Annotated in this window: 43 protein-coding genes, 1 tRNA gene and 1 pseudogene (2 of these 45 running past the window's edge); 23 read left to right on the top strand and 22 right to left on the bottom strand. The window is 65.0% G+C overall.

What is annotated here, in order from left to right:
• On the bottom strand, positions 1–518 hold the 5' end (the start) of the coding sequence (locus CSQ85_RS03975; protein WP_150382932.1) for an ATP-binding protein. It extends 847 nt beyond the left edge of the window; 518 of the gene's 1,365 nt are visible here — the first part of the coding sequence; the start codon lies at positions 516–518; its stop codon lies off the left edge, out of view.
• A 443-nt stretch (positions 519–961) separates the two neighbouring features.
• Here CSQ85_RS03975 and CSQ85_RS03980 point away from each other — a divergent pair, with 443 nt between their 5' ends.
• From CSQ85_RS03980 to CSQ85_RS03995, 4 genes are all read left to right on the top strand, one after another.
• The gene (locus CSQ85_RS03980; RefSeq protein ID WP_150382933.1) at positions 962–2,485 is read left to right on the top strand and encodes a xylulokinase; all 1,524 of its coding nucleotides are present in this window, start codon (positions 962–964) and stop codon (positions 2,483–2,485) included.
• Between the two features lie 177 nt (positions 2,486–2,662).
• Positions 2,663–2,887, top strand: coding sequence for a DUF3791 domain-containing protein (locus tag CSQ85_RS03985; protein ID WP_107040856.1), 225 nt, complete (start codon positions 2,663–2,665; stop codon positions 2,885–2,887).
• Complete coding sequence (locus CSQ85_RS03990) at positions 2,884–3,360, top strand: DUF3990 domain-containing protein (RefSeq protein WP_150382934.1); 477 nt, start codon at positions 2,884–2,886, stop codon at positions 3,358–3,360. The genes CSQ85_RS03985 and CSQ85_RS03990 overlap by 4 nt, the downstream gene beginning before the upstream one ends.
• A complete protein-coding gene (locus tag CSQ85_RS03995; RefSeq protein ID WP_150382935.1) occupies positions 3,357–3,611 on the top strand; it encodes a hypothetical protein in 255 nt (84 codons plus the stop codon). Before CSQ85_RS03990 ends, CSQ85_RS03995 begins: the two co-directional genes overlap by 4 nt.
• A 95-nt stretch (positions 3,612–3,706) precedes the next feature.
• Here CSQ85_RS03995 and xylA read toward each other — a convergent pair whose 3' ends face one another.
• Entirely contained in the window at positions 3,707–5,053 is a 1,347-nt protein-coding gene (gene xylA, locus CSQ85_RS04000; protein ID WP_150382936.1) for a xylose isomerase, read from the bottom strand.
• A 208-nt stretch (positions 5,054–5,261) separates the two neighbouring features.
• Complete coding sequence (locus CSQ85_RS04005; protein WP_150383053.1) at positions 5,262–6,488, bottom strand: ROK family protein; 1,227 nt, start codon at positions 6,486–6,488, stop codon at positions 5,262–5,264.
• A 543-nt stretch (positions 6,489–7,031) separates the two neighbouring features.
• Between CSQ85_RS04005 and CSQ85_RS04010 the strand changes: the two genes are divergently transcribed.
• On the top strand, positions 7,032–8,249 hold the full coding sequence (locus CSQ85_RS04010) for an ATP-binding protein (protein ID WP_150382937.1): 1,218 nt from the start codon (positions 7,032–7,034) through the stop codon (positions 8,247–8,249).
• Here the strand turns inward: CSQ85_RS04010 and CSQ85_RS04015 are convergent, their stop codons facing one another.
• Positions 8,250–9,398 carry a glycerate kinase gene (locus tag CSQ85_RS04015; protein ID WP_150382938.1) on the bottom strand — a complete coding sequence of 383 codons (1,149 nt, stop codon included), beginning with the start codon at positions 9,396–9,398 and terminating at the stop codon, positions 8,250–8,252.
• A gap of 277 nt (positions 9,399–9,675) precedes the next feature.
• Here CSQ85_RS04015 and ilvD point away from each other — a divergent pair, with 277 nt between their 5' ends.
• On the top strand, positions 9,676–11,541 hold the full coding sequence (gene ilvD, locus CSQ85_RS04020) for a dihydroxy-acid dehydratase (protein WP_107040789.1): 1,866 nt from the start codon (positions 9,676–9,678) through the stop codon (positions 11,539–11,541).
• Between the two features lie 130 nt (positions 11,542–11,671).
• Here ilvD and CSQ85_RS04025 read toward each other — a convergent pair whose 3' ends face one another.
• Positions 11,672–12,037 (bottom strand): phage holin family protein, encoded by a 366-nt coding sequence (locus CSQ85_RS04025; protein ID WP_150382939.1) that lies wholly within the window; start codon positions 12,035–12,037, stop codon positions 11,672–11,674.
• 410 nt (positions 12,038–12,447) lie between these two features.
• Between CSQ85_RS04025 and CSQ85_RS04030 the strand changes: the two genes are divergently transcribed.
• The 14 genes from CSQ85_RS04030 to CSQ85_RS04090 all read left to right on the top strand — a co-directional run bounded on the left by CSQ85_RS04030 (position 12,448) and on the right by CSQ85_RS04090 (position 27,544).
• Positions 12,448–13,554 carry a LacI family DNA-binding transcriptional regulator gene (locus tag CSQ85_RS04030; RefSeq protein WP_150382940.1) on the top strand — a complete coding sequence of 369 codons (1,107 nt, stop codon included), beginning with the start codon at positions 12,448–12,450 and terminating at the stop codon, positions 13,552–13,554.
• A gap of 435 nt (positions 13,555–13,989) precedes the next feature.
• Positions 13,990–15,336, top strand: coding sequence for an MFS transporter (locus CSQ85_RS04035; protein ID WP_150382941.1), 1,347 nt, complete (start codon positions 13,990–13,992; stop codon positions 15,334–15,336).
• A 112-nt stretch (positions 15,337–15,448) separates the two neighbouring features.
• Complete coding sequence (locus CSQ85_RS04040) at positions 15,449–17,050, top strand: glycoside hydrolase family 32 protein (RefSeq protein WP_150382942.1); 1,602 nt, start codon at positions 15,449–15,451, stop codon at positions 17,048–17,050.
• A gap of 274 nt (positions 17,051–17,324) precedes the next feature.
• On the top strand, positions 17,325–18,413 hold the full coding sequence (locus CSQ85_RS04045) for an ABC transporter substrate-binding protein (protein ID WP_150383054.1): 1,089 nt from the start codon (positions 17,325–17,327) through the stop codon (positions 18,411–18,413).
• Positions 18,414–18,446: 33 nt separating this feature from the next.
• Complete coding sequence (locus CSQ85_RS04050) at positions 18,447–19,223, top strand: ABC transporter permease (RefSeq protein WP_150382943.1); 777 nt, start codon at positions 18,447–18,449, stop codon at positions 19,221–19,223.
• A gap of 195 nt (positions 19,224–19,418) precedes the next feature.
• Positions 19,419–19,571 (top strand): hypothetical protein, encoded by a 153-nt coding sequence (locus CSQ85_RS13015; protein WP_190972878.1) that lies wholly within the window; start codon positions 19,419–19,421, stop codon positions 19,569–19,571.
• Positions 19,572–19,737: 166 nt separating this feature from the next.
• Positions 19,738–19,959 carry a helix-turn-helix domain-containing protein gene (locus tag CSQ85_RS04055; RefSeq protein WP_223846822.1) on the top strand — a complete coding sequence of 74 codons (222 nt, stop codon included), beginning with the start codon at positions 19,738–19,740 and terminating at the stop codon, positions 19,957–19,959.
• Positions 19,960–20,201: 242 nt separating this feature from the next.
• Complete coding sequence (locus tag CSQ85_RS04060) at positions 20,202–20,987, top strand: LytR/AlgR family response regulator transcription factor (protein ID WP_190972879.1); 786 nt, start codon at positions 20,202–20,204, stop codon at positions 20,985–20,987.
• 157 nt (positions 20,988–21,144) lie between these two features.
• Complete coding sequence (locus tag CSQ85_RS04065; protein ID WP_150382945.1) at positions 21,145–22,707, top strand: Hsp70 family protein; 1,563 nt, start codon at positions 21,145–21,147, stop codon at positions 22,705–22,707.
• Between the two features lie 67 nt (positions 22,708–22,774).
• Positions 22,775–24,061, top strand: coding sequence for a zinc-ribbon domain-containing protein (locus CSQ85_RS04070; protein WP_150383056.1), 1,287 nt, complete (start codon positions 22,775–22,777; stop codon positions 24,059–24,061).
• Positions 24,062–24,083: 22 nt separating this feature from the next.
• Entirely contained in the window at positions 24,084–24,545 is a 462-nt protein-coding gene (grpE, locus tag CSQ85_RS04075; protein ID WP_190972880.1) for a nucleotide exchange factor GrpE, read from the top strand.
• Positions 24,546–24,549: 4 nt separating this feature from the next.
• A complete protein-coding gene (locus CSQ85_RS04080) occupies positions 24,550–26,910 on the top strand; it encodes an FtsK/SpoIIIE domain-containing protein (RefSeq protein ID WP_150382947.1) in 2,361 nt (786 codons plus the stop codon).
• Positions 26,911–26,980: 70 nt separating this feature from the next.
• Positions 26,981–27,232: a hypothetical protein gene (locus CSQ85_RS04085; protein WP_150382948.1), complete on the top strand. Its 252-nt coding sequence runs from the start codon at positions 26,981–26,983 to the stop codon at positions 27,230–27,232.
• A gap of 45 nt (positions 27,233–27,277) precedes the next feature.
• On the top strand, positions 27,278–27,544 hold the full coding sequence (locus CSQ85_RS04090) for a hypothetical protein (RefSeq protein WP_150382949.1): 267 nt from the start codon (positions 27,278–27,280) through the stop codon (positions 27,542–27,544).
• Between the two features lie 83 nt (positions 27,545–27,627).
• On the opposite strand, the gene CSQ85_RS04095 is transcribed toward CSQ85_RS04090, so the two are convergent.
• The 6 genes from CSQ85_RS04095 to CSQ85_RS04120 all read right to left on the bottom strand — a co-directional run bounded on the left by CSQ85_RS04095 (position 27,628) and on the right by CSQ85_RS04120 (position 35,238).
• A complete protein-coding gene (locus CSQ85_RS04095; protein WP_043165158.1) occupies positions 27,628–28,419 on the bottom strand; it encodes an isoprenyl transferase in 792 nt (263 codons plus the stop codon).
• A gap of 5 nt (positions 28,420–28,424) precedes the next feature.
• A complete protein-coding gene (gene recO / locus CSQ85_RS04100; protein WP_150382950.1) occupies positions 28,425–29,156 on the bottom strand; it encodes a DNA repair protein RecO in 732 nt (243 codons plus the stop codon).
• A 60-nt stretch (positions 29,157–29,216) separates the two neighbouring features.
• The gene (locus CSQ85_RS04105) at positions 29,217–30,935 is read right to left on the bottom strand and encodes an alpha/beta hydrolase family protein (RefSeq protein ID WP_150383057.1); all 1,719 of its coding nucleotides are present in this window, start codon (positions 30,933–30,935) and stop codon (positions 29,217–29,219) included.
• A 103-nt stretch (positions 30,936–31,038) separates the two neighbouring features.
• Positions 31,039–32,274 carry a flavodoxin-dependent (E)-4-hydroxy-3-methylbut-2-enyl-diphosphate synthase gene (gene ispG / locus CSQ85_RS04110; protein WP_150382951.1) on the bottom strand — a complete coding sequence of 412 codons (1,236 nt, stop codon included), beginning with the start codon at positions 32,272–32,274 and terminating at the stop codon, positions 31,039–31,041.
• Positions 32,274–33,455, bottom strand: coding sequence for a 1-deoxy-D-xylulose-5-phosphate reductoisomerase (dxr, locus tag CSQ85_RS04115; RefSeq protein WP_150383058.1), 1,182 nt, complete (start codon positions 33,453–33,455; stop codon positions 32,274–32,276). Before dxr ends, ispG begins: the two co-directional genes overlap by 1 nt.
• Before the next feature lie 10 nt (positions 33,456–33,465).
• Complete coding sequence (locus tag CSQ85_RS04120; RefSeq protein WP_150382952.1) at positions 33,466–35,238, bottom strand: DivIVA domain-containing protein; 1,773 nt, start codon at positions 35,236–35,238, stop codon at positions 33,466–33,468.
• Between the two features lie 172 nt (positions 35,239–35,410).
• Between CSQ85_RS04120 and CSQ85_RS04125 the strand changes: the two genes are divergently transcribed.
• Positions 35,411–35,484, top strand: a tRNA-Val gene (locus CSQ85_RS04125).
• A gap of 76 nt (positions 35,485–35,560) precedes the next feature.
• On the opposite strand, the gene CSQ85_RS04130 is transcribed toward CSQ85_RS04125, so the two are convergent.
• Both CSQ85_RS04130 and CSQ85_RS04135 read right to left on the bottom strand, forming a co-directional pair.
• Positions 35,561–35,977: a DUF3052 domain-containing protein gene (locus CSQ85_RS04130; RefSeq protein WP_043165149.1), complete on the bottom strand. Its 417-nt coding sequence runs from the start codon at positions 35,975–35,977 to the stop codon at positions 35,561–35,563.
• Between the two features lie 93 nt (positions 35,978–36,070).
• On the bottom strand, positions 36,071–37,087 hold the full coding sequence (locus CSQ85_RS04135) for a PDZ domain-containing protein (protein ID WP_395956248.1): 1,017 nt from the start codon (positions 37,085–37,087) through the stop codon (positions 36,071–36,073).
• Positions 37,088–37,194: 107 nt separating this feature from the next.
• On the opposite strand from CSQ85_RS04135, the gene CSQ85_RS04140 reads away from it, so the two are divergent.
• On the top strand, positions 37,195–39,000 hold the full coding sequence (locus CSQ85_RS04140) for a zinc-dependent metalloprotease (RefSeq protein ID WP_150382954.1): 1,806 nt from the start codon (positions 37,195–37,197) through the stop codon (positions 38,998–39,000).
• 403 nt (positions 39,001–39,403) lie between these two features.
• Here CSQ85_RS04140 and CSQ85_RS04145 read toward each other — a convergent pair whose 3' ends face one another.
• From CSQ85_RS04145 to CSQ85_RS04155, 3 genes are all read right to left on the bottom strand, one after another.
• A complete protein-coding gene (locus tag CSQ85_RS04145) occupies positions 39,404–41,464 on the bottom strand; it encodes an ABC transporter ATP-binding protein (RefSeq protein ID WP_150382955.1) in 2,061 nt (686 codons plus the stop codon).
• On the bottom strand, positions 41,461–43,266 hold the full coding sequence (locus tag CSQ85_RS04150) for an ABC transporter ATP-binding protein (RefSeq protein ID WP_223846839.1): 1,806 nt from the start codon (positions 43,264–43,266) through the stop codon (positions 41,461–41,463). Before CSQ85_RS04150 ends, CSQ85_RS04145 begins: the two co-directional genes overlap by 4 nt.
• 122 nt (positions 43,267–43,388) lie before the next feature.
• Positions 43,389–43,922, bottom strand: a complete 534-nt coding sequence (locus CSQ85_RS04155) for a MarR family winged helix-turn-helix transcriptional regulator (RefSeq protein WP_190972890.1) — start codon at positions 43,920–43,922, stop codon at positions 43,389–43,391.
• 185 nt (positions 43,923–44,107) lie between these two features.
• On the opposite strand from CSQ85_RS04155, the gene CSQ85_RS04160 reads away from it, so the two are divergent.
• A complete protein-coding gene (locus tag CSQ85_RS04160; RefSeq protein ID WP_150382957.1) occupies positions 44,108–45,712 on the top strand; it encodes an RNA-binding domain-containing protein in 1,605 nt (534 codons plus the stop codon).
• A 46-nt stretch (positions 45,713–45,758) separates the two neighbouring features.
• Here CSQ85_RS04160 and CSQ85_RS04165 read toward each other — a convergent pair whose 3' ends face one another.
• The 6 genes and pseudogenes from CSQ85_RS04165 to xseA all read right to left on the bottom strand — a co-directional run.
• A complete protein-coding gene (locus CSQ85_RS04165; protein WP_150382958.1) occupies positions 45,759–47,036 on the bottom strand; it encodes a glutamate-cysteine ligase family protein in 1,278 nt (425 codons plus the stop codon).
• 1,795 nt (positions 47,037–48,831) lie between these two features.
• Positions 48,832–52,171, bottom strand: a pseudogene (locus CSQ85_RS04170) (acyl-CoA dehydratase activase-related protein); the annotation flags it as partial.
• A 311-nt stretch (positions 52,172–52,482) separates the two neighbouring features.
• Positions 52,483–53,181, bottom strand: a complete 699-nt coding sequence (nrdG, locus tag CSQ85_RS04175) for an anaerobic ribonucleoside-triphosphate reductase activating protein (RefSeq protein WP_150382960.1) — start codon at positions 53,179–53,181, stop codon at positions 52,483–52,485.
• A 188-nt stretch (positions 53,182–53,369) separates the two neighbouring features.
• Positions 53,370–55,769: an anaerobic ribonucleoside-triphosphate reductase gene (gene nrdD, locus CSQ85_RS04180; protein ID WP_150382961.1), complete on the bottom strand. Its 2,400-nt coding sequence runs from the start codon at positions 55,767–55,769 to the stop codon at positions 53,370–53,372.
• 315 nt (positions 55,770–56,084) lie between these two features.
• Positions 56,085–56,417, bottom strand: coding sequence for an exodeoxyribonuclease VII small subunit (locus CSQ85_RS04185; protein ID WP_150382962.1), 333 nt, complete (start codon positions 56,415–56,417; stop codon positions 56,085–56,087).
• A 47-nt stretch (positions 56,418–56,464) separates the two neighbouring features.
• A protein-coding gene (gene xseA, locus CSQ85_RS04190) for an exodeoxyribonuclease VII large subunit (RefSeq protein ID WP_150382963.1) crosses the window boundary here: on the bottom strand, positions 56,465–57,671 show its 3' portion. It continues 77 nt past the right edge of the window; only the last 1,207 of its 1,284 coding nucleotides appear in the window; the start codon falls outside the window, past its right edge; it ends in the stop codon at positions 56,465–56,467.

The raw sequence follows: 57,671 nt of genomic DNA on the forward strand, positions 1-57,671 counted from the left end.
GTGTCGACACGACCGTCACGAATACGCCGGGCGATCGCGCCATCCCCGACAGCATCAAGAAATTCGATGAACGTCATGGGATGCACATCGATGGACATGACGCTGCCGACAGGGAACGACAGCCCGGCATGTTGAGCCATGCCAAGGTATGATCCGGCCACCGCCACGTGAAGTTCAGGCATCTCCTCATGGAACGCTTTCAACAATGTCAGCAACCGCGGGATCTCCTGAACCTCATCAATGCATAGCAATGTTGTCCCGGGCCGCACATGGACGCCGTTGAACGCTTCGGCGGAGTCCAGCAGCATATGGACGGAATCGGCCTCCATCAAAGCGTTTCGAGCACCGCCGTCAAACAAATTGATGTAGGAGAACGAGTCAAACCGCTTCCGCCCAAGAAGCTTCAAGGCGTGCGTCTTACCTACCTGCCTCGCGCCACGCAACACCAGCGGCCTATGATCCGACGATCCAGCCCAAGCGTCAAGTTCGGCATATATATCCCTTGTGAATTCCGGCATACGCACCTCACTTCAATATCACAGCTTCAATATCACGACGCATCAACGGCATCACCAACCGGCATTCTTGATGATAACACTTTTCCTAGGGTTGAAAAATGTGTTTTCCTCATTTTCATGGGCATATTTTTTACAGTTATTACATAATTTCTAGTGTTCAAAGTATATAGAATCACATTTTTCCTAGGGTTGGCGGCAAAGAAAACAACACTTTCTCCACGGCTGAGGATGCACTGCACAAGCAAACGCCTCGCCCCACACACATCGCCTCCCACATCAGCGCAGCCATGTGCGCCTTCGGCTGGACAATGATTGCGCGTGTGCGTACAATTAAATTAAATCATCTAACTATATGGGCGACGGAGAAGCCGTATGTACCGGGCAGACCGCCGCCCACAGGGAAGATCAGTGAATATCAGGGATCACCAACGAAAGGAACACCCATGGCACAAGTTCTGGTCGCCGGAGTCGACACTTCGACGCAGTCGACGAAGGTCCGCGTCACCGACGCCGCGACCGGCGAGCTCGTCCGGTTCGGACAGGCGAAACACCCCGAGGGCACGAGCGTCGACCCGAACGCATGGTGGAACGCGTTCCTCGAGGCGAGCGAGCAGGCCGGCGGACTCGACGACGTGGCCGCGCTCTCGGTCGGCGGCCAGCAGCACGGCATGGTCATCTTGGACAAGCAAGGCAACGTGATCCGCGATGCGATGCTGTGGAACGACGTGAGCTCCGCGCCGCAGGCGGCCGCCCTGATCGAGCGCCTCGGCAGCGTCGACCCCGCAGAACCTAGCGAGCCGGAGGATGTCATCGCACGCGGCAAGCAGCGCTGGGTCAAGGCCGTCGGCTCCTCGCCGGTCGCCTCGTACACGCTCACCAAGGTCGCGTGGGTGGCCGAGCACGAGCCGGAGAACGCGAAGCGCATCGCCGCGATCTGCCTGCCGCACGACTGGCTGAGCTGGCGCATCGCCGGCTACGGCCCGGTTGCGGAAGGCGAGGACGCGCATCTCGACGCCCTGTTCACCGACCGTTCCGACGCCTCCGGCACGATCTACTACGACGCCGCGCATGGCGAATACCGCCGCGACCTCATCGCGATGGTGCTGGCCGCGGCCGAGGGCGAGGATGCCGCGGAGGCCCACGCCGACGCGATCACGCTGCCCGAAGTGCTCGGTCCCCGCGAGACCGCCGCGGTGAAGGCCTCCCCCGCCATCGCCGGCAAGGACGTCGAAGGCGGCTGCATCCTCGGCCCCGGCGGCGGCGACAATGCGATGGCCGCGCTCGGCCTCGGCATGGCCGTCGGCGACGTGTCCATCTCGCTCGGCACCTCCGGCGTCGCGGCCGCCATCGCCGAGAACCCCGTGTACGACCTGACCGGCGCCGTCTCCGGTTTCGCCGATTGCACCGGACACTACCTGCCGCTCGCCTGCACGATCAACGGATCGCGCATCTCCGACGCCGGCCGCGCGGCGCTCGGCGTCGACTACGACGAACTGGCCGCGCTGGCCGCGCAGTCGGTGCCGGGCGCGGCGGGAATCACCCTGATCCCGTACTTCGACGGCGAGCGCACGCCGAACCGTCCGGACGCGACGGCCGCACTGCATGGCATGACGCTCGCCAACACGACGAAGGCGAACATCGCGCGCGCGTTCGTCGAAGGACTCCTGTGCTCGCAGCGCGACTGCCTCGAGCTCATCCGCTCGCTCGGCGCGGACATCACGCGCATCCTGCTGATCGGCGGCGGCGCGCGTTCCGCCGCGGTGCGCGCCTACGCGCCGGGCGTCCTCGGCATGGACGTCGAACTGCCGGCGACCGACGAGTATGTGGCGATCGGCGCCGCGCGCCAGGCCGCATGGGTGCTTTCGGGCAAGGCGGAGCCGCCGGCGTGGCCGCTCACCATCGAGGAGACCCTGACCGGCGAGCCGACGCCCGAGGTCTACGCTCAGTACGCGAAGTATCGCGGCTGAACGCGTCAGCTCGAGCGGACGCCGAATCCGCGAGGCGCCTGATTGTCGCTGTCGTCAATGACGACAGCGACAAGATTCGCCGGGGTCACACCGAGGCGCAGCGCGATGATAAAGTACAATCGTCCGGAGAGTCGCACGACGACATGCGCCATCGACTGCAGGACAGGGAGGTGCACATTGACCACATTGGAACGCCAACAGGTCGACTTCTCCGTGTTCCTCATACATCAGCTTGCACGGAAATGGCGCAAGAGCAGTCCCGAGGTATACGCCATCCTCGATAGGACCGATGCCCTGAACCGCTATATCTTTCCCGCATATGACGTGCTGCACACGCTGGGAAGCGACTATCTGACCGACGACCTCACCGAATACGTTCGTGCCAAAGGGGTGGACGTATGAAGCTGTACCACGGTTCGGACTGTGTCATCGAATCACCCGACATCTCGTTTTCCAGAAAGAACCTCGATTTCGGCCCCGGTTTCTACGCGACCAGCTTCCGTCAGCAAGCGGAACGATGGGCGTTGCGACGGACCATGAGATCCGGCGGGACCGCCGTCATCAATGTCTTCGATTTCTCGCAAACCAGCGACCCGAACATCCTGACGTTCGACGACGACAGGTCATGGGTTGAATTCGTCTGTGATTGCCGACGGGGCGGCCGACCCCCGGCAGGAACCGATATCGTATATGGCGGCGTCGCGGATGACAAGGTGTACATGGCGATCGACATGTATTTCCGTGGCCTGTGGGACATGGACACCACTCTGCGGGCATTGAAATTCTACGGTCGGAACGACCAGTACTGCTTCGTCACGCAATCAGCCATAGATCACGCATTGGCATTCGCCGAATCATACGAGGTGGATCGATGAACGTAACCAAGGATATGCTGACCGAACTTGATTCCCTACGCAAGGAGCATCTTGACGCGGACATCATCGTGTTGCTGACGGAACGCCTTGACATCCCCGCCGAACACGCCATGGACCTGTACTACCGGAGCAGGCTGGCCCGCCAAATCGACGCCGGCACCTACGACATACAGGCGCTGGACTCGCATTATCTGGTCGACGACCTGCTGGACAACGAATCCGACCTGTTCCGCGGCGTGGACGGCAAGTAACGCCGCGACGGTCCGGCCCAAAACGCGAATATCCGCCTGTGGCCCTCGTCAGCCGCAGGCGGATATTCGCATGATGGAAGGAAAGCGCCGATCGATCACGCCTCGGCGAGCGCGTCGACGATGTAGTTGTTGATCGTGGCCTTGACCTGCTCGAGGTGATCGGACTTGGTGGCGGCGCGCAGCTCGGCCTGGGTCTTGTCAAGGCTGTACTCCTCGAGGGAGGCAAGGGTGGCCTCGCCGGATTCGATGGCGGCGCCGATACCGGACTCGTAGGAGCTGTAGCGCTCGGCCTGCAGGTTCTCGATGTACTTGTCCTCGTGCATCTTGGCGGCGACGAGCAGACCTGCGGCGTAGGAGTCCATGCCCACGATGTGCGCGCGGAACAGGTCGTTGGCCTCGAAGGAGGTGCGGCGCGGCTTGGCGTCGAAGTTGAGACCACCGTGGGGGCCGATCGAACCGTTGGCGAGGACCTCCCACATCACGGCGACGCAGTCGTACAGGTCGGACGGGAACTCGTCCATGTCCCAGCCGATGAGCTTGTCGCCCTGGTTGGCGTCGAGGGAGCCGAGCACGCCGTTCTCGCGGGCGAAGCGCACCTCGTGCTGGTAGGTGTGGCCGGCCAGGTTGGCGTGGTTGCCTTCGAGGTTCAACTTGAAGACGTCCTCGAGGTCGAAGGTCTTGAGGAAGGCGAGCGCGGCGGCCGCGTCGAAGTCGTACTGGTGGCTGGTCGGCTCCTTCGGCTTTGGCTCGATGAGGAACTGGCCGGTGAAGCCGATCTCCTTGGCGTAGTCGGCGGCGAGGTGGAAGAGCTTGGCCATGTGGGCCTGCTCGCGGTGCATCTGGGTGTTCCACAGGTTCTCGTAGCCTTCGCGGCCGCCCCAGAACACGTAGTTCTCGGCGCCGAGGCGCTTGGCGATCTCGAGGCTCTTCTTGACCTGGGCGCCCGAGTAGGCGAAGATGTCGGCGAACGGCGAGGTGGCGGCGCCGGCGACGAAGCGCGGGTTGGTGAACAGGTTCTGGGTGTTCCACAGCAGCTTGACGCCGGTGGACTTCATGTTCTCCTCGATCTTGTCGACGACCTTGTCGAGGTTGGCGTTGGTCTCGCGCAGGGTGTCGCCTTCGGGTGCGATGTCGCGGTCGTGGAAGCAGAAGTACTCGACGCCGAGCTTGGTGTAGAACTCGAAGGCGTAGTCGACCTTGGCGAGGGCGAGGTCCATCGGCTTGGTGTACTTGTCGTACGGACGCTCGGCGGTGCCGTCGCCGAACGGGTCGACGAGGCGCTGGTCGAAGGTGTGCCAGTAGGCCACGGCGAAGCGCAGCCAGTCCTTCATCGGCTTGCCGGCGACGACCTTGTCGGCGTCGTAGTAGCGGAAGCCGAGGCCTTCCTTGTCGCCGCCCTTGCGGCCGACGTATTCGATCTTGTCGATGTCCCACAGACCCATTGCTGTCTCCTTAGACTTCTTGGACTTCGGAATGTTCGTGTGATTGTCCGTTGCGCCGTTCGGCCTCCGCATGGCGTTCCATCCGCCATGACCTCGGAGCGAACCGGCTGACGGTTCTTATGTTAAATGACTGAACTATATTTGTCAAACGAATGAACTTATCTGCCGGATAAGGCGTGTTCCAAGGGATGTCGAGACGTCACGACGGCTATGCCGTCATGTATTTGAGGGGCGAGTCGAACAGGCAGCGCAGGCCCATCACGGCGGCGCCGTGCAACGCGGGATGGTCGGTGACGGGAGAGACCATCACACGCATGTCCACACCGTCGCGCGCGAGGATGCGCGAGGCGACCCGGGCGCGCAGGACGTCCGCCATCGCATCGCCGAACTCCCCCAGCAGGCCGCCGATCACGATGTTCTCGATGTCGACGATGTTGACGACGCTGGCGAGCGCCGCGGCGAGCGCGGTCATCGCATGGTCGACGGCGAGCACGGCCTTCGGATCCCCGGACCGCCACGCCTCGAGCAGTTTCGGCGTAAGCGTCGTGTCGGCGGCATGCTCCTCATCGGCAAGTCCGGACGCGACCATGAGCGCGCGGCGGCCGGCGAGCGTCTCGAGGCATCCGTGCCGACCGCAACGGCACAGCTCCCCGTGCATGTCGACGCACACATGGCCGATCTCGCCGGCGAACCCGTGGTCGCCGCGCACGATCTGGCCCTCGCGCACGTAGGCGCCGCCGATGCCGATGTCGGTGGACACGTAGATGAAGGAGTCGAAGGTCTTCAGCGGCCAGTCGCCGTCGGTGCGCTGCGAGGCGTAGCCAGGGATCTGCGCGAGGGCGGCGAGCGTCGCCTCGTTCTCGGCGTTCGCACCGAGCCGTTCGATCACCGGATAGCGGTTCAGATCGAGGTCGCGCCAACCGAGGTTGCGCGCGACGAGCAGTTCGTTGCCGCTGGCGACAAGGCCGGGCAGGGCGAGTTCGGCGCCGGCGATCGTGTAGCCGCGCCGGGTGAGGCGGGTTTCGACGGGGGCCATCATCGCGTCAAGCTCGCCGAGGATGTCGTCGGGGCGCACATCGTCCATCGTGCGTTCGCACCAGTTCGATTCGACGACGTCGCCGTTGATGTCGAGCACGAGATAGCCGAGGCCGTCGGTGTTGACCTGCATGCCGACGCCGGCCCAGCGCCCGGGGGCGAAGGCGAGCGGGGTGCTCGGCCTGCCGTAGGCCGCGCCGACCGCGGGGTCGAGCTGGCGGATCACATGGTTCTTCAGCAGCAGGTCGCCGAGCAGCGAGAGCGTGGCCTTGGTGAGGCCTGTCTCCTTGGCCAGTTCGGCGCGGCTCAGCGGCGTGCGCGAGCGGGCGAGCGTGGAGAGCACCACCGACAGGTTGTGGTTGCGCAGGTCGTCCTGGTTGATGCTCCTGACTCGCGGCACTGCGGCCCTCCCCTCGTTCCTTCTCACGCTTCCTGTCCGGCGTCCCGCCGATGTCTTGACCGGCACCCCGCCGGCGTCCCGTGCGCGGCTCGCTTTTCGGACGTGTCAGAACACCGGCGTTTCGTTCTCCCCTGATTGTAAAGGCACTGAACGAAATAAGCCGTCACCCGCCTCTGCGTCTATCTGCGTTATATCTGCGTTAGGAGGGGTACTTTTGCCGTTTTGCGGACCTCTACCTGCGTTACGAGGGGTACATTCTGTAGGTATAAAGCTCCCGAAACGGCTTGGCACCAACGCCATAAAGCCGTTTGGTATGTCTGATACTCAGGATGGGTACCCCTCGCAAGCAAGATAGACGTCCGCCGAACGCCGAATGTACCCCTTGCAGACGAGATAGCATCTATACTGCACCACTATCTGGCACAACTTTTACTAGTATAAGAGTAAAACTCTCAAGATGACTGAACTTTTACTAGTGTACTAGTAAAAGTAGTCCACATCTCCTATACTTTTACCAGTACGACAGCAAAAGTTCGGAGCATCATGGAGCTGAAAGCGCGACCGCTGTATCTGGGCAAACTCCTTGCCGCCAGAGATAACGGACTCATCAAGGTCATCACCGGCATGCGCCGATGCGGCAAGTCATCACTCCTGAAGCTGCTGGGGCAAAGGCTCGTCTCGGAAGGCGTTCCACCGGATCACGTTCTCACCATCAATCTCGAATCGTTCGAATTCGCCGCGTTCGATCGAACGCGGCTGCACAGCCATATCACAGATCTCATGCGTGATGGCGAGCGGTATTATCTGCTGCTCGACGAGGTGCAGCTCATCGACGGATGGGAACGCGTGGTCAACGCGTTGCAGGTGGATGCGAACGTCGACATCTATCTGACCGGTTCCAATGCGCACCTGCTGTCAAGGCAGCTGGGAACGCTGCTGTCCGGACGCTATGTCGAGATCAGGGTGTTCCCGCTGTCCTTCGCGGAGTTTCTTCGATACACCGGCGAGTCCGACCGCAACACCGCGTTCGAACGGTACATGCGATACGGCGGACTGCCTCCGGTCGTCGATCAGGGAACCAATCAGGAACTGGCGTACACCGTACTCTCCGGCATCTACGACACGGTACTCGTGCGGGACATCTCCCAGTATCTGCGGATACGCAACCCCATGGCGTTCAACGACGTCGCCCGATATCTCGCCGACACCGCCGGCTCCCCCGTATCGATCTCCAAGATCGAGCACAGACTGAGAAGCGCACGGCGTTCGGCGACCAATGACACCATCGAACGGTACATCTCCGGTCTGCTCGACGCGTTCCTCTTCCATCAGGCCCGGCGTATCAACGTGAAGGGAGGCGACTACCTCCAAGGATTGAGCAAGTACTATCCCGCGGATCCCGGTATCAGGAACATGCTGGTCAGCTATCATCAGGGCGATATCGGGCCGCTGCTCGAGCTCATCGTGCACAACGAGCTCAAGACACGGGGATACGACGTGCAGGTCGGCAGGATGGACAATCTCGAGATCGATTTCGTCGCCGACCGCATATCGGCCGATATGACCGATGAACGACTGTTCATCCAGGTGAGTGCGACCATCATGGACACCTCGACCCGTGACCGTGAATTCGAGCCGCTGCGCAGGCTGAACAACGCACCTGGACGTCGGATGATCCTCACGCTCGACACGTTCGGACTGGGCAGTGTCGACGGCGTCGACGTGGTCAATGCACTCGACTGGCTGACAAGCCCCAAGTGATCACGACTCACCACGACGGGCGAGGTCGAGCGTGCGCACGATCTGTTCGGTGGTGAACGCGACGTTGCGCGCGGCGTCCTTCAGGAGGCTGTCGAGACTCGCGGCGCCGGGCGCGATGCCGAAGACCGCGTCGATGCCGACCCCGTGGAGCTCGCCGACGCCCTCGCCGATGTGCCCGGCGACGGCGATGACCGGCCTGCGATGGTTCTTGGCGGTCCGGGCGACGCCTGCGGGCGTCTTGCCGAACTTGGTCTGGAAGTCGATCGAGCCCTCGCCGGTGAAGACGACATCCGCCCACTTGGCGGCCTCGTCAAGTCCGGAGATCTCGATGACGATGTCGACGCCGGGGCGGAATTCGGCTTCGAGGAAGCCCTTGAGGGCGGCGCCGATACCGCCCGCGGCCCCTGCGCCGGGCACGTCGGCGACCTCGACGTGCAGCTGGTCGGCGATGACCCGCGCGAATCGCCCGAGCGCATGGTCGAGACGTTCGACGTCGTCCGGCGATGCGCCTTTCTGCGGACCGAACACGGCGCTGGCGCCGTCCGGTCCGGTCAGCGGGTTGGTCACGTCGCAGGCGGCGGTGATGCGCACATGGCGCACGGCCCCGTCGAGCCCGCTCACGTCGATGGTTTTCAGGCTCTCGAGGGCCGCGCCGCCGGGGGCGAGTTCGCTGCCGTGCCCGTCGAGCAGCCGCACGCCCAACGCCTGAAGGAGCCCCGCGCCGGCGTCGTTGGTGGCCGAGCCGCCGAGTCCGACGATGATGCGCGTGGCCCCCGCATGGGCCGCCGCGCGGATCAGCTCGCCGGTGCCGTACGAGGAGGTGACTAGGGGATCGCGTTCGGCGGGCGTGAGCAGGGCGAGTCCGCTGGCCTCGGCGGTTTCGACCACGGCGGTCACTCCGTCGCCGAGCATGCCGTAATGGCCGGTGATGGACCGTCCGAGCGGGTCGTGGACCATCACCTCACGCATCACGCCGTCCGTCGCGTCGACGAGCGCACGGGCGGTCCCCTCGCCGCCGTCGGCCATCGGCAGGCACCGGACCTCGGCCTGCGGGTCCGCGTTCCTGATCCCCCGGGCCATGGCCTGCGCCGCCTCCATGGCGGTCAGGCTCTCCTTGAAGGAGTCAGGGGCGCATAGGTATCGCGTCATGGCCCCAGCATATCTCACGCCGAAATGGAAGCAGCGAATCGTTCTCAATAGCAGATGTGTGAGCCGATCGCACACCATCGCACAAACGCACAACAGGGGATGCCCCGGAATTCCAACGTTCCAGAGCATCCCCTGTTCGATTGAGGCCGAAAAGGCCTCACACGTTTCTTACTGAGAACGATTCGCTGCACGCGGACCCGCAAGGTAACATCCTCGTGAATTCCACATACTGACTCTTGACAAAAACCGTGTCCCGATTAGGGACTTGAATGGAAGCATGACTGAAATGCGATCTGCAAAACTCATGTCGGGCCGCGTCTTCGCAGGCGCCCGAGCCCTCTACCGCGCCGCCGGCGTCAGCGGCGACGACATGGGCAGGAAGCCCATCATCGCCATCGCCAACTCCTTCGACGAGTTCCTTCCCGGCCACGTCCACCTCAACAAGGTCGGCCGCATCGTCTCCGAGGCCATCAAGGAGGCCGGCGGCATCCCCCGCGAGTTCAACACCATGGCCGTCGACGACGGCATCGCCATGGGCCACACCGGCATGCTGTACTCCCTGCCCTCCCGCGACATCATCGCGGACACCGTCGAATACCAGTGCAACGCGCACTGCGCCGACGCCCTGATCTGCATCCCGAACTGCGACAAGGTCGTCCCCGGCATGCTGATGGCCGCCCTGCGCCTCAACATCCCGACCGTGTTCGTCTCCGGCGGCCCGATGGAGGCCGGCACCACCGTCCTCGCCGACGGCACCGTCAAGAAGAACACCGACCTCATCTCCGTGATGTACGCCTCCGCCGACGACAACGTCTCCGAGGAGGACCTGCTCAACTACGAGAAGACCGTCTGCCCGACCTGCGGCTCCTGCGCCGGCATGTTCACCGCCAACTCGATGAACTGCCTGACCGAGGCCATCGGCCTCGCGCTGCCCGGCAACGGCACGATCCTCGCCTCCCACGGCTTCCGCAAGGAGCTGTTCCGCAAGGCCGCGCGCCAGGTCGTCAAGATCGCCAACCAGTACTACAAGGACGACGACGATTCCGTGCTGCCGCGCTCCATCGCCACCAAGGAGGCGTTCGAGAACGCGATGACGATGGACGTCGCGATGGGCGGCTCCACCAACACCGTGCTGCACATCCTCGCGATGGCGCAGTCCGCGGACGTCGACTTCACGCTCGACGACATCGAGCGCATCTCCCACACCGTGCCGTGCATCTGCAAGGCCGCGCCGTCCGGCAAGTGGGAGATCTCCGACGTGCACCGCGCGGGCGGCATCTGCGGCATCCTCGGCGAGCTCGACCGCGCCGGCAAGCTGCACAGGAACGTCCATTCGATCGACTACCCGACGCTCGAGGACAAGCTCGCCGACTGGGACATCATGCGCGACACCTGCACCGAGGAAGCCAAGACCATGTACCACGCGGCGCCGGGCCACATCATCTCCCCCGAGCCGTGGACGCACGAGACCCTGTTCGACTCCCTCGACACCGACCGCGTCAACGGCGCGATCCACGACATCGACCACCCGGAGATCCACGAGGGCGGCCTCGCCGTGCTGCGCGGCAACCTCGCGCCCGACGGCTGCGTCGTCAAGACCGCCGGCGTGCCGCAGGAGATCTGGAAGTTCCGCGGACCGGCGCTGGTCGTCGAGTCCCAGGAGGAGGCCATCAAGGTCATCCTCGACGACACGCTGAAGCCGGGCATGGCGCTCGTGATCCGCTACGAGGGTCCGAAGGGCGGCCCGGGCATGCAGGAGATGCTCTATCCGACCTCCTTCGTCAAGGGCAAGGGCATCGGCAAGCAGGTGGCCATGCTCACCGACGGCCGCTACTCCGGCGGCTCCTCCGGCCTCGCGATCGGCCACATGGCCCCGGAGGCCGCAAACAAGGGCCCGGTGGCGCTCATCAAGAACGGCGACATCATCGACATCGACATCGAGGCCCGTTCCGTCAACGTCGAGCTGACCGACGAGCAGCTGGCGGAGCGCCGCCGCGAGCTCGAGGCCGGCGATGGCTACGTCGCGCACCGCGACCGCAAGGTGAGCCAGGCCCTCAAGGCCTACGCCGCCTTCGCCCGCTCCGCGGACAAGGGCGCGACCCGCGATCCGGAGCTCATCAACAAGCTCTCCGGCCTCGCCTGATCGGCATCGCCCGGAATCGTAAGCGAAAAGCCCGTGGCTCATTCCCGATGAATGAGCCACGGGCTTTTATGCCGCATGCGCCATATGTCATAGCCGGCCGCCACAGGCCGCCGATTCCGTCAGAGGCGCATCACTCGCCGACGATCGAGCCGACGATGCCGGAGACGATGGCCATGATGATCGAGCCGATCGTCGCCCACAGGAATCCGTGCACGTACACGCCCACGCCGAACAGGCCCAGCGCGAGCCACGAGGCCAGCCGCATGCACAGCCAATTGACCACCAGATAGAAGACGCCGAACGTGAGGACCGTGATCGGCAGGGAGACCAGGTGCATCAGCGGCTTGACCGAGGCGTTGATCAGCGCCATGAACAGGGAGAACGCGGCGACGCCGAGGATCGGCGGCTCCCCCACCGTCGTCATGCCGGGCAGCAGCACCACCATCACCGCGGCCGCCACGGTGAGGATCAGCCATTGTGTCAGAAAGCTTCTCATGCCCCCATGCTATCCGCGGGGCCGGCAGGGTACGGCCTGACAGGCCCTTGTTTCACACAAGCCCCTCTCTCCGCGGCCACCGGTGACCGCCAACCACCGAATGCATCGGCCCATGCGAGAGACACCCGTCACACCGTGACAGCGACCTCTCGCCGACGACCCGTATCCGGGAGATTCCCGTCATGACCTGACGCACGTCTCTCGCTGAGAGGCTCCCCGGCGAGAGATATGCGTCACATGGAAACCGGTATCTCCCGCTGACACGCCATACGCGGGAGATTCCCGGCACATCGCAACGGTTGTCTCCCGCAACAGGGCATCCCCCACACACGATCCACGCCATATGTACGGATGTACGCATGGCGAGCCGTACGGGGGAACGCCCGTCTATGCGGTGTATCGTTTGACGTATGGTTACGATGAAGCAGATCGCGCAGGAGACGGGGGTTTCGGTTTCGACGGTGTCGCTGGTGATGAACCACCGCGACGAGGGGCGCGTCAAGCCGGCGATCGCCTCGCATGTGCGCGCGGTGGCCGACCGGCTCGGCTACAGGGTCAACCCGATGGCGAGCTCCCTGCGCACGAACCGCACGCACATCCTCGGCTTCATCAGCGAGGAGGTCGCCACCACCCCGTACGCCGGCGGCATGATCCTCGGCGCGCAGTCGGCGGCCAGCCAGTACGGCTACATGCTCATCACCGTGAGCACCGACGGCGACATGGACGAGGATGACGAGATCGCCGCCCTGAAACGCTACGGCGCCGATGGGTTCCTGTACGCGAAGATGTCGAATCGCGTCACCCGGGTGCCGCGTTCGCTCGCAGACCTGCCGATCGTGCTGGTCGACGCCACGGACGAGGCAGGCGCGGACGGGACGATCGCCGGGACGACATCTGATGCGACCGACGGGACCACGCCCACCTCCCCCACGCCCAGCGTCGAACCGGACGAGTTCCACATCGGCTACGACGCGACCCGACGGCTCATCGACGCCGACTGCGAGCGCATCGCGTACATCGGATGCAGCGAGGACATGATCGCGCAGCACGGCAGGCTCGCCGGCTACCGCGCCGCGCTCGAGGACGTCGGGCGCAAACCCGACGACCGGCTCATCGTCAACGTGCTCAACAACGGCCCGGCGCTCGCGGCCGTCTCCGACCTGTTCGACTGGGAGCGGCCGGACGGGTTCTTCTGCTTCAACGACGCGCGCGCCTGGTACGTGTACGAGTGCGCGGCGAGGCGCGGGATGACGGTGGGACGCGACCTGTCCGTCGTGGGCGTCGACAACCACCGCGTGTTCGCCGAGACCCTCTCCCCGCAGCTGACGACGATCGAGCTGCCGCATTTCGAGATGGGCTACTGGGCGGCGGCGAAGCTGATCTCGCTGATCGAGGGGCGTACGCTCGACGAGGGCGAGTGGCCGAGGACGACCGCGCCGATGCCGCCGCTCGACGCCCCGGTCCCGGCGAAGATCCACTGCACCCTGATCGAGAAGGAGTCGGTCAGAAGGGGCTGAGCCGGGGTTCGGCGTTGGAGGGTTCGCATCACATCGACCACCCCTCAGTCCGCTTCGCGGCCAGCTCCCCTGACAAGGGGAGCCGTACATGAGCGCAATCGCGACACGCCGGGGCGGCGTCGAACGCGATGTCGAACCGGTTCGCAAAACGGCGTTATATCAATCGTTTGACGTGTTGCCGTCATTGAACTGGAAACGATTTACATAGAACGTTTGACGTAAATCGTTTGACACGTTATAGTGAAAGCACATCAACACGATTCCCCACACGGCGTGGCAGCCGCGGGAGGAACCCCGCCGGACCGATGACGGACATCGCAACGACACCGCGACGCGACGACACCAGCCCGGCACCGGCAACACACCGACAACACGGCATACGCCATACACGGCCATCCGCACGGCAGCGGGTGGGAGAGACAAGGGAAAACACACATGGCAAGCTCATCCAAGTCCGCATGGAGGAACCCCTCCTATCTGCAGAGCTCCTTCGGCATCTTCATGTTCTTCTGCTCCTGGGGCATCTGGTGGTCCTTCTTCTCGAGGTGGCTGACCGACCCGACGCACGGCCTCGGCATGACCTCCGCCGAGCAGGGCCAGATCTACTCGATCAACTCGCTGGCCACGCTGATCATCATGTTCGTCTACGGCGTGATCCAGGATCAGCTCGGCATCAAGCGCAAGCTGGTCGTCTTCATCTCGATCATCGCCGCGCTGGTCGGCCCGTTCGTCCAGTTCATCTACATGCCGATGCTCACCGCCGGCGGCACCACGCGCTTCCTGGGCGTCCTGATCGGCTCGATCGTCCTGTCCGCGGGCTTCATGTCCGGCTGCTCCCTGTTCGAGGCGATCACCGAACGCTACTCGCGCAAGTTCGGCTTCGAGTACGGCCAGTCCCGCGCCTGGGGCTCCTTCGGCTACGCGATCGTCGCCCTGTGCGCCGGCTTCCTGTTCAACATCAACCCGCTGATCAACTTCTGGGTCGGCTCCGCCTGCGGCCTCGGCATGCTCCTCATCTACGCCTTCTGGATCCCGTCCGAACAGCGTGAGGAGCTCAAGAAGGAAGCTGATCCGAACGCCGCCCCGACCAACCCGTCCTTCAAGGAGATGCTCGGCGTCCTCAAGATGCCGACCCTGTGGATCCTCGTCGTCTTCATGCTCTTCACCAACACCTTCTACGTGGTGTTCGACCAGCAGATGTTCCCGAACTACTACGCCGGCCTGTTCCCGACCACCGAGATGGGCAACAGCACCTACGGCGTGCTCAACAGCTTCCAGGTCTTCCTCGAGTCCGCGATGATGGGCGTCGTGCCGATCATCATGAAGAAGATCGGCGTGCGCAACGCCCTGTTGCTCGGCGCGTTCGTCATGTTCGCCCGCATCGGCCTGTGCGGCGTGTTCCACGACCCGGTCACCGTCTCCATCGTCAAGCTGTTCCACTCCATCGAGGTGCCGCTGTTCTGCCTGCCGGCGTTCCGCTACTTCACCTTGCACTTCGACACCAAGCTGTCCGCGACGCTGTACATGGTCGGCTTCCAGATCGCCTCGCAGATCGGCCAGGTCATCTTCTCCACCCCGATGGGCGCCTTCCACGACTACATGGCCGCCCTCATGCCGGCCAACGACATGGGCTCCCGCGTGACCTTCTGGGTGATTTCCGGCATCGTCCTGCTCGCCCTGATCTACGGCTTCTTCATCATCAAGAAGGACGATCAGGAGGTCGGCGGCGACCCGTTCTACACCGATCGTCAGCTCAAGGCCATGGAGGCCGCCAAGGCCTGATCGCGCACCAGACTTGCGTCCGGCCGTGACGGTTCCCCCTTCCCCGTCCGGCCGGGCGCAATCCCACATCCTCCCCAAAACTCCCCGCATCACACCATCACAAGGAAGTGCCATGACCGACCACAACGCAACCACCGCAACCACCGATTTCACCCCCGCCTCCCCCGTGCTCACCCCGATCCGAGACCACGCCGCCGAACTCTCCAAGGCCGAGGCGGGCGTCGCCGCGCTGGCCGCCAAGCGCGACGACCGCTGGTACCCGAAGTTCCACATCGCCTCGAACGGCGGCTGGATCAACGACCCGAACGGCCTGACCTACTACAAGGGCCGCTGGCACGTCTTCTACCAGCTCCACCCGTACGGCACCCAGTGGGGTCCTATGCACTGGGGCCACGTCTCCTCGGTCGACATGGTCAACTGGAAGCGCGAGCCGATCATGTTCGCCCCCTCGCTCGAGCAGGAGAAGGACGGCGTGTTCTCCGGCTCCGCCGTGATCGACGACAACGGCGATCTCAGGTTCTACTACACCGGCCACCGCTGGGCCAACGGCCACGACAACACCGGCGGCGACTGGCAGGTCCAGATGCTCGCCACCCCGGACAACGACGAACTCACCTCCGCCACCAAGCGGGGCATGATCATCGACTGCCCGACCGACAAGGTCGACCACCACTACCGCGACCCGAAGGTGTGGAAGACCGGCGACAAGTGGTACATGACCTTCGGCGTCTCCTCCGCCGAGCGCCGCGGCCAGATGTGGCTGTTCTCCTCCGACGACATGGTGTGCTGGACCTACGAGCGCGTGCTGTTCGAGCACCCGGACCCGGACGTGTTCATGCTCGAGTGCCCCGACTTCTTCCCGATTCGTGACGAGCACGGCACCACCAAGTGGGTCATCGGCTTCTCCGCGATGGGCTCGAAACCGAAGGGCTTCATGAACCGCAACGTCAACAACGCCGGCTACATGATCGGCACCTGGGAGCCGGGCGAGGCGTTCCAGCCCGAGACCGAGTTCCGCCTGTGGGATTGCGGCCACAACTACTACGCGCCGCAGTCGTTCCACGTCGACGGCCCGGAGCACGGCGGCGAGGGCCGCCAGATCGTCTACGGATGGATGAGCCCGTTCGTCCAGCCGATCCCGATGGAGGAGGACGGCTGGTGCGGCCAGCTGACCCTGCCGCGCGAGATCACCCTGCGCGACGGCGACGTCGTCACCGCGCCGGTCGCCGAAATGGAGGGCCTACGCACCGACACGTTCGATCACGGCGCGATCACGCTCGACATGGACGGCGAGCGCACGATCGCCGACGACGCCGAGGCCGTGGAGATCGAGATGACGATCGACCTCGACGCCTCCACCGCCGAGCGCGCGGGTCTGCGCGTCCACGCGACCGAGGACGGCGCGTACACGTCCGTCGCGTACGACGACCAGCTGGGCGCGGTGGTCGTGGACCGCGGGGCGATGCGGCACGGCGATCGCGGCTACCGCGTCGCCCCGCTGACCGAGGCCGAGCTCACCTCCGGCAGGCTCGAGCTGCGCGTGTTCGTCGACCGCGGCTCGGTCGAGGTGTACGTCAACGGCGGCCGACAGGTGCTGAGCTCCTACTCGTACGCCTCCGAGGGGCCGCGCGCGATCCGTCTCGCCGCCGAATCCGGCTCGCTCAAGGTCGACTCGCTGAAGCTCCATCACCTGAAGTCCATCGGACTGGAGTGAGCCGGAAACTGGCTGACTCCCCTTCACGGCAACGCCCCCAAGTATGCGCCGACGTCGACTCCGCACGTCCGTCTATACTTGGGGGCGTTCGCGCGGTTGGTGGCAGCAACCGTGCCCACGACATTGGCAGACCCATCCCGCATCACCCGGCACGACATGGCCGGCGTCGGGATGGTCGGTCCGGTGTCTCGCGCGGGCTCCTCACCTTCCCGCCTTCCGAGCGCCGGACATAAGGCGCGTGTCACCCACGCGCGGAAAGCAAGGTGATATGAAGATGAAGAAGATCGGTTTCAAGCGGGCCCTCGCCCCTGTCGCGGCGGCCATCGGCGCCGTCGCCCTCGTGTTCTCCGTGGCCGCATGCGGCTCGTCCAACGGTTCGACCGGCGCCTCCGGCTCCACTGCCGACGGCGGCTCCGAGTCCACGCCGACCGTCTCGTTCATGCTCGACTGGACGCCGAACACGAACCACATCGGTCTGTACGTGGCCCAGAAGCTCGGCTACTACAAGGACGCCGGCGTCAACGTGAAGATCCTGCCGACCGCGCAGGCCGGCGCCGAAACCAGCGTGGAGAACGGCGTCGCCAACGTCGGCTTCACGACGCTGAGCAACGTGGCCGCGTTCAACTCGCAGGGCGCGAACCTCAAGTTCGTGTTCGACCTGACCCAGAAGCCGGTGGCCCGCTGGTGCGCACTGGCCTCCCGCACCGACATCAAGACCCCGAAGGACCTATCCGGCAAGACGTTCGTGAGCTTCGGCTCGGCCGAGCAGACCGCCGTCGTCCAGCAGATGATCAAGTACGCGGGCGGCACCGGCGAGATCAAGACCGCCACCGCCGGCACGAACACGTTCGAGACCCTCACCAGCGGCAAGGGTGATTTCGGCGGATTCTACGTGACCTGGGAGGGCGTGGAGAGCGAGCTCAACGGCCCGGCCCTCAACTGCTTCGTCGCCTCCGACTGGGGCGTGCCCGGCAACCCGGACCAGCTCGGCTTCGCCGTGAAGTCCGACTGGCTCAAGGATTCGAAGAACGCCGACGCGCTCAAGAAGTTCATCGAGGCCACGAAGAAGGGCTACGACTACGCGCTCGCCAACCCGGACAAGGCCGCGGGCATCCTCGTCGACGAGGCCAAGGAGGCACAGCTCGACTCCAAGCTGACCACCACCTCGATGGAGGAGATCGCCAAGAACGGCTACTGGACCACCGACGACCCGAAGTCGCTGCCCGGCACCGTGAACTTCGACGACGCGCAGCCGTACCTCGACTTCCAGTACAAGGCCGGCACCTACAAGGACAAGGACGGCAAGGACCCGGCCGAGGCGCCGCAGGCCAAGGATCTCGCCACGAACGACTACGTCTCCTGACCCTCGTTTAGGCTCTCGTCCAAGTTCTCATCCATGGATAACCTCCGCTCCTGGCTGGCGCGCGTCGCGCCGCCGGCCATCACCATCGGCGGCCTCCTGATCATCTGGGAGGCCGCCGTTCGCGCCGGGCACATCTCCGAGCGCGTGCTCGCCTCCCCCACGCAGATCGTCGCCTCGATGGTCGACACATGGCCCGACCTCATGACGGCCGCGTCGATCACCACGTACGAGGGGCTCACCGGCTTCACGATCGCGATCGTCGCGGGCGTCCTGATCGGCATCGGCCTGTACGTCTCGAAGACGCTGTACCGCGCGTTCTACCCGCTGCTGGCGGCCGCGCAGACGATCCCGCTCATCACGGTCGCCCCGCTGTTCATGATCTGGTTCGGCTTCGAACCGCTCGGCAAGATCGTCATCGTCGCCGTGTTCGGCGTGTTCCCGATCGCCGTGCAGACCGCGCGCGGACTGACTGCGGTGCCTGGCTTCTACGAGGACGTGGCGCTGACGTGCGGAGCGACGCGCGTGTGGACCCTGTGGCATGTGAAGCTCAGGGTCGCGGCGCGCCAGATCTTCGGCGGCGTGCGCATCTCCGCCGCCTACATCTTCGGCACGGCCGCGACCGCCGAGTATCTGGGGGCGATGAACGGCCTCGGCATCTGGCTGCAGGCCGCGTTCAACTCGTTCCGCACGCCCCTGATCTTCTCCGCGACGGTCGTCGTGATCGCCGAGACCGCGATCCTCCTCGGCGCGATCTCACTGGTCGAGCGCCTCCTGCTCGGCGACGGCAAGGACGAGGACCTCGACCAGTAGGGTCCGTTCTACACGCCGCGAATCCATGCATGATCACAGACCCCAGACCATAACTCCACCGCGGTGAGACGACGCTCATTTATGACGGCCATGGCATCGTTTCCGACGTCATCAGTGCGTTTAGCGCTCCGGCTCCATACTCTGACTCTTGGTACGGGAAATCCCCCATACCAACCTGATCGGAAGGAGGCTGACATGCCTGACATTCGCGACGAAGATGGCTGGTACGCCGGTCATATCGATGACGACGGCACGATCCGCGACAAGGACGGATGGATCGCCGGCAGCATCGATGACGACGGCACGATCCGCGACAAGGACGGATGGATCGCCGGCAGCATCAACTGAGCATCTCGACGCGTCGCTGCCGAATGAGCAACAAGCAAGTGCGGTTCGGCGACGACCGGTACACCTGAGGGGTCAGGAACGCAAATAGCACGTTCCTGATCCCTCATTCAAAAATGCTAACTGCTAGTTAGTGGTAAAATCAGCGCCGCTCATTTTGCATATAGCTGTGCAAACTGACGGTTATCACGACTTCCTGCTGTCCATTGGCGACAACATCCGCGCCGCGCGCAAGGCCAAGGGCTATTCCCAGGAGAAACTGGCCGAATTGAGTGGGCTCGACCGGGTCTCCGTCGGATATATAGAGCAGGGCCGCAGGTCACCCAAGCTGCTGACGCTGTATACGTTCGCCTCGGTTCTGGACGTCCATGTGAAGGACTTCTTCGCCTAGGAACCTCGCCACCAGGGACCTGACATTCGACTTCGACGACGAAGCCATCGATGTCGCCGCTTTCTGCTAACTGCTAGTTAGCAGAAAGCATGAGCGGGAAACCATGCACATCGATCGCGAACGCATCGTTTCTTACACCAGTGCCGGCGATTATTACCTCGCCCCATCGCACTGCGCAACGGCAATTTACGATCAATACGTCATATCCGAGGAGCGGGGAGAGAGCACGAGGAGCGGGCGATATGGGACAAGCACCATCGGAAGTCTCCTTTTGCGTGGCCGTGGTGGACAGTGACGATCAGGAACGTTCCCGACTGGAAAAGACGATACAGCGGATCAGCCTTCCGGCGACGACGGGACTCGTCTCCCCGCTGTCGCTGCTCGGCGCATCATCCGATTCGAACACCATCCGATTCCGCACCACGTCATTCGCCTCGATCGCCGCGCTGGAAACGGCACTGACATCGAACTCGTACAGCATCGCCGTCATCGATCTGCATCCGGGTGATTCCGCGGATAGCATCACGGCGGTGCAACGCCTGTTCCCCGACGGCTCCGACTGCCGGATCATCTACATCACGGACATCGAGGATTACGACGCCCGGATCTACGAGACCGAACACACCTATTGCCTGATCCGCCCCATCGACGACGACGAGATCACCGCCGCGCTCACCCGCGCGGTCCTGCAATTGACCGGGCAAGCGGGACTGCCCATCATCGTGCCTTCCGGCAACATCATGTACGTGCTGGACCCCGGCGAAATCCGCTATATCGAAAGCAACCTCCGAGTGCTGCACATCCATGCGAGGATGACCATCACCCTCTACGCGACGATCACGCAATTCGGCGCGCTCCTGCCCGGGTACTTCCTGCAATGCCATAAGAGCTTCCTCGTCAACATGAAATTCGTCAAGGTCGCGACCCGCGACCGCATCATATTGCTGACCGGCGAGTCGATCCCGATCAGCCAGCGCCGGCGCAACAACGTCAGACAGCATCTGCATGCGTTCATCCGCGGCATCTGACCCTCGGCATCCGGCAGGACCATACGTCCGTTGCAGGCGACCGGTGCAAAAATTACGCAGAACCCATCACTCCTGTCGTTCAGGGAACGCCGGCGCCGCTTCCACCCTACCGTAGGAAGCAATCGCTCGGATAGCGGGAGGAAGAAGGGAGCGTCCGATGGCTGTTATCGGCATAGATCTGGGGACCACGTACTCGGCGGCCGCGATATCCCGTGACGGATACAGCGCGCAGGTGCTGCCCAATCAGGAGGGGAAGAACACCACACCGTCGGTCGTGTTCTTCCCCGACACCGATCAGGGCAACGAGGAGCCGCTGGTCGGCGAGATGGCGAAGAACTCCGCGGCCTCCGCCCCGTACAACGTCGTGCAGTTCATCAAACGCCAGATGGGCGACCCGGATTTCAGGGTCCAGACCCCGAACGGCACGGTGTTCCGCCCCGAGGAGATCTCGGCGTTGATCCTCAAATACATCCGCCAGTATTCCGAACTGGCGTTGGGCGAGCCCGTCCACGACGCCGTGATCACCGTTCCCGCGTATTTCGATGATGCGCGCCGCACAGCGACCAAGCAGGCCGGCGCAATCGCAGGGTTCAACGTACTGGGCGTCATCAACGAACCGACCGCGGCGGCCATCGCCTACGGACTCGCGTCGCACAACTCCGGTCGCGTGCTGGTCTATGACCTGGGAGGCGGCACATTTGACGTGACGTTGATGGACATACACGACGGCTCGTTCAACGTCATCGCCACCGGCGGCGACTCCCACCTTGGAGGGTTCGATTTCGACGGCGAGCTCAGTCGTCTCATCATCGACGATCTGGCCTCGCAGGGGTATACGGTCGACGAGTTCGACGACCGGCTCAACGCCGAGATCGGAGAAAAGGCCGAGATCCTCAAACGCGGTCTGACCAATGTGGAGCAGAGCACCGCGATCTTCTCCATCGACCACAAGATATACCGGGTGCGCGTCACACGGGACCAGTTCGAACAGGCCACCCGTTCGCTACTGAACCGCACGCGCGAACTGTTGGAGACCATGATGGAGGAACAGCACTGCACATGGTCGGACGTCGATTACCTGCTCATGATCGGCGGTTCGACCCGCATGCCGATGGTGCGCACGATGCTGGAGGCAATATCCGGCCGCACGCTCAAATACGAGATCGACCCTGACACCGCGGTGGCGGAAGGCGCTGCGATCTACGCGGCCAATCTGGCCACGACAGCCTCCTCCGGCACCGACGCCGGATCCGCCGTCGTCCCGACGACGGGAGGCGGCACGAACGCCGGAACGACGATCGCCATCTCCGACGTCACATCCCAGTCATTGGGCGTGAAGGCACTGGGCAAAGACGGAATCGCCTACAACGACATCATCATCCCTCACAACACGACGATTCCGGCAAAACACTCCAAAGAGTACAGCACGATCATAGACAACCAGACGGCGATCAAGGTGGAGGTCACTGAAGGCGACGACACCGATCTTGACTATGTCACCATCATCGGGTCGAAGACGCTTCCCATCCCTCCCCATCCGAAAGGCTCACCGGTGAAGATCACCTTCGCCTATGACATCGACCAGACCGTGTTCGTCGAAGTCGAGGACCTGACCGACGGCACATCACTCGGGCAGTTCGACATCGACCGAACCTCGAACCTGTCGGATCACGAGGTCGACGGACTCATCAGGAAGATCGGCGGCATGCCCGTCGAGTGACCGCGCCGAGCAATCGACATCACGATCCACAAGCGCTCAACCAACAGATCAGAGAAGGAGCAACATCATGTACTGCAGATCATGCGGAGCCCAAATGGAGGATACGGCGAAGTTCTGCGCCAAATGCGGCACACCGGTCACCGCGGCCGCGTCCCCGAAGCCGACCGCGACGGCGTCGGGCGGCAAACGGGACGAACTGACGGAGAACTACTACCAGCTATTGGAGATTCCGCAGAATGCCGACGACCAGCAAATCAAGGACGCACTCAGGAAGGCGCGCGTCCAATGGTCCAAACGCGCCGGTATGCGCGGCCCGATGGGCTCTTATAGTGTGGCGGTCGTAAAAAGACTCGACGAAGCGGAGAAGACTCTGCTGGACCCCACAGCCCGTGCGGAGTACGACAAGAGCCTGCTCGGCGAGCCCGCGCCCGCGGACGAGGTGCGCGTTGTCTCCCCGTGGGCCGAAAAGGCACGAGACTACATAGAAGATCAGGATTGGGAAATGGCCAAAGAGGCCGTAGAGAAAGCCATCAGTCAGGATCCTGAACTACGTACCACTTGGATATTCGCAGCCACAATCTATCTTCATCTTGGCTACTACGACGAGGCCGATAATGCCGCCAGAAAGCTCCTGCTGATTTCTCCGGACTCCCTCGCCTATGAGGTACGCGGCGATGTGCTGTTCGATTCCAAACACCGTTTCGATGAGGCAAGGACCCAGTACGAGAAGATGCGCGACTGCGCCCAACAGCAAGGCGACGATGGCGATGTCAAGACCGCGCAGGAGAAAATCGTGCTCTGCCAGGTCGCGCAGACCCTCGACCCAAAGGTGGTCGACTACCAGAACCGCATCGAATCATTCGACACCTCGGACGGACCGCGCGTCAGCGCACGCAACAAGGAGGCCATCGAGTCCTTCATCAGGGAAGGCAAATCGCTGCAGAATGAGATTCGCCGCGTGTACGGGCAGATCGACGATCCGTCCGAAATGTTCGCCAATTACCGCGATCGGGATCTCGCCCAAATCCAACAAACACTTGACGCACTGAACAGCTATTCAGCCGAGACCGAAGGTCTGCTCAAGAAACCGGCGACGATCATGGCCGTTATGGCCGGCATCGCGCTCGTCCTGGCAATCTTCTCACCGGGATTCAGCATCTTCGGAGCCATCGTTGAAGTGGTGGTGCTGAACTTCGTCATGTTCGGGGCACTGAGCTGGATGAACCGCAGTCCGAACTGCCTTGGCGAGCAAATCGGACTGATGCGTGTGTTCGGCATGTATTTCGTGTTCATCATCGCCCTCGTCATCGCCATCTCCATCGGATCGGGAATCCATGGCGCGTTCGCTTCCTGATCCACGAGATTCCCCTGCCGGGATGCCGGCGGCGCCTGCGGCTTCGACCACAAGCCCCGCCGGCATCCGGACCGACGAGGTCATCCTCAGTCGCATCGAGCAGCTGTCGGATCTCTTCCGGCGACGGTTGCTGGACGACCGGGCGAAGGCCAAGACGATCGCGTCGCTCACGGCGCAACTCGACGGCCTGCATCTGGCACCGCTGTGCCGTGAGTTCATCCTGCTGATCGACCGCATCGACGACAGCGACGACGATGTGGTCCGTTCGATACGAGACGAGATCCTCGGCATCCTGTCCCACTACGGACTCGAGCCTCTGTCCGCATCAGGACCGTTCGCCCCCGCTACGCAACGTGCGGTGGGCGTCGAACAGGTGTCGGACACGACGGTCCCGGACCGTTCGGTCATTCGAACCATACGCACCGGATACACGCTTAACGGCCTGCTGTTGCGGCCCACGGACGTCGTCATAGCCGAAAGGTGACATCATGGTGAATCTCAACGTCGCCCAGCGCATCCAACTGGGCACCCAAGGTCTGGTCCTCGATTGCGTGGGAGCGGGAAACCTGTGGGTGAACGAGGACTATTCGAATCGGGTGGTCCGGCTGACCCGCGAGATCATGATCCGGGCCCTGGCGGGCACCGCGCCGGGCGACTTGGAGATCACCGTGTTCGACTACAACCTGCGCGGAGTCGCAGCGCCGTTCTCCTCGCTGCAATCCGAACACCTGCTGCACATCCTGTCTTCCGAGGACGAGTTGCAGAGCTGTCTGGAATCGCTCAAACAGCATGTGCAGGGGGTCAACAACGTCATCCAAGGCAGACAGGAGACGCTGACCGCGTTCCGTCGGTCGATCGGCAAGGCGGTGGAGGGCTACAGGCTCGTCGTCATCGCGGCCGATCTCTACATGCTTGACGACCGGGTCAAGGAGTCATTGGCCATCCTGCTGACCGCAGGACCGGCGGCCGGCGTGAGCTTCGTCATCGTCTCCCCCACCGACGAACGATTCATCTTCCTGCAGGATCGCTGCCAGCTCATCCCCGACACCCTCGAATCAACATTGCAGGCGCCGGACATCATTCAGGTGTGCGACCGGCTCATCGACGCATACTCACGTTCGGTCATGGACCCGGTGCTGTTCACCGACATCGAGGATTGCGCGACGATGTGGAACGGCGACAGCACGGACGGCGTGACCTTCTCGATCGGCACATTCGGCACCGAAACCGTGCACATCACGATGGGATCCAACAAGGAGCAGCTGCACAACGCCATCGTCACCGGCGCGGTGGGACAGGGCAAGTCCAATCTGCTGGCGGTCATCATCCACAGCATGTGCCAGCGGTACTCGCCGCGGGAACTCGAACTGTACCTTCTGGACTTCAAGGAGGGCGTGACCCTTCAGGAGTACTCGAACATCGATCATCCCGAATACCTGCCCCACGCACGGGCCCTAGGTCTGGAAAGCGACGTGAGTTTCGGCATCGCGGTGCTTGACCACCTGTATCACGTCTATGAACGGCGGATGCGGTTGTTCAAACAGCATGGAGTACAGAACATCAAGCAGTACCGGGAGAAGACGCATGACGTACTGCCACGCATCATGGTGGTCATCGACGAGTTCCAGATGATGTTCGACGATCGGAGCATCGCGCCGGCCGTCCTGGCGAAGCTGTCCAGAAGCACGCGATTGTTCCGTGCGGCGGGCATCCATTTCATCCTCGCATCGCAGACCATCGCCAACGGCACCGTACTCGACAAGAACGCGGACATCTTCGCGCAGACGCCGATCCGCATCGCCCACCGCAACTCGATCCGCGAGTCAGAAGCGACGCTGGGCCTGGGCAACACGGCGGCGGCCGATCTGCATATGGGGCAGGCCATCGTCAACCTCGACTACGGCGCCATCGCCTCGAACCGGAAGGTGTCCGTGGCATGGGCTGACGATAAGTTGCTGTCCCAGCTGCGCCACACCTGGTGGATGCGGGCCAAGGATTCGACGGAGCCTCCATACGTGTTCGACGGGAACAAGACGATACGGCTCGACGATGTCCTGCCTCGCGTGCTGTCCAACCGGAACGGACGTCCCTCGTTCCTCGCCGGCGAGGAGATCACTGTGGACGGCCGTCTGCTCGATCTGCCTTTCGCTGAGGAATCGGGCCGCAACATCGCCATTCTCGGCGCCGGCACAAGCGGCGAGACCGATGACGACGGGCAGTCGGAGACAGACGACGGGCACGGTAACGCCGCCATCGGCATACTGCAGAACGCCGTTTTGTCGCTGGCATTGCGCAACACCACGGGCAATGCGTTGTTCATGATCTGCGACATGACCGACCCCGACACATCCCGGCGCAATGGCATGCCCGAGTTCCTGAGACTCATCACCGACATGGGCTTCGGGGTGCAGCAGCTCGACGCGGACGGATGGCGAACCATGGTCAAGGATCTGGCATCGGGCGACTCGCAGCTGACGGCGGACGGCGACATCGTCTACCTCATCGGCTTCTCCCTGGACAAAATCACCGACATGCCACGAGACTTCGGCAAACTCGCGTTGAACGGACCCGCCCACGGCGTGCATGTGCTGGGATGGTGGGTCAAGTCGAACATCTTCGAATCCCAGTTGGGCATGACCGGACCGTCCTGCTTCGACACGAAGATACTGCTCCGGCTTTCGGATCGCGAGGTGATCCACTTCGCCGGAACCGATGCGCCGAAGACCGGGCAGGACAACCGAGCCCTTGTGGTGGACAACGCGTATCTCAACCGACCGCTCAACGTGATACCGCTCGCCCCGGTGAACCAGCGAACCGCCACGCGAATCGTGTCGGTGTTGCGGGTCTGACCAATCAACGCACATCAACATTCATCATCACCATTACAGGACATATCAGGAAATTACGGAAGGAGTCCCAATGGACGATATTGATCCGATTATCGACGAAATCATTGAGGATCTGCGACATATCAATGCAGAAATCGTGAAACAACAGACATCGCTTGAACAGGATCTTTCGGCCGTGGGACAGGCGTTCAGCGGGCAAAGGAGCGATCAGGTCCAGGAATTCATCGAACTAATCGCGAAAACCCGAGATCTGTACTCTGAAGCCGGCGAAACCGCATGGTCTGCCAAGGAAGCTCTGGAAGAACTCAAGCAGCAGCTGTAGTTCAATGATACGACCACTTATACAACGCAACGAATGGAGCCAAACATGTCAGCACTTAGCGAACGCAACGAACTGCTCCGACAGGTACAGACAAACACCAAGGAAGGCGCAGAATCCGCGGGACAAGCCGAACAGCAATTTGAAAACCTCGCCTCACAGGCACAGTCGTCCATCGGCGACACCGATCTAGGCGACCGTGTAGTGTCCGTTCTGCAACAAGCCGCAGGCGAGATGAACGACATCATGAAGGCCCTCACTGACGCCAGCGAACAGATGGATACGTATCTCAAGGCCTTCGGATCCACCAAATAATCCGAGCGATATGAATGGCGGCAGATTCCCTCAGGGATCCTGCCGCCATTCGTCATCTTGATCTCGCCGCGCTACTTCTTGACCTACTTCTTGACGCCGCCGAAACGGCGGTCGCGGTGGATGTAGTGGTCGATCGAGCGCCACAGCACCTCGCGGCCGCAGTCGGGGAACAGTTCGGGCACGAAGTCGAGCTCGGCGTAGGCGGCCTCCCACGGCAGGAAGTTCGACGTGCGCTGCTCGCCGGACGTGCGGATCACGAGGTCGCAGTCCGGGATGTCCGGGTTGTACAGGTGGTCGGCGATCATCTTCTCGGTGACGCGGTCGCCGGAGATGCGGCCGTCGCGCACCTCGCGCGCGATCGCGGCGCAGGCGTCGGCGATCTCGGCGCGCCCGCCGTAGTTGATGCAGAACACCACGTCGATCACCTTGTTGTGCTTGGTGCGCTCCATCGCGACCTCAAGCTCGTCGATGACCGACTTCCACAGCTTCGGACGGCGTCCGGACCAGCGCACGCGCACGCCCCAGTCGTCCATCTGCGCGACGCGGCGGTGGATGATCTCACGCGAGAATCCCATGAGGAAACGCACCTCCTGCGGACTGCGCTTCCAGTTCTCGGTCGAGAACGTGTACAGGCTCAGGTAGCGCACGCCGGCCTCGATCGCGCCGGCGATGGTGTCGAACACGACCGGCTCGGCCGCCTGATGGCCGTTCGTGCGGATCATGCCGCGCTGCTTGGCCCAGCGCCCGTTGCCGTCCATGATGACGCCCACATGGCGCGGCACCTTGTCCTTGGGGAAATCGGGGATGCGCGACGGGTCCGAGAAGGGGGCGGCGGGGATGTCCAGCGAAGTGTAGTCGACGTTTTCGAAAGCCATGACTGTCAATCTAGCAGTCGCATCGAACGTAGGGGGCGCTCGAGATAGTACTCGGCCCAATCCTCCACCAGATGTTCGGTTTCGGGCGTGAGGTCGACGCCGTCGAGCGCGCTCCAGTCGCCGTCGACGAGGGCGCGCAGCTGGGTGAGCGCCGCCGGTGAGAGACGGTGCGACTCGGGCGTGTGGTCCTTGCCGCACATGAGACCGCCGGCCGGCATCGACAGGTACATGCCGAGCCCGTCCGCCGCGGGCCTGCCGCCGCACACGACGCAGCTGTACAGGCGCGGCTCCCAGCCGGCGAGCGCGAGCGCGCGCATCACGTAGGACGCGGAGATCTGCGCCGGCACGTGCGCGTGTTTGGCGAGCGCGTTCAACGCCCCGATGAGCAGCCGGTACTGGCCGGTGACGCGCTCCTCCTCGGAGCTCACGAGCTTGTCGGCGGTCTCGACGATGACGTTCGCGGCCATGTAGGCGTCGTAGTCGGCGGTGATCGGCCCGGCGTACGCAGAGACGGATTCGGCCTGCGAGACGACATCGAGCGAATGGCCCTGCGCGATGAGCAGGTCGGCGCGCATGAACGGCTCGAGCCTCGCGCCAAAACGCGACTTGGTGCGTCGCACGCCCTTGGCGACGGCGCGCACCTTGCCGTGCGAGCGGGTGAGGATCGTGACGATGCGATCGGCCTCCCCCAGCTTCGCGGTGCGCAGCACCACCCCTTCATCCCTGTACAACGGCATGGGACCATAGTACGCACCCGTCCCCCATCGCTTGTTCCGTCAGCGGACGGCGGGCGCCTGTCAGTAGACGAACAGGCCCCAGAAGGCGAAGAAGAACAGGACGTGGAGCATCGCGGCGGCGGTGAGCCAGAACAGCACACGGCCGAAGCGCGTGGTCGCGAGCACCGGTTCGGCGCCGCTGACCACGCCGCGGATCGACCCCTCGCGCGGCGGCCAGGAGAGGATGCCGCGTTCGGAGGCGACCTCGATGAGCCGCGCGAAGACACGCGACCACGCCCACACGACCAGCGTGCACACGATCTGGATGACCGGCCAGCTCCACCACATCACGCCGGGCTCCTCGTCGGGGGCCGCGCCCCATGCGAGCCGGACGACGCCCATGACGACCTGTCCGAGACCGGAGACGAACAGCAGCAGCGTCGCCATCGTGGTGACGGCGAGCGTGACGAGGGCGCCGCCGAACCCGTTCCTGAACCCGAGCCCCGGATAACGCACCCCGCGGTTGGCCCGCCTGAGCCGAAACGCGAGATGGCGGCCCAGCGCGACCAGCCACGCGACGAGCGTCGCGACCAGCAGCAGGACCGTGCCCGCGTGCAGCACGGCGCCGTAGACGGTCAGGGCGCGCCGGGGCATGAGGTCGTCCGGCACGGCGATCGACTGGTAGATCTCGTCGCCGGCGACGCGCTCGCTGGTCTGGTGCAGCCCGGCGACCGTGCCCAGCGCCCATGAGGTCACGTCGTCGACGTACTGGTCGGCGAACTTCGTGCCGGTCTCGGCCTCGTCGCCGACGCGCAGCACATGGTTGGCGACCGGGTAGCTGCGCACGGTGACGTCCCAGTTGCCGGCACGGTGCGCTTCGACGAGGATGTGCCGCACGCCCTCGACCTGCGCGGTCATCACGTCCTTGGACCCGTAGGCGACGAGCGTGGGGACCCTGTAGGCGCTCGATTCGGGCAGGTCGAGATCGAAGTTGGTCAGACCGAAGAACGCGGTGTCGGCGTTGAACAGGCGTCGCACGATCGACTGGTAGCCGTCGTTGGCGCCGACGAGCGCGAAGTCCTGCGAGATGAAGAAGCCGAGCGAGCGGCGCGGGGTGAACACCATCGGGCTCAGGAGGATCTGGAACGCGATGTCCGGATCGTCGGCGAGCAGGTACTGGCTGATCCACGTCGACTCGCTGGTCGCGTAGATGCCGACCTTGGCGCCGTCCACGTCGTCGAAGCCGCGCAGCAAATCGATCGCGGCGTCGTACACGCGCGCGGAGGCCGGGTAGTCGCGCGTGATGTCGGTGGTGGACCAGACGGGCTTGTCGATGACGGCGGTGACGAAGCCCGCGGAGGCGAGCGTCTCGGCCACGTCGCCGAAGGAGTTGTAGGCGGTGCCGAAGCCGGCGCCGTGCATGAAGAGGACGCCGGGACGCCCGCCGGTCGCGCCGACCGGCTTGCGCACGAGCACGGTGACGGTCTGCGTCTCGTTGTCGCCGGAGCCGTGCACCTGCCATGTGGCGTCCGCGTCCGCGTCGACGGCGATGCGCCGGGCGTCACCGACCTGCGTGCCGTCGCGCGCGACGTCGATGGCGTAGGCCGTCTCCTCGACGCCGTACGTGCCCTCGCCGCCCGAGGCGAGGCCCTGCGGGTCGTCGAACGTGACGGCCGTGTCGTCGGTGAGGGTGGCGATGGTCTGGCCGGTGGGCTCGTTGTCCCACGGCACGGTGGTGAGGTTCGACACGCTGACAAGCAATCCGATGAGGATGATGAAGATCGGCAGGCTGACCGTCAGGCGACGCCACGACGACCACCGCGCGTCATCCTCCCGCCCGGCCGTACCGGCCGCATGCCCGACATGCCCGTCCGTGTGCACGAATCGTACCTTCCGCGCGGTATCAGCCGTTGCGGCGGTTGGGATGCTGGATCGGGACGACGACCGGGCCGGTGGAGCCGTCCGGCACCTTGCCTTCGGCCTCCATCTGCGCGGCCATGTCGTTTGCGATCTCGAGCAGCGTGTCGACGATCTGGTCCTCGGGCACGGTCTTGATGACCTTGCCCTTGATGAAGATCTGGCCCTTGCCGTTGCCGGAGGCGACGCCGAGGTCGGCCTCGCGCGCCTCGCCGGGGCCGTTGACGATGCAGCCCATGACGGCCACGCGGATCGGGGCGGTCACGTCCTTGAGCCCGTTGGTCACGGCGGAGGCGAGCTGGATCACGTCCACCTGCGCGCGACCGCAGCTCGGGCAGGAGATGATGTCGAACTTGCGGGGCCTCAGGCCCATGTATTCGAGCAGCTTGCAGCCGACCTTGACCTCCTCGACCGGCGGGGCGGAGAGGGACACACGGATCGTGTCGCCGATGCCCTCGGCGAGCAGCGCGCCGAACGCGAGGCACGACTTGATCGTGCCCTGCCATTGCGGCCCGGCCTCGGTGACGCCCAGATGCAGCGGCCAGTCGCCCTTCGAGGCGAGCAGGCGGTAGGTCTGGACCATCGTGATCACGTCGTGGTGCTTGACGGAGATCTTGAAGTCGTGGAAGCCGACGTCCTCGAACATGTGGGCCTCCTTCAGCGCGGAGGCGACGAGCGCCTCGGGCGTGGGCCCGCCGTACTTGGCGTACAGGTCCTTGTCGAGCGATCCGGCGTTGACGCCGATGCGCAGGGAGATGCCCGCGTCGGTCGCCGCCTTGCAGATGTCGGGTCCGACAGACTCGAATTTGCGGATGTTGCCGGGGTTGACGCGCACGGCCGCGCAGCCGGCGTCGATCGCCTGGAACACGTACTTCGACTGGAAGTGAATGTCGGCGATGACCGGGATCGGGGACTTCCTGCAGATCTCGGGCAGCGCGTCGGCGTCGTCCTGGCTCGGCACGGCCACGCGCACGATGTCGCATCCGGCGGCCGTCAGCTCGGCAATCTGCTGGAGCGTCGCCGGCACGTCCGCGGTGAGCGTGTTGGTCATCGACTGCACGGAGATCGGCGCCCCGCCGCCGACCGGCACCGGCCCGACCATGATGCGGCGGGACTTGCGGCGCGGGTGCAGCGGCGACTCGCTGGTGAGCGCGACCGGGTCGCCGGTCTTGCGGAACGGCTTGGACGCGGGTGATGTGGGAGTTGTGTTCAACGTATTCATCACTGCTTGTCTATCAGGTCGTCGGCCAGGCGACGGGCCTCACGCTCGAGCTGTTCCATTTCCTCCACGTCGCGGAACAGCGGGTCGCCGCGCAGCTCGGCGTCCATCTCGTCGAGCACGGCCTTGACCGTATCGACGATGCCGAGGTACGGCAGGCGATGGTCGAGGAAGGCGTGCACGGCCTGCTCGTTGGCGGCGTTGAGGACCGCGGTATGCTTCTCCGATGCGGCGAGGCAGTGGCGGGCGAGGGAGACGGCGGGGAACGCCTCGTCGTCGAGCGGCTCGAACGTCCATTCGGCGGCCTTGGTCCAGTCGCACGCGGCGGCCACGTTCGGCATGCGCGCCGGCGCGGACAGGCCCAGCGCGATGGGCAGGCGCATGTCCGGCGGGGACGCCTGGGCGATGGTGGCGCCGTCGACGAACTCGACCATCGAGTGGACGATGGACTGCGGGTGGACGGTCACGGCGATGCGCTCGGGCGGCACGTCGAACAGGCGGCTCGCCTCGATCACCTCGAGGCCCTTGTTCATCAAGGTGGACGAGTTGATGGTGACGACCGGTCCCATGTTCCATGTGGGGTGGTTCAACGCCTGTTCGGGCGTGATGCCGGTCATCTGCTCGCGCTTCATGCCGCGGAACGGGCCGCCGGAGGCGGTGACGATCAGGCGCGCGACCTCGGCGTGGGAGCCGGAGCGCAGCGACTGCCAGATCGCGGAATGCTCGGAGTCGACCGGGTTGATCTGGTCCTCGCGCACGCGGGCGCCGAACAGCAGGTGGCCGCCGGCGACGACGGACTCCTTGTTGGCGAGCGCGAGCTGGGAGCCGGCCTTCAGGGCCGCGATGGACGGCTCGAGGCCGATCGAGCCGGTGATGCCGTTCAGGACGACGGTCGCGCCGAAGCCGGCCATCGCGACGACCGCGTCGGGGCCGGCCTGGATTTGCGTGTAGCGCGCGCCGGCGCGGTCGAGCGCCTCGCGCAGCTCCTTGGCCTTGGACTTGTCGTAGACGGCGACCTGCGGGACGTGGAAGCGCGCCGCCTGCAGGGCGAGCAGGTCGATGTGGGAGCCGCCGGCCGCGAGGCCGACGACGGTGAAGCGTTCGGGGTGCCGGGAGATGACGTCAAGACCCTGGGTGCCGATCGAACCGGTCGACCCGAGGATGACGACGGTGTTGCTGTGGATCACAGGTGGGTCACTGTTCCTTCGTATCGCTCCTGACGTCCCCGGCGTCGTGCCCCGCGATGGACGGGAACGACAGGTCGGGGATGTCAAGGTCGTTGTTGTTGGCTGACAGCAGGGAGAACGGCGGCTTCGGCGGCTGGACGGGGGCCGGGGCTGCCGTGGGGGCTTGGGCCGGAGCCGAAGCCGGAGGCGTGTAGGTCGGGGCGGTGGAGGCCATGGACGGAGCCGGGGACGCCGCGGAGGTCGCGGGCGTTGCCGGGGTCACGGCGGGCATCGAGCTCAACGTGTTCGGCACGTCGAGGCTCGGCATGTGCGGCTCGAACGGGGCGGTGCCGGTCACCTTCGGGAACTCCTGCGACGCCTCGGCCATCTGCGCGAGCGCGTCCAGCGAGGACGTCGTGTACTTCTGGTCGGAGCCGTGGGAGGACGGGGCCGCGGCGGAATACGTCGGGGTCGCGGGCGGTGTCGCGAAGGACGGCGGCATCGCGGCGGACACGGCCGGAGTCGGGGTCGCAGACGGGGCCGGAGTCGGGAGGACGGACGGCGCGGCGTAGGACGGCGTAGGTGTGTAGGAGGGTGCCGGCGACACCGGGGTCGTCGGAGCCGCCGGGGACGCGGCCGGGAACTGCGCCGCGGGGGTCGAGGCCTGAGTCGAGGAGGAGGCGACGCGGGGCGCGGTCCGGGAGACCGGCTGCGTCGCGCTCGGGGCGGGGGTCGCGGCGTAGGCCGGGACGGCGGGCGACGCGGCCGGCCACGTCACCACCGGTTCAGAGGGCGCAAGAGCCGGAACCGGGGAGGACGTGGTGCGGGAGGCCGACGCGAAGAGGTCCTGCTCGGCCTGGCTCAGCGCATCGAAGCTCTCCCCCTTGGCGGCCGACGCGGACGGGGAGACCGACGCCGCCGGGGCGACCGGCGCGTAGCCGACCGGGGAGTCGTCGGACTCGGACGGGCGCTGGAACCGCGCGTCCGAGGAGAACAGCGGGGAGACCGGCGCGGCCGACACCGGCACGGACGCGGACGCGGTCGGCAGGGACGGCGCGTGATCCGCGGCCGGAGGCACGGAAGCCGCCGGCGACGCGTCATCCGTCACGATCGCCGCGGCGCGGGGCACGGAGCCGAGCGAGGCGGCCGAACCGTCCGCGTCGCCGTCGGCGGCGATGTAGTCGGCGAGTCGGTCGAACGATTCGATGCGGCTCAGCAGCTCCACGCAGGTGTTGAGGAAGTAGTCGACCTGACGCTCGTCGTAGCCTCGGCGGCCCTTGCGCTGGGTGAAGACGACGTCGGTGACGTAATCGGACGTGATCTTGTCGAGCTTGGCGGCGTCATCGGCGCTCGCGCCGTCGAGACCGAGCTCAGCCGCGCATTTGTCGACGATCTGCTCGCACAGTCGGTCGACCTGCTTGCGGTCGTAGGAGGGGGCGCGACCCTTGCCGTCGGCGAACCGGGCACGCTCCTCGCGGTCGACGTGGCCGGCGATCTCGCGGTACAGCTCCTCGGTGCGCGCCTTCCATGCCACGCGACCCTGATGGGAGATCTCCCATGTGGTCTGCTTGTCGACCACCGCGCGCTCGAGACGGGCGAGCGCCGCGTCGACCTGGGCGATGACGTACCCGCCCCTCGTCGGCGTGAAGGACACGTTCTGGATGTCCCGCTGGGTCAGCTGGGCGCCCTCGCTGTCATACAGCTTGTGCGCCTTCTCCAGAAACTCGTCCACCTGGGCGGGGTCATACCCCCACTTGCGCTTGCCTGCCCTGGGGATTCCGGCTTCGGATTGCTGCGCCATGGGCTTTCAACCTCCTCGAGGAACAAACGGTACTGTCTGCCACATTACGTGACCGAGGCGACTGACCGAGGCGACGCACGCGCCCGTTTTCCCCGTTCCCTGAGTCTTTCCCGCGTCTGCGACGGGGGGAATCCACATGTTGTGCCCGGGTCACGCTATGGTATTTTCCTGCGGGCGATTAGCTCAGTTGGTTAGAGCGCCACCTTTACACGGTGGATGTCGGGGGTCCGAGTCCCTCATCGCCCACACAGGCGAGGTATTCATGGCGAAGGCCCGGAACCGTGCACGGCATCATGCATGGTTCCGGGCCTTCATCATTCGATCACCTGCCCTTGCCGAAGGCGCGCAGCCGGATGCCGTTCCAGTCGGGGCTGACGGTCAGCGGGGTCGCCGCGTTCATGCCTGCGGTCTTGGCGGCGGACTGGACGGTCGAGGAGCTGGCGGCGCCGGGGCGGCCGGGCTTGGGGGTCAGCACCCACAGCGGGCCGTCGTTGCCGACGACCGCGTATGCGTCGACGATCGTGTCGGACAGCTCATCCTCGTCGTCGCCGTCCCTCCACCACAGAATCACGCCGTCCACGGCGGAATCGTAGTCCTCGTCGACGAGGTCCTCACCGGTCAGGTTCTCGATCTTCTCTCTGATCGAGTCGTCCACGTCATCATCCCACAGCCATTCCTGCACGATGTCGCCGGGCTTGAAGCCAAATTCCTCTGCGTTCTGTGATGCGGTTTCATTCACGAGAGTCAAGAATAGCAACACTTCGCGAACAGCCGCGTTAACACGCGATGAAATATGGACGGGACGCCCGGAGAGGCAGGGGGCGCGCCCCTGTCACCCGACGGACTTGGCGGACTGCTTCTCCACGGTGCAGTGCGGCAGGGAGTCGCCCTTGCCCTGCCCGATCGCGACGAGCGCGTCGTACGCGTCGTCGAGCGTGGCGACCTTCACGTCGCGCAGGCCGGAGGGGACGTGTCCGACGACCTCGTCGCAGTTGGACTCGGGGGCGAGGAACCATGTGGCGCCGTCGCGTTTCGCGCCGAGCATCTTGAGCCGGATCCCGCCGATCGCGCCGACTTTGCCCTTCTCATCGATCGTGCCGGTGCCGGCGATCGTCTTGCCGCCGGTCTCCTCGGCCTCGGTGAGCTTGTCGATGAGTCCCAGCGTGTACATCATGCCGGCGGACGGGCCGCCGATGTCATCGACGTGCATCTCGACCTTGAGCTTGGCGGCGTCCACTCCCCCGGCGACGTCCGGATTCGACTCGAGGAATCGTTCGGCGGCCTTGATCGCGTTCGACTGCGATCCGCTCATCTCCTTGTCGGTCTCCTTCTTGTACTCCTCGGTCGTCTGTCCGACCGGCACGACGGCCTCGCGCGGCATGACGACGCGGTCGGGCATGAGCCAGCCCCACAGGACCTCGGCGTTGGTGACCGGATAGCCGGGCACGCCGTTCGCGGAGACGGTGACGAGCAGCAGCTTGCCGGAGTCGCGATGCGTGTCGGCGCCGGAGACGCGGATCACCTGGTCGGTGTCGGAGGACTTGCCGGTCGTGCCGGACTCGCCGGACTTGCCGGAGCCGGAGACCGTGCCGAGCACGTCGCGGGTCGGGCCGGGCCATTCGACCGAGTACGCGCTCGGCAGGCACATCACCAGCACGCACAGCGCGACGGCGAGGAATCCGGCGAGGAAGCGGGGCGAACGGGACGTGAAGTACCGGCCGACCGCCTTCGGCAGGGCCGCGGGCGAGGGGACGCGGCGCGCGGGACGGCCGTCGACGGGACCGTCGGCGCGGCCGTCGGCGTTGCGGCGGGATGAGGGGAGCTTGCTCAGGAACGGCATACCGCGCATGATACCAGCGCTTGCTTTGCGCGGAAAACATACGATCGGCCCGCCTTAGGACGCCACGGCCCCTAGAATGGCAGGAAAAGACCGCGAGCGACCAAGAGGATCCGAATATGGACGAGAACGCAATTCACGAGTGGCTGATCAAGTGCTTCGGCCCGGTCCAGGGCGAGATGGCGTGGCAGCAGATCTCCCAGCTGCCCGAATCGATCCGCGAACAGCTGATGAGCCAGGATCCGAGCACACTGCCGAATCCGGCGGAGGTGCAGCAGATGATGGCCGCGTTCACGGCCGGCGGCCTCAACACGATGGGCGACATGCGCCAGGTCGTCGAGGACGGCCCGATCAACGTGAAACTCGCCAAGTCGTTGGCCCTGCAGCAGGCGAACGCCGGCGGTTCGCGCACGTCGGTGACGGCCGTCGAGGGCGCGAAGGTGCGTCGCGCGATGAGCGAGGCGAACCTGTGGCTCGACACCGCGTGCGAGTTCGATCCGGCGCCCGGCGAGCCGGGTGCGCTCACCCGCGCCGGATGGGTGGAGGACACGCTCGAGGCGTGGGCGAAGTTCGCGGCACCCGTGGCCGCGTCGATGGGCGACGCGCTGGCCTCGGTGGTCTCCGAGCGTCTCGGCGGCGCGATCGACGGCGAGATCGCCGGCATGTTCGCCGGCCCGGTGCCGATCCCGATCCCGGACGGGATGAAGGACCCGAAGCAGCTCATCAAGCTGCTCGGCAACACGTCGTTTGCGATGCAGCTGGGCAACGCGGCCGGCACGTTGAGCCGCGAGGTGCACGGCGGGTTCGATCAGGGCATCGCGCTGCTGTCCAACCCGGCGGGCGCGCTGGTCGCACAGAACGTCGAGGAGTACGCGAGGCAGCTCAACGGCGAGGGCACGGACGGGACGGACGCTGCGAATGCCACGAGCGCTGCGGGCAACCCGATCGGATTCACGTCGGCTTCGGCGGACTTCACCGGTGCGCCCGGTTCCGCCGTCCCCTCCGGTTCCGCCGTGTCCGAGGATTCCGACGCGCATCATCACCCGGCGTCCGACCCGCAGACCGAGGCGCTGTTCGCCGAGATCGTGCGCCCGGACGACCCGATCCCGGCCGACGAGGTCATGGCGTTCCTCGCGCTGCGCGAGGCGGCCCACGCACGCCTCTACTCCGCGGTGCCGTGGCTGATGCCGCGCTTCGAGGCGCTGATCGGCAAGTACGCGCGCGGCATCACCATCGATCTGGACGCGATGGAGGAGCAGCTGCGCGACGCGGGCGCGCTCGACGCCGACTCGATCTCCGGCGCGGTGAACCTGACGAAGGTCGCGATCCCGGACACGCCCGAACAACAGGAGGCGCTGCGCTCGATCGAATCGCTGCTCGCGATGGTCGAGGGATGGGTCGACTGCGTGGTGTGGCGCGCCGGCATGGCCCATCTGCCGCACATCGAGCAGCTACGTGAGATGATGCGCCGCGAGCGCGCGACCGGCGGCCCGGCGGAGCGCACCTTCGAAAGCCTGCTCGGACTGGAACTGCGCCCGAAGCGCATGCGCGAGGCCGCCGGCATGTGGGAGCTGATCACCTCGGCCGAGGGTGTCGAGGGACGCGACGCGAAGTGGTCGCACCCGGATCTGCTGCCGGTGCTGGCCGACGACCGTGGCGCGGCGGCGGGATCCGGTTCGGCGGGTTCCGCCTCGGGCACAGCCGGCTCCGGTTCGGCCGGATCCGCCTCGGGCACTGGCTCCGGCGCCACGGGTGCCGAAGGAACCTCAGGTTCCACCGAGACCGGCACGGGCGCCGACAACGGCTCCACGCAAGGCGACGGTTCTGCCGCTGGCACATCCGGCACCACCGATTGGGACGCCGAACTCTCCAAGCTCCTCGACGAGGAGAACGGCAAGGACGGCGACTCCTCCGACAACCAATAGGTCCCGGCCATCGGCCACACGTCACAACCCATCAGTCACACGCCACATGCCTTGCGGAACGTCCAACCGTCATACTCGACGTACGTTTCCCATGGGTTGACCAGACCAGCCCACGGGGAACGTACGTTCACCTTGTATAGGCGTACGTTCCCCGTGGCCTGACGAACGTTGTCCCCCGATTTCGTACGTCTACCGGTGGCAGGAGTACGAAATCGGGGGACAACGTTGATATAGCCCCGGGGAACGTACGCATACCATCAGTCAGCGTACGTCCCCGGGGATTGGCCCGTATAAGCCACGGAGGGCGTACGGCCGTTGCGCACGGTGCACGCCCTCACGGGGTCCGGTGGCCGTCGGTGGCCGTCACCGACCGCCCGGCGGCCACCCGACCGACCGCCGACGGCTACTCCAGCTCGACCGCGCCGGTGTAGAGCTGGTAGTACTCGCCCTTCAGGGCGATGAGCTCGTCGTGGTTGCCGCGTTCGATGATGCGGCCGTGGTCGAGGACCATGATCACGTCGGAGTTGCGCACGGTGGACAGGCGGTGGGCGATGACGAACACCGTACGTCCCTTCATCAGCGCGTCCATGCCGGCCTGCACGACCTCCTCGGTGCGCGTGTCGATCGACGAGGTGGCCTCGTCGAGGATCAGCGCCGGGGAGTCGGCCACGGCGGCGCGCGCGATCGAGATCAGCTGGCGCTGGCCCTGTGACAGGCCGGAGCCGTCGCCCTCGAGCACGGTGGAATAGCCCTGCGGCAGCATGCGGATGAAGCCATCGGCGTTCACGAGCTTGGCGGCCGCGATGCACTCCTCGTCGGTGGCGTCGAGGCGGCCGTAGCGGATGTTGTCCATCACGGTGCCGGTGAACAGGTTCACGTCCTGCAGCACGATGCCGAGGGAACGGCGCAGGTCGGGCTTGGCGATGTTCTTCACGTCAATGCCGTCGTAGAGGATCTGGCCCTCCTGGATGTCGTAGAACCGGTTGATGAGGTTCGTGACGGTGGTCTTGCCGGCGCCGGTCGCGCCGACCAGGGCCATCTTCTGGCCGGGCTTGGCGAACCAGGTGATGTCGTGCAGGACCGGCTTGGCGGGGTCGTAGCCGAACGTCACGTCGGTGAATCGCACGTCGCCCCGCAGGAGGGTCAGTCGCCCGTCGGGCGAGGTGACGGCTTGCTCCTTGGCCTTCAAGGCGACCTCGCGGGCCTTGCCGTGCAGCTTGGCGGCGGCGGCGAGCGAACGCGTGCCGTCGTCGCCGGCCTCGCGCTTCCACGCCCAGTGGCCGGTCTCGTGGTCGACCTCGCGCATCGTGCGCCCGTCCTCACCAAGCTCGACGTTGACGAGCGTCACGGTGCCGCCGTCGGATTCGACTGGCTCGTCCATCAGCGCGAAGATGCGGGATGCGCCGGCGAGCGCCATCATCACCATGTTGAGCTGCATCGAGACCTGGCCGAGCGGGTTGATGTACGAGCGCGACAGGGTCAGCAGGGAGACGAGCGTGCCGAGGGTCAGCGGGCCGGCGCCGTTGAGGCCGAAGTTGCCGACGCCGGACAGGGCCATCGCGCCGCCGATGATGGCGAGCAGGATGTAGAGCACATAGCCCATGTTGCCGACCACCGGCATCGTGACGTTGCCCCATGTGTTCGCTTCGGCGGAGGCGGCGAACAGCTCGTCGTTCTTCTCGTCGAAGGTCCTCTGGGTGGCGTCCTCGTGGTTGAAGACCTTGATGACCTTCTGCCCGTTGACGGACTCCTCGACGAACGCGTTGACGTCGCCGATCCAGCGCTGCTGCTGGACGAAGAACCGCCCGGCGCGCCCGACGATCTTCCTGATGATGAAGTACAGCATCACGGTGAACAGGAGCACGAACAAGGTCAGCGGCACGGACAGCCACAGCATCGAGAGGACTGCGGCGAACGCGGAGACCAATGACGCGAACATCTGCGGGAACGACTGACTGATCGCCTGCCGCAGGGTGTCGGTGTCGTTGGTGTAGCGGCTCATGATGTCGCCGTGCTCGTTGGTGTCGAAGTAGCGGATCGGCAGCTTCTGCTGGTGGGCGAACATGTCGTCGCGGATCTTCTTGAGCGTGCCCTGTTCGACGGCGACGATGAGGTACTGCCACGCCCACATCGCCACGATGCCGGCCACGTACAGGCATCCCATCATCGTGATGGCGCGCAGCAGCGGGCCGAAGTCGGGGTTCGTCTCGCCGACCAGCGGGATGATGTACGAGTCGATGAGCGACTGGAGGAACAGCGCGGACCCGGCCTGGGCCACCGCGCCGATGAGGATGCAGGCCACGACGGTGACGACGTGCCAGCGGTAGGAGAGGATGTAGCCGAAGAGGCGCCTGGTGGTGCCGGGCGCGGGACGTCCCATGGCGGGTTTGCGACCGGCGAAGGTCTGCTTGTCTCGCTCGTCGCGGGTGTCGCGCTCGTCGCGCGTGGTGTCGTTGCCGCTCATCGGGTCTCCTCCTTCTGCGCCTGATCCGCCGGCGTCTGATCCGCCGGCTGCGTCTGGTTCATCCTGTCGAGTTCGGCCTGCCCCTCGGCCGTGTTGCGGGTCTGCGACTCGTAGATGGACCGGTATTCGTCGCAGGTGGCGAGCAGCTCGTCGTGCGTGCCGCGGGCCATGATGCGTCCGTTGTCCATCACGAGGATGATGTCGGATTCCTGCACGGAGGCGACGCGCTGGGCGATGATGATCTTCGTCGTATCCGGGATCTCGTGGTGGAAGGCCTCGCGGATGAGCTTGTCAGTCTTCGTGTCGACGGCCGAGGTGGAGTCGTCGAGGATGAGGATCTTCGGCTTCTTCAGGAGCGCCCGGGCGATGCACAGGCGCTGGCGCTGACCGCCGGAGACGTTGGTGCCGCCCTGCTCGATGTACGTGTCGTAGCCCTTCGGGAACTCGCCCACGAAGCCCGCGGCCTGCGCGAGCTCGCAGGCGTGGCGGATGTCCTCGTCGGTGGCGTCGGGGTTGCCCCAGCGGAGGTTCTCGGCGATCGTGCCGGAGAAGAGGATGTTCTTCTGCAGCACCATCGCGACCTGGTCGCGCAGCACCTCGAGGTCGTAGTCGCGCACGTCGCGGCCTCCGACCTTGAGGGAGCCACCGGTCACGTCGTACAGGCGCGGAATCAGCTGGACGAGGCTCGACTTGGCTGAGCCGGTGCCGCCGACGATGCCGACGGTCGCGCCGGACGGGATCGTCAGGTCGATGTCGTCGAGGACCGGCTTCTCGGAGTTGTCCGAGTAGCGGAACATGACGTGGTCGAATTCGATGGACCCGTCGGCGACCTCGGTGACGGGCGAGGCCGGATCGACGACGGTGCTCTCCTCCTGGAGCACCTGGCAGATGCGTTCGGCCGAGGCCTGGGAGATGATCACCATGACGAAGATCATCGAGAGCATCATCATCGACATGAGGATCTGCATCGCGTAGGTGACGAGGGCCGTCAAGTCGCCGGTCGTCAGGCCCACGGCGGCGTTGTTGCCGGAGGCGACGATCTGCTGGGCGCCCATCCACGAGATCATGATCATCGAGGCGTAGATGCAGAACATCATGATCGGGCTGTTGAAGCTCATGATGCGTTCGGCGAGCTTGAAGTCCTTGAAGATGCGCTGGGAGATGCGGTCGAACTTGGAGACCTCGAAGTCCTCGCGGTTGTAGGACTTGACCACGCGGATGCCCTGCAGGTTCTCGTCGACGACGTTGTTCAGCGCGTCGTATGTGTGGAACACGCGCTCGAAGACCGGGTGGACGAGCACCGCGAGCCCGCACAGGCCGATCGCCAGGATCGGGATGCAGGCGAGGAACACCATCGAGATCGACGGGGAGATGCGGAACGAGAAAACCCAAGCGACGATGACCATGATCGGGGCGCGCACGCCGAGTCGGATGATCATGCCGTACGCCATCTGCAGGTTCGTCACATCGGTCGTCAGGCGGGTGATGATCGAGCCGGTGGAGAACCGGTCGATGTTGGTGAAGCTGAACGCCTGCACCTTCTCGAACTGGTCGTGACGCAGGTTCTTGGCGAACCCGGCCGCCGCGATCGCCGCGAACTTGCCGGCGAGGAAGCCGGTGACGAGCGAAACCGCCGAGCAGCACAGCAGTATCAGACCGAATTTGACGATGGCGTTCATGTCGCCGCCGGTGACGCCCTGGTCGATGAGCGTGGCCATGACCGTGGGGATCACGATCTCCAGCACGCTTTCGACGACGACGAACAGCGGCGTCAGCAGGCTTTCCTTCCTGTACTGGCGCATCGATCCGGCCAGCGTGCGGATGATGTGCTTCGGTCGGGCCGGTTCGACGGCCTTGCGGGACCTCTCGATCGCGGCCTCGGTCGCGGCCGCCTCGGCGTCCGCGCCTGTGGTGACGTTGTCGTTCACTCGTGCTCCTCCTTCGTGTCGTTCTTCGTGTCGTTCATGTCTTCCTTGTCCGGATCATCCTTGTCCGGATCGCCCCTGTCCGCCACGAGGTCGCGCCGCGCGGCGTCGATGTTCGCCCGCATGCGTTCGACGTAGCCGGCGAGCGCCGCGCGCTCCTCGTCCGTGAAGCCGTCGACCAGCCGCGTCTCGATCCGTTCGCCGTTCTCGACGAGGATGCTGACGATGGCGTCGGCCCTGTCGGTCAGGACGATCTTCTTGAGCCGGGCGTCGTGTTCCACCGGGACGCGCTCGATCAGGCCCTTCTTCTCCATCAGCGCGAGCACGCGCGAGGCGGTGGACCTCGTGATGCAGAACTTCTGCTCGATCGTGTGCTGGTAGATGTCACGATCCCGGTTGCGGGCGAGGAACATGATGATGCGGGCGTTGCCGCCGGTCGCGATGCGCGCCGATTCGGGCATCGTCTCGCCCAACAGCCGGTTGAGCGACTTGACCAGCGCCCTCAGGTCGAAGCTGAGGATGTGTTTGTCCACGATTCCCCTCACTTCCAACTTCATATGCGATTCATATGTCATATGTCATACGTCGAGCAACTTGTTGCATATGCAACCATTGCCGAAGGGGATACTAATACGTCCCATATACAACAGTTGTAGATACAACAATCAGCGTGTCGCCGTGACCATCGACGCAGGACGCCCCGCGATGCGTCCCATCGATGAGTTACGATGAAATCATCGATGACATCTGCGCCCATCATCAGGAGAACGCCATGATCCGAATGCGCGAGAACACGACCACCGAATTCAAAAGGCAGCTCAACGACGCCATCAAACGGGAGATCATCGCATTCGCGAACACGGAGGGCGGCGATCTCTACATCGGCATCGACGACGACGGCAATCCCATAGGCGTGGACGACGTCGACGGAACGATGGGCGCGATCGGCGACGCGATACGCAACGCCATCAGACCGGATCTCACCTCATACACCTCCATCGAATGCGAACCGATGGAGGATGAGGACGGAACGAACCGCGACGTCATCCACGTCACGGTACTGCGAGGCACCAAACGACCGTACTACCTCGCAGGCAAGGGAATGAAACCGACCGGCGTCTTCATCCGGCATGGAGTATCCGCCGTCCCGGCCAGCGAGGAACGAATCCGCAGGATGATCCGGGACGACGACGGCATGGCGTTCGACGCCGCCGTCAGCAGCGATCAGGACCTGACGTTCGGCTACGCCGCCGGAACGTTCAGACGGCAGCACCTGACATGGTCGACGGCGCAGCAGCGCTCGCTGGGGCTCATCAACACGGACGGCCTGTACACGAATACGGCGATGCTGCTGTCCGATCAATGCCGCAACACCATCAAATGCGCGGTCTATCAGGGAAACTCCAAGGCGCGGTTCCTCGCCCGGCAGGAATTCCAAGGCTCGGTCCTTCAACAGCTGGACGAAGCCAGCCGCTATATGGAGCTCAACAACCCGGTCCGATCCGACATCACGGGCCTGTACCGGACCGACACCTACGCCTATCCCCCGTCGGCGCTCCGCGAGGCGTTGGTCAACGCGGTGACCCACCGCGACTACGACTGCTCCGGCCCCATACTGGTCAGCATCTTCGACGATCGCACCGATTTCGTCTCTCTCGGCGGGCTGCCCACGGGAATCACGTTGCCGGACCTGACCAACGGCATCTCACACCCACGCAATACGACGCTGGCGAACATCTTCTACCGGTTGAAGCTCATCGAAAGCTACGGCAGCGGCATCCCACGCATCATGGAGGAATACGCCGGGAACGGCCTTTCCCCCGTCATCCGTGTGACGCCGGGAGCCTTCACGCTCAGTCTGCCGCGTCTCGACGACGGACGCGACAACGGAGGAGCACACGCTCACGCGACCGGCCCCCGGCCGGATACGGACGGCTGGTTCACCGCGCGAGATCCGTTCCCGGCGGGTCCTCCGATTCATGTCGAATGGGATGTGCAGACCGCCGTGCTCGCCGGCTACCCCACCGGCGGGGGAACCGGCACACTCGCCTTGACGCCGGTCGCCGGTGCATCATCCGGCATCACACCTCCGTCCGACGCGGCCGAACCAGCCGACGCGGAGGCGCGATCCTTCAGCGATCTGGAATCGGCCATGCTGGATCTCATCACCAAGACGGAAACCGGCATCTCCCGGATGGAGCTTCAGCGGCGACTCGGTATCAACAAGAACCGTGCCGCCTACGCACTGCGCAAACTCGAGCGCGCAGGCAGCGTTTCCTCCACCGGTTCGGCGCGCAACACCCGTTACGTCATCGCCCGGTGACGCCGGTGGCGGGCGATGACGCTGGCGGCGCCGGTGGCGGGCGAGCTCAGCCCTGGAACACCTCGGGGTGCTTGGGGTCGCCGGGGATGTCGTCGAGGAGGCCTTCGAGGCCGAGGAACTCGCGCCAGAAGTCGAGGGGCTGGCCGTACGGGTTGGACTCGCGGCCGTGGGCCTGGATGTTGGCCTTGGCCTCGAACACGTCCTCCTCGGTGAGCCCGTCGAAGTAGCTTTCGAGGCGGATGCGGTTGGACGGCACGTAGTACAGCGAGTTGATGATCTCGGTGAGCCTCTCGGCGCGTTCGATCGGCAGGGAGTCCCAGTGGCGGAACTCGATGAAGTTCTTCAGGCGCACGTCGTTGAAGTGCGTGGAGATGATGTGGTTGATCTCGTACGCGTTGAGCTCGCGGTCGGGGTACACCTCCCCCGCGTTCTCGCGGAACGCCGCGTGGTGCAGCTCCTTGCGGCTCAGACCGGCCTCGAGGGCCTCCGGCGTGTGCGTGAGGTCGGCGAACATGAGCGGCGTGGACAGCACGTCGATCGCGTAGTCCTCCCAGCCGAACCGCTGGTCGTAGAGCCCCGGGATCACGTTCGTGCGCTGGAAGTCGAGGTAGTCCCACATGCGCTGGCGCAGCAGCGGATACGGGTTGAGCCGGCCCTCGAAGTACGGGGTGTTGCGGAAGAACCATGCGAGGATCGGGCCGATGGCGGTGCCGACGCGCATCTTGTCGATCGAGTCCTTCTCGTCGACGAAGTCGATGCTCACCTGCGTGGAGGCCGAGCAGCGCATCATGCACGGGCCGAACTGGCCGACGCGGCCAAGGTAATCGGTCATCGCGTCATAGCGGTCCTTCGGGTTGACCGGCACGTCGGCGAAGCTGGACTTCGGCTGGTAGCCGTAGTTGACGAGTCGGAAGCCGAGCTCGTCGAGCACCGGATCGACCTCGCGGCGGAAAGTCGCGTAAGTCCGCAGCAGGTCCTCGGGCTTGCTGAGGATGCCGATCGAAGTCTCGACCTGGCCGCCCGGCTCGAGCGAGACCGCGATGCCTGGGCGCGAGAGACCCACCAGATGGTCGTTCTCCCAGTACTCCTTGTCGTGGTCGTAGTACGGGGCGATGCGTTTCAGCAGCGCTTCGATGCCGTTCGGCTCGTAGTAGCTCACCGCCGTGTCGTCGCTGTTGTGGACCGGCAGGTGCTCGATCTCGACGCCGAAACCGCCGGTGCCGCGCTTGGAGCGGCCGGCCTCGAAGAACTTCAGGAGGCTGTCGACGTGCTTCGGGTTCGGCTTGGCGAGCAGATGCGCATAACTGATTCTGGGTGTGACCATGAAACGTATCGTATCCGCACCGTCGCCCCGCCCCGCCGGCAGCCCGCCATTCGGCTATACGAAAAACCGATAGCGGGCGATTTCCATGGGTTTCCAGCGATTCCCAGCCGAAGACCCGGCGTTCAATCGGCGGTCGTGAAGCCCTGCGGCTCGTCGCCGTCGGCGAACTTGGCCTTGTGGGCCTTCTTCGCCGCCGCGATCATGAGCTTGATGCGGTTGAGCTGGTTGGCTTCGGAGGCGCCCGGATCGTAGTCGATCGAGACGATGTTGGCCTCAGGGTGCAGTCGGCGGATCTTGCCGAACATGCCGCGGCCGGTCACGTGGTTCGGCAGGCAGGCGAACGGCTGCGCGCAGATCACGTTCGGGCATCCCTGCTCGATGAGCTCGAGGATCTCGGCCGTCAGCAGCCATCCCTCACCGGCCTGCACGCCGATCGACGTGACCTCGGCGGCCTTGCTGACGAGCTCCGGCATCGGCTCGTCACGGCGGAACTTGCCGTGCGACAGGTCGAGCGCGGCGTTGATCGGCGCGAAGTAGCGGTCCAGCCCCCAGCGCATCACGGCGTAGGCGAACTGGTTGCCGCCCATGCCGAGGTTGTGCTCGTTCCAGTCGGTGATGTACGGCTTGGTGGTCATGAACTCCATGATGCCGGGCACGACGGCCTCGCAGTCCTGCGATTCGATGACGTCCACGACGTGGTTGTTCGCGTCCGGCTGGTACTTGACGAGGATCTCGCCGACCACGCCGACGCGCACCTTGCGCGGCACGTCCTTCAACGGCAGGGCGTCGAACGACTTGACGATCTCCTTGGCGAGGGTCGGGTACGGCAGCCAGCCCTTCTTCAGCCACGGGGTCCTGGCGCCGGTCTTCGAGTAGCCGTGGTGTTCGATCGTCTCGCGCACGATCGTGTCCCACTGCTCGTAGAGGCGGTTCGCCGAGCCCTTCTCGACCTCGTACGGGCGCACGCGGTACAGGCACTTCATCAGGAGGTCGCCGAGGATCAGCGCCTTGACCGCGCGATGCAGCATCGGCACGGTGGCCTTGAATCCGGGGTTGTCCTCCAACCCTTGCGTCGAGATGGCGATGATCGGGATCTGCGGGTAGCCCGCGTCGATCAGGGCCTTGCGGATCAGGCCGAAGTAGTTGGTCGCACGGCACATGCCTCCGGTCTGGGTGATGGCGAGCGCCACATGATCCGGGTCGTACTTGCCTTCGATGATCGCGTCGATGAGCTGGCCGATGACCATGATCGCCGGATAGCAGGCGTCGTTGTTCACGTATTTGAGGCCGGTCTCCACGTCCGCGCGGGAGGCGTGCTTCAGCACGTCGAACTTGTAGCCGCCGGAGCGGATGACCGATTCGACGAGCGAGAGGTGGATCGGGCTCATCTGCGGGGCGACGATCGTGTAGTCCCTCTTCATGTTCTTGAGGAACTTCTCGCGGTGCGCGTAGCGGGACATGGTGGCGTTGTTGTGGCCCTTGGTCTTCTTGGCGGCGGCCTTGTCCGTTGTCGTGGCGCCGTCGGTCGTGCCGTCGCCGAGCGCGGCGAGGCGGGCGGCCTCGATGTCGCGCTTGGCGGCGCGCTTGGACGCGTCGCGCATCGCCTTGGTAAGCCTCGGGTTGGCGGCCATCGTCGTGTCGAGCAGGACCTGACGGCCGGGGGTCGGGGCCTTCGAGCCGGTCTTGCGGAAGCCGGTGGACTTCGGGACGTTGGCCGGGACGTCGGCATCGGCATCGGCCTGCTCGGCTTTGACCTTGGCCTCGGCCGCGTCGACGGCGGCCTGCGCTTCGGCGAGCGCGGCCTTCGCGGCGGCCAGGTCGGCCTCGGCCTGCTCCTCGCGGCGCTTGTTGGCCTCGCGCTCCTCGACGGCGGCCTTGAGCGAGCGCAGGCGGATCTTGGCGGCGCCGAGGTTGGAGACCTCGTCGATCTTGAGCAGCGTGTACACGTCGGCCTTGTCGGCGAGGATCTCGGCGACCTGATCGGTGGTGATCGCGTCGAGGCCGCATCCGAACGAGTTGAGCTGGACGAGCTCGAGCCCCGGATAGGAGGCGACGAAGTGGGCCGCCGCGTACAGGCGGGAGTGGTAGGCCCACTGGTTGGTCACGCGCAGCGGCATGCGCTTGACGGTGCGGTCGCCGACGTGGCGGAACCCGTTCGCGTTCTTCCTGCGCGGGTCCTCCTCGCCCTGCGCGAGGAACTCGGTCAGGTTGAGCTTCTCCCCCGGCTGCAGTTCGCAGATCGAATCCTCGGAGAGGACCACCATGCCGAGCGCGCAGATGGTTTCGGGGATGCCGTGGTTGATCTCCGGGTCGATGTGGTAGGGGCGGCCTGCGAGCACGATGCCGCGGCAGTTGTGCTCCTTCATGTAGGCGAGGGCCTTCAGGCCCTCCTGCTGCACGTCGTGCTTGAAGACCTTGTCCTCGGCGTAGGCGGCCTTGACTGCGGTCTCGGCCTCCTCACGCGTGACGTTCGCCCACGCGAACTCCTCGACGATGCGGTCGACCATGAGCTCGTGGTTGGCGAGGTTGAAGTAGGGGTGCATGTAGCGCACGCCCTCGTCGCGCAGCTCGGGCATGTTCGCGCCGACGACGAGCGGGTAGTTCGCCACGACCGGGCAGTTGTAGTGGTTGTCCGTGTTGGGCACGAGGTCCTCCTCGTAGCTCACGCACGGGTAGAAGATCGTCTTGATGCCCTTGCCCAAGAGCCACTTGATGTGGCCGTGCACGAGCTTGGCCGGGTAGCAGATGTTCTCGGAGGCGATCGATTCGATGCCGGTCTCGAACAGCTCGTGGCTGGATCGTCCGGAGATCATCACCTTGAAGCCGAGGGAGGTCAGCAGCGTGAACCAGAACGGGTAGTTCTCGTACATGTTGAGGGCGCGCGGGATGCCGATCTCGCCGCGCGTGGCCTTCTTGTCGGTCAGGCGACGGTAGGCGAAGCAGCGCTTGTACTTGTAGTCGTACAGGTTCGGGCGGTCGGAGCGCTTCTTCTTCGCGTCGCCGCCGCGCTCGCAGCGGTTGCCGGTCACGAACCGCGATCCGTCGGAGAACGTGGTGATGGTGAGCTTGCAGTGGTTCTGGCACAGCTTGCACACGTCGCGTTCGGTGGTCATCGACATGTTGTCGAGGTCGTCACCGGTGAGAATCGACGAGGCGGTGTGATGCACGCCGTCGACGACGACCTCGCCCTCGTGCGCGTCCGCGTTGGGGGTGTCGCCCGCGGCGGACTCCGCGGCTTCGACGGAATCGGCCGCATCCTCGAGAGAGCTACCGTCCGCCGCGACGTGATCGTGGTCGTCGTCGGCGACGTCCTCGTAGTGCATGCGCGCGGTCAGGGCCGCGCCGTACGCGCCCATGAGCCCCGCGATGTTCGGGCGCGTCACCTCGCGGCCCGTGAGCAGTTCGAACGCGCGCAGCACGGCGTCGTTGAGGAACGTGCCGCCCTGCACGACGACGGTGTCGCCGAGCTCGCCGGCGTCGCGCAGCTTGATCACCTTGTACAGGGCGTTGCGCACGACGGAATAGCACAGGCCGGCGGCGATGTCCTCGATCGAGGCGCCTTCCTTCTGCGCCTGCTTGACCGAGGAGTTCATGAACACGGTGCATCGCGATCCCAGATCGACCGGATGCGTGGAGGCGAGCGCCTTGGCCGTGAACTCCTGGATCGTCAGGCCCATCGACATGGCGAAGGTCTGCAGGAACGAGCCACAGCCGGAGGAGCACGCCTCATTGACGGCGATCGAGTCGATGACGCCGTCGGTGATGGCGAGGTACTTCATGTCCTGGCCGCCGATGTCGATGACGGCGGTGACGCCGGGGCTGACCATTTCGGCGCCGCGGTAGTGGGCCATCGTCTCGACGACGCCCTCGTCCAGATGGAGGCCTGTGGTGATGAGCCCCTCGCCGTAGCCGGTGGCGCAGGAGCGGGCGATCCACGCGCCTTCGGGCAGTTCGGACTGGATCCTCTTGACGATGTTGATGGCCGCGGTCAGCGGGCTGCCCTCATTGTTCGCGTAGCTGGACCACACGATCTCGCGGTCGTCGTTGACGAGCGTCGCCTTGATGGTGGTCGATCCGGCGTCGATGCCGAGGAAGTGCGGGCCGTGCGCGCCCTCGAGCGTGCCGATGTGCACATGCTGGGTGTGGTGGCGCTTGTTGAACGCCTCGCGATCCGCCTCGGTGGGGAACAGCGGCGGCATCGTGGGGGTGTTGGACGGCAGGTTCTTGAGCTCCTCCAAGCGCTTGAGGATGTCGGCGCAGGGGTGCGCCTCGAAGTGGTTGCCCTCGTCGTCGGAATCGGTCTCGGCCTGCAAGGCCGCGCCGTACGCGACGTACAGGTGGGCGTTGGTCGGCACGATGAACTCGTCGACCTTGCCGTCGAGCGCGCGCTGGAACGCGGCGCGCAGCTCGCTCATGAAGAACAGCGGTCCGCCGAGGAAGATCACGGTGCCATGGATCGGGCGACCCGAGGCGAGACCGGCGATGGTCTGCGTGGCGACGGCGGTGAAGATGGATGCGGCGAGATCCGGCTTGGCGGCGCCGTCGTTGATCAGCGGCTGCAGGTCGGTCTTCGCGAACACACCGCATCGCGATGCGATCGGATACAGGTTCTGGTAGCTCTTGGCCATCTCGTTGAGGCCAGCGGCGTCGGTGTCGAGCAGGGTCGACATCTGGTCGATGAACGCGCCGGTGCCGCCCGCGCACGAGCCGTTCATGCGCTGTTCGGGGGTGGGCTTCAGGTACGTGATCTTGGCGTCCTCGCCGCCGAGCTCGATGATGACGTCGGCCTGCGGGTACTCCTTGTCGATCGCCTCGGTCTCGGCGATGACCTCCTGGACGAACGGGACGTGCAGGTTGTCCGCGAGCGCGAGACCGCCCGAGCCGGTGATGGCAAGGCGGATCGGCTCATCGCCGCGTCCGCGGTTTACCAGTTCCTTCTGAATATCGACGAGCAGGCCCGCGACGGTGGCGCGCACGTTGGCGTGATGTCGGCGATAGTCGGAGAACAGGGTCTCGGACAGGGAGTCGGACTGATCGAGCACGACGGCCTTGACGGTGGTGGAACCGATATCCAGTCCCACGCGCAAAGGCTTCGTATCGTGGTTCGCCGCCACGGTATGTGCTTCGTTCACCATGTAAACCTCTTCAACCGATTTTCCGGGACGCATCTTGCGCGTCGCGCACAGATAGCGTATGGCCCGGCCGCTCAAAACCCATACTGTAGTCCGTAGCCCCGCCCAAGAACGGTGGGTGACGCGGGAGCGAAGCGTGATTCATCTAACAGGGAAAGCCGCAAACACAACGTTCCCGCGTGTCCTGTCGGGATTGAAGAGCACTCGTTCAGAAGGCCTGGGCGCCTGCTGACACGTGCGTGGCATCAAGGCCGTACCGAGGGAAGGCGTACGAAGGTACGTCGACTGAGGAACAACGCAGATGACGCGCCGCGTCAGGAGGCCTGGGCGCCTTCGCCGGCCTCGCGGTCCTTGAGATATATCTCGGGGATGTCTCGTTCCTGATCGTGGAGCTTGGCCCAGATGATCGGACGTCCTGCGTCGAGGGATTTCGGCACGTCGATGATGCGCTGGTTCTTCGAGCCGCGGAACTGCAGCAGCGAGTCCTTCTGGTCCTTGAGATACCGCCCGTCGACGAGGATGTCGATGAGGCGCAGGAGCTCGAGCTTGTCGGGGGTCTCCCCCGGGCGCATGAGCTCCTCCCATGTGTACCCGGTCCACGACCAGATGTCCTTGGAGTCCCCGAACTCGCGCCGGATGCGCTGCGCCAGGGGCAGCAGCACGGGCGTGTTGAGGAACGGCTCGCCGCCCAGGAACGTGATGCCCTGCACCCACGGGGCCCTGAGGTCCTCGATGATGCGGTCCTCGAGCGCCTGCGTGTACTCGTGTCCGGCCTTGAAGTCCCAGATCGACGAGTTGAAGCAGTCGACGCAGTGGAACGGGCACCCGGACACGTACAGCGAGTTGCGTACGCCCTCGCCGTCGGTGACGACGAACGTCTTGTAGTCGGCGATCATCCGCTTGGACATCCGCCGCCCGTCCCACTGCCCCGCGCGAGGATCATTGGCGAGCCCATGCGAAGGCACGGACGGCCCTCGCCCGGTTTCCCCGGAAGCAAAATCCCGTCGAACCATCTCTCGCTCCGTCACGCCGCTCCCTCTTTCCGTGACCATATTTCCGCCGCTCCACCCAACCGAAACGTTGAGCGAAACGAGCATCGGCCTTCGCAATGGATTGACTGACCGTAGGCTTGGCCGAACGGCCTTGAGTGTGTCAGGCGATCCATTGCGAAGGCCGATGCGGACCCTCGCGATACCAGTAGTTACTTGGTCTCTTCGAACCATTCGCGCGTGGAGCCGTCGTCCAGCGTCACATGGCCGGTCTCGCCGCTCATGTGCTTGACGCGGTGGGAGATCTCCTCGTGACGGCCGTGGACCATCGGACGGGACACCGGGTTGCCGAGGTAGCCGCAGGTGCGCTTGGTGACGTTGCACTTGTCCGGGTCGGAGTTGCCGCACTCGGGGCACTTGAAGCCCTCGTCGGTGGGCTCGAAGTCGCCCTGGAAGCCGCACACGAAGCAGTGGTCGATCGGCGTGTTCGTGCCGAGGTAGCCGATGCCGACGTTGTAGGCGTAGTCCCACACGGCCTCGAGCGCCTTCGGGTTGTCCTGCAGGCACGGGTACTCGCAGTAGTTGATGAAGCCGCCGGAGGCGTAGTACGGGAAGTCCTTCTCGTAGTTGAGCTTCTCCATCGGGGTGGGCTGCAGCCACACCGGGTAGTGGAACGAGTTGGTGTAGAAGTCGTGGTCGGTGACGCCCTCGATGCGGCCGAACTTCTCGCGGTCCATGCGGTTGAAGCGGTCGGTCAGGGATTCGGCCGGCGTGGAGTACACGGAGTAGTGGTAACCCTCCGCCTTGCTCCACTGCTTGCACAGCTCGTTCATGCGCTTGACGATGGACAGTGCGAACTCCTTGCCTTCCGGGTCCCAGCCGTGGTCGCGGATCCAGTTCTTGCCGTAGAACACGGCGGTGGTCTCCGCCAGGCCGATGTAGCCGAGGGAGACGGTGGCGCGCTCGTTCTTGAACAGCTGGTCGACGTTGTCGTTGGCGCCGAGGCGTCCGAAGGCGCCGAAGCGGAACAGCGTCGGGGCGTTGACCGGCGTGGCCTGCTTGCAGCGCATGATGCGGAACTGCAGGGCCTGGTGCGCGACCTCCATGCGCTCCTCGAACAGCTTCCAGAAGCGGGCCTTGTCGCCGTGGGATTCGATGGCGATGCGCGGCACGTTCACGGAGACGACGCCGAGGTTCATGCGGCCGTCCTCCTCGTCCTTGCCGGTGGCGGGGTTGATCCAGCCCTGCAGGAAGGAGCGGCAGCCCATCGGCGCCTTGAAGGAACCGGTGATCTTGACGATGTTCTCGTAGAACACGACGTCCGGGTACATGCGCTTGGTGGCGGATTCGAGCGCCAGCTGCTTCAGGTCGTAGTTCGGGTCGCCCGGGTCGGCGTTCACGCCGTGGCGGACGGTGAACACGAGCTTCGGGAAGATGGCGGTGTGATGCTCCTTGCCGAGGCCGCGGATGCGGTTGAGCAGGATCGCGCGCTGGATCTCGCGGGCGAACCAGTCGGTGCCGAGGCCGAAGCCGACGGTGACGAACGGGGTCTGGCCGTTGGAGACGCGGTTGGAGTTGATCTGGTACTCCATCGTCTGCATGGCGTCGTAGATGGCCTTGCGGGTGCGGATCTTGGCGAGGATCTCGCGCTCCTGCTCGAGCTCGTCGACGTCATCGTGGAACGGGGTGTCCATCGGCAGCGGCTCGCGGCCCTTCTCGAAGTGCAGCTTGGCCGGCTCGTTGGCCTTGGCGTTGGCGACCTGACGGCGCGCGAACTCGATCGGCATGTCGTCGGGGATCATCTCGCGGGCCTCCTCGAGGAACTTCTCGTAGTCGAGGCGCGCGTAGGTGGCGAGGTGCTCGTCGGCGCGGTTGGCGGTCTGGCCGCCGTACTGGCTGGAGGCCACGTCCTTCATGATCTGGGTGATCTGGGTGGCGGCGATGGCGATCGACTTCGGGGAGGCCATCGGCGCGTTGCCGAGGGTGAAGCCGTTGGCGAGCATGTCCCAGAAGTTGGGCAGCGAGCAGTTGGACTGCGCGGTGAACGGCGAGTAGTCGGCGTCGTGGAAGTGGATGTCACCCTTCATGTGGGCGTTGGAGACGGCCGGCGGCAGCATGTTGAACGCGGCGGCCTTGGAGACGGCGCCGGCGAGCAGGTCGCGCTGCGTGGCGTAGACGTTGGCATCCTTGTTGGCGTTCTCGTGGATGAGGGTCGGGTCCTGGTTGATGAAGCGGGACACGGCCTCGTTGACGTCCGTGGCCTTGGCGCGCTGGATGTCCTTGTCGAGACGGTAGTTGGTGTAGGCGCGGGCCACGTCGTACAGGTGCGCGTCGATCAGGGCGTGCTCGACGAGGTTCTGGATGTCCTCGATCTTGGCGGGGCCGGCGTAGCGCTCCTTGATCTCGCCTTCGACCTGGTTGGCGAAGCCGCGGATCATGGCCTCCTCCTCGGGGCCGACCTGCTTGTCGAGATCGCCGAAGGCGGCCTTGACTGCCTCGATGATGTTGATCGGGTCGAAGTCGACGATACGGCCGTCGCGCTTCTCCACCTGCACCTGACGGGTGGTGTTCCTGACGGTTGTGGTCGCGGTATCGATCGCTGCGCTGTCCATCGCTTCTCTCCCTCTGCACGTATCATGTCATGGGCCGTTTCCGGCCGGTCCTCCATGTGATTCGGCGCAAATCACATGGGCGTAATTCTTTTGGCCTCAGATACTGTACGGCAACCACTCCCCCATATCTAGTCGTGACGCGCCGCCACAACACTAGGGGTAGTGGTTTTCGGCGGAATAGAGCCAAATCACAAGCGTGTGATTCATACGACAGCCCCGTCTTCCGCGTGTCGCGAAAGACGGGGATCGGGTGTCTCGTTCGGCGGCTGGCCCGGCGGAGGAATCAGCGGGATTCAGCCGGAATCAGCCGGAGACTCAGTCGAGGTTGGACTGCGTGCCGGCGGTGTCGGCCGTGGCGGCCTGCGCGTTCTGGGCGGCGTCGAGACGGGCGCGCACGTCGCCCAGGAGGCTCTGCGCACGGCGGGCGAGGGCCTCGCCGATCTCCCACTGGCGCATCGACTGGTCGAGGTTGAGGCCGCCGGCCTCGAGCGCCTGCACGGCCTGGATGAGCTTGTCACGCGCCTCCTCGTACGGCATGTTGGCGATGGCCTCGCGCTCCTTGTCGGTGAGCGTGGACGCGGGGGTCGCGGGCTGCGCCGCCGCGGAGGCGGCCTGCGCCGTGGTGTTCTCGGTGGTTTCGGTGGTCATGATGTGTTCTCCTTGCACTTGCATTGCCATTAGCGCTATTAACCGGATCAGTCGGCCTTGGCGGTGACGACGCCCCGCTTCAGGGTCAGGGTGAGTTCGTCGCCGGGGCGCACGGACGCGGCGTCGTCGAGTACGCGCCCGTCGGCGGTCTGCACGACGGCGTACCCGCGGTTGAGCGTGGACTGCGGGCTCAGGGCCGTGAGCGAGGCGTGCGCCTTCTCGATGGTGAGCGAGGCGTCGTCGACGATGCGCCTCAGACCGATGTCGAGGCGATTGCGCGCGTCGTCGACGAACCGCTGATGCGGCTCGAGCATCGTGAGCGGCTGCGTGAGGCTCGGACGGTTCGCATAGCCCTCGACGAGCCGGATCTCGTTGTCGACGCGCGCGGAAATGCGAAGCCGCATCTGACGCACGGCGTTGTCGACGAGCTGCCACTGCTCGCGCACGTCCGGCACGACCTTCTTGGCGGCGTCGGTCGGCGTCGACGCCCTCAGATCGGCGGCCAGGTCGATGAGCGTCCAGTCGTCCTCATGCCCGATGGCGGAGACGATCGGCGTGCGGCACGCGGCGGTCGCACGCACCACGCCCTCGTCGGAGAAGCCGACGAGATCCTCGAACGCGCCGCCGCCTCGCGCCACGATGATCACGTCCACCTCCGGGTCGGCGTCGAGCCGATGGATCGCCTCGATGATGTCGGGCGGGCATTGCGCGCCCTGCACGTGCGCGTGCACGATTCTGAAGCGCACGGCCGGCCATCTCAGGTTCACGTTGGTGACGACGTCGCCCTCGGCGCGGGCCTGCGGGGCGCAGATCAGGCCGATGCACTTGGGGAACTCCGGCAGCGGGATCTTGTTCTCGGCGTCGAACAGACCCTCGCCCTTGAGCCTCTTGCGCAGCTCGTCGATCTGCTCCTTCAGACCGCCGGCGCCGATCTTGCGGATGTCGTCGCCGATGAAGCTCAGACGGGTCTGTTTGACCCAGATGTCGGCGCGGCCGTGGATGACGACGCGATCGCCCTGACGGAACTGCGATGCGGCGGCCGCGAAGCCGCGCCAGCCGGACACCGACATCGCGATGTCCTCGAAGTCGTCGCGCACCGTGAGATAGGCGGAGCCGGCGCGACGCGTGTTGATCTCGGTGATCTGGCCGCAGATCCACGCCGCGGGCCATTTCGCCACCGCGTTGTGGAACTTCTGACTCAGCACGCTCACCGGCCACGGGTTCTCGGCCGTGGTCTCGGCGGCGAGGCGCGGC

The organism is Bifidobacterium rousetti (assembly GCF_008698235.1).
GTDB lineage: Bacteria > Actinomycetota > Actinomycetes > Actinomycetales > Bifidobacteriaceae > Bifidobacterium > Bifidobacterium rousetti.

Excerpts from the sequence above, each read along its gene's own strand:
- CSQ85_RS03980 (WP_150382933.1), top strand. The coding sequence starts at position 962 with ATGGCACAAGTTCTGGTCGCCGGAGTCGACACTTCGACGCAGTCGACG.
- CSQ85_RS03990 (WP_150382934.1), top strand. The coding sequence starts at position 2,884 with ATGAAGCTGTACCACGGTTCGGACTGTGTCATCGAATCACCCGACATC.
- CSQ85_RS03995 (WP_150382935.1), top strand. The coding sequence starts at position 3,357 with ATGAACGTAACCAAGGATATGCTGACCGAACTTGATTCCCTACGCAAG.
- xylA (WP_150382936.1), bottom strand. The coding sequence starts at position 5,053 with ATGGGTCTGTGGGACATCGACAAGATCGAATACGTCGGCCGCAAGGGC.
- CSQ85_RS04010 (WP_150382937.1), top strand. The coding sequence starts at position 7,032 with ATGGAGCTGAAAGCGCGACCGCTGTATCTGGGCAAACTCCTTGCCGCC.
- CSQ85_RS04015 (WP_150382938.1), bottom strand. The coding sequence starts at position 9,398 with ATGACGCGATACCTATGCGCCCCTGACTCCTTCAAGGAGAGCCTGACC.
- ilvD (WP_107040789.1), top strand. The coding sequence starts at position 9,676 with ATGACTGAAATGCGATCTGCAAAACTCATGTCGGGCCGCGTCTTCGCA.
- CSQ85_RS04025 (WP_150382939.1), bottom strand. The coding sequence starts at position 12,037 with ATGAGAAGCTTTCTGACACAATGGCTGATCCTCACCGTGGCGGCCGCG.
- CSQ85_RS04030 (WP_150382940.1), top strand. The coding sequence starts at position 12,448 with ATGGTTACGATGAAGCAGATCGCGCAGGAGACGGGGGTTTCGGTTTCG.
- CSQ85_RS04035 (WP_150382941.1), top strand. The coding sequence starts at position 13,990 with ATGGCAAGCTCATCCAAGTCCGCATGGAGGAACCCCTCCTATCTGCAG.
- CSQ85_RS04040 (WP_150382942.1), top strand. The coding sequence starts at position 15,449 with ATGACCGACCACAACGCAACCACCGCAACCACCGATTTCACCCCCGCC.
- CSQ85_RS04045 (WP_150383054.1), top strand. The coding sequence starts at position 17,325 with ATGAAGAAGATCGGTTTCAAGCGGGCCCTCGCCCCTGTCGCGGCGGCC.
- CSQ85_RS04050 (WP_150382943.1), top strand. The coding sequence starts at position 18,447 with ATGGATAACCTCCGCTCCTGGCTGGCGCGCGTCGCGCCGCCGGCCATC.
- CSQ85_RS13015 (WP_190972878.1), top strand. The coding sequence starts at position 19,419 with ATGCCTGACATTCGCGACGAAGATGGCTGGTACGCCGGTCATATCGAT.
- CSQ85_RS04060 (WP_190972879.1), top strand. The coding sequence starts at position 20,202 with ATGGGACAAGCACCATCGGAAGTCTCCTTTTGCGTGGCCGTGGTGGAC.
- CSQ85_RS04065 (WP_150382945.1), top strand. The coding sequence starts at position 21,145 with ATGGCTGTTATCGGCATAGATCTGGGGACCACGTACTCGGCGGCCGCG.
- CSQ85_RS04070 (WP_150383056.1), top strand. The coding sequence starts at position 22,775 with ATGTACTGCAGATCATGCGGAGCCCAAATGGAGGATACGGCGAAGTTC.
- grpE (WP_190972880.1), top strand. The coding sequence starts at position 24,084 with ATGCCGGCGGCGCCTGCGGCTTCGACCACAAGCCCCGCCGGCATCCGG.
- CSQ85_RS04080 (WP_150382947.1), top strand. The coding sequence starts at position 24,550 with ATGGTGAATCTCAACGTCGCCCAGCGCATCCAACTGGGCACCCAAGGT.
- CSQ85_RS04085 (WP_150382948.1), top strand. The coding sequence starts at position 26,981 with ATGGACGATATTGATCCGATTATCGACGAAATCATTGAGGATCTGCGA.
- CSQ85_RS04090 (WP_150382949.1), top strand. The coding sequence starts at position 27,278 with ATGTCAGCACTTAGCGAACGCAACGAACTGCTCCGACAGGTACAGACA.
- CSQ85_RS04095 (WP_043165158.1), bottom strand. The coding sequence starts at position 28,419 with ATGGCTTTCGAAAACGTCGACTACACTTCGCTGGACATCCCCGCCGCC.
- recO (WP_150382950.1), bottom strand. The coding sequence starts at position 29,156 with ATGCCGTTGTACAGGGATGAAGGGGTGGTGCTGCGCACCGCGAAGCTG.
- ispG (WP_150382951.1), bottom strand. The coding sequence starts at position 32,274 with ATGAATACGTTGAACACAACTCCCACATCACCCGCGTCCAAGCCGTTC.
- CSQ85_RS04120 (WP_150382952.1), bottom strand. The coding sequence starts at position 35,238 with ATGGCGCAGCAATCCGAAGCCGGAATCCCCAGGGCAGGCAAGCGCAAG.
- CSQ85_RS04135 (WP_395956248.1), bottom strand. The coding sequence starts at position 37,087 with ATGCGCGGTATGCCGTTCCTGAGCAAGCTCCCCTCATCCCGCCGCAAC.
- CSQ85_RS04140 (WP_150382954.1), top strand. The coding sequence starts at position 37,195 with ATGGACGAGAACGCAATTCACGAGTGGCTGATCAAGTGCTTCGGCCCG.
- CSQ85_RS04145 (WP_150382955.1), bottom strand. The coding sequence starts at position 41,464 with ATGAGCGGCAACGACACCACGCGCGACGAGCGCGACACCCGCGACGAG.
- CSQ85_RS04150 (WP_223846839.1), bottom strand. The coding sequence starts at position 43,266 with ATGCGCCAGTACAGGAAGGAAAGCCTGCTGACGCCGCTGTTCGTCGTC.
- CSQ85_RS04160 (WP_150382957.1), top strand. The coding sequence starts at position 44,108 with ATGAGTTACGATGAAATCATCGATGACATCTGCGCCCATCATCAGGAG.
- CSQ85_RS04165 (WP_150382958.1), bottom strand. The coding sequence starts at position 47,036 with ATGGTCACACCCAGAATCAGTTATGCGCATCTGCTCGCCAAGCCGAAC.
- nrdG (WP_150382960.1), bottom strand. The coding sequence starts at position 53,181 with ATGGTTCGACGGGATTTTGCTTCCGGGGAAACCGGGCGAGGGCCGTCC.
- nrdD (WP_150382961.1), bottom strand. The coding sequence starts at position 55,769 with ATGGACAGCGCAGCGATCGATACCGCGACCACAACCGTCAGGAACACC.
- CSQ85_RS04185 (WP_150382962.1), bottom strand. The coding sequence starts at position 56,417 with ATGACCACCGAAACCACCGAGAACACCACGGCGCAGGCCGCCTCCGCG.